52 protein-coding genes and 1 tRNA gene (2 of these 53 cut by a window edge) are annotated in these 57,671 nt (G+C 40.5%); 30 read left to right on the forward strand and 23 right to left on the reverse strand.

The annotated features are described in order from the left end of the window. From FTV52_RS05225 to FTV52_RS05290, 14 genes are all read left to right on the forward strand, one after another. Positions 1–492: the 3' portion of a bile acid:sodium symporter family protein gene (locus tag FTV52_RS05225; protein ID WP_179990157.1), read on the forward strand. The gene continues 390 nt to the left of window position 1, outside the view; 492 of the gene's 882 nt are visible here — the last part of the coding sequence; its start codon lies off the left edge, out of view; it ends in the stop codon at positions 490–492. A gap of 254 nt (positions 493–746) precedes the next feature. Further along, positions 747–1,649 (forward strand): 50S ribosomal protein L11 methyltransferase, encoded by a 903-nt coding sequence (prmA, locus tag FTV52_RS05230; protein WP_004973131.1) that lies wholly within the window; start codon positions 747–749, stop codon positions 1,647–1,649. Positions 1,650–1,665: 16 nt separating this feature from the next. Further along, positions 1,666–2,520 (forward strand): DUF3426 domain-containing protein, encoded by an 855-nt coding sequence (locus FTV52_RS05235; RefSeq protein WP_004973129.1) that lies wholly within the window; start codon positions 1,666–1,668, stop codon positions 2,518–2,520. Between the two features lie 389 nt (positions 2,521–2,909). After that, complete coding sequence (gene fis / locus FTV52_RS05240) at positions 2,910–3,179, forward strand: DNA-binding transcriptional regulator Fis (protein ID WP_001086304.1); 270 nt, start codon at positions 2,910–2,912, stop codon at positions 3,177–3,179. Between the two features lie 92 nt (positions 3,180–3,271). Further along, a complete protein-coding gene (purH, locus tag FTV52_RS05245) occupies positions 3,272–4,846 on the forward strand; it encodes a bifunctional phosphoribosylaminoimidazolecarboxamide formyltransferase/IMP cyclohydrolase (protein WP_179990159.1) in 1,575 nt (524 codons plus the stop codon). 171 nt (positions 4,847–5,017) lie between these two features. Beyond that, complete coding sequence (purD, locus tag FTV52_RS05250) at positions 5,018–6,301, forward strand: phosphoribosylamine--glycine ligase (RefSeq protein WP_179990161.1); 1,284 nt, start codon at positions 5,018–5,020, stop codon at positions 6,299–6,301. Positions 6,302–7,083: 782 nt separating this feature from the next. Beyond that, positions 7,084–7,956, forward strand: coding sequence for a MetQ/NlpA family ABC transporter substrate-binding protein (locus FTV52_RS05255; RefSeq protein WP_004973124.1), 873 nt, complete (start codon positions 7,084–7,086; stop codon positions 7,954–7,956). A gap of 74 nt (positions 7,957–8,030) precedes the next feature. Beyond that, entirely contained in the window at positions 8,031–9,056 is a 1,026-nt protein-coding gene (locus FTV52_RS05260; protein ID WP_004973123.1) for a methionine ABC transporter ATP-binding protein, read from the forward strand. Further along, a complete protein-coding gene (locus FTV52_RS05265) occupies positions 9,053–9,748 on the forward strand; it encodes a methionine ABC transporter permease (RefSeq protein ID WP_004973122.1) in 696 nt (231 codons plus the stop codon). Before FTV52_RS05260 ends, FTV52_RS05265 begins: the two co-directional genes overlap by 4 nt. 244 nt (positions 9,749–9,992) lie before the next feature. Further along, positions 9,993–13,556, forward strand: a complete 3,564-nt coding sequence (gene dnaE, locus FTV52_RS05270; RefSeq protein ID WP_179990163.1) for a DNA polymerase III subunit alpha — start codon at positions 9,993–9,995, stop codon at positions 13,554–13,556. A 24-nt stretch (positions 13,557–13,580) separates the two neighbouring features. Then, positions 13,581–14,429: an RNA methyltransferase gene (locus FTV52_RS05275; RefSeq protein ID WP_136144392.1), complete on the forward strand. Its 849-nt coding sequence runs from the start codon at positions 13,581–13,583 to the stop codon at positions 14,427–14,429. After that, complete coding sequence (gene cysE, locus FTV52_RS05280) at positions 14,422–15,219, forward strand: serine O-acetyltransferase (protein WP_004973118.1); 798 nt, start codon at positions 14,422–14,424, stop codon at positions 15,217–15,219. The genes FTV52_RS05275 and cysE overlap by 8 nt, the downstream gene beginning before the upstream one ends. A 174-nt stretch (positions 15,220–15,393) precedes the next feature. Continuing rightward, complete coding sequence (locus tag FTV52_RS05285; RefSeq protein WP_004973117.1) at positions 15,394–16,296, forward strand: ABUW_2363 family tetratricopeptide repeat lipoprotein; 903 nt, start codon at positions 15,394–15,396, stop codon at positions 16,294–16,296. Between the two features lie 128 nt (positions 16,297–16,424). Further along, positions 16,425–18,419: a triacylglycerol lipase gene (locus tag FTV52_RS05290; protein WP_004973116.1), complete on the forward strand. Its 1,995-nt coding sequence runs from the start codon at positions 16,425–16,427 to the stop codon at positions 18,417–18,419. A 74-nt stretch (positions 18,420–18,493) separates the two neighbouring features. Here the strand turns inward: FTV52_RS05290 and FTV52_RS05295 are convergent, their stop codons facing one another. The 4 genes from FTV52_RS05295 to FTV52_RS05305 all read right to left on the reverse strand — a co-directional run bounded on the left by FTV52_RS05295 (position 18,494) and on the right by FTV52_RS05305 (position 20,488). Further along, positions 18,494–19,300: a maleylacetate reductase gene (locus FTV52_RS05295; protein ID WP_257221687.1), complete on the reverse strand. Its 807-nt coding sequence runs from the start codon at positions 19,298–19,300 to the stop codon at positions 18,494–18,496. Beyond that, a complete protein-coding gene (locus tag FTV52_RS14695; RefSeq protein ID WP_253103581.1) occupies positions 19,261–19,536 on the reverse strand; it encodes an iron-containing alcohol dehydrogenase in 276 nt (91 codons plus the stop codon). Before FTV52_RS14695 ends, FTV52_RS05295 begins: the two co-directional genes overlap by 40 nt. A 254-nt stretch (positions 19,537–19,790) precedes the next feature. Further along, positions 19,791–19,970, reverse strand: a complete 180-nt coding sequence (locus FTV52_RS05300; RefSeq protein ID WP_004973110.1) for a hypothetical protein — start codon at positions 19,968–19,970, stop codon at positions 19,791–19,793. Between the two features lie 161 nt (positions 19,971–20,131). Continuing rightward, positions 20,132–20,488 (reverse strand): rhodanese-like domain-containing protein, encoded by a 357-nt coding sequence (locus tag FTV52_RS05305; protein ID WP_178865795.1) that lies wholly within the window; start codon positions 20,486–20,488, stop codon positions 20,132–20,134. Positions 20,489–20,675: 187 nt separating this feature from the next. Between FTV52_RS05305 and FTV52_RS05310 the strand changes: the two genes are divergently transcribed. The 8 genes from FTV52_RS05310 to FTV52_RS05345 all read left to right on the forward strand — a co-directional run bounded on the left by FTV52_RS05310 (position 20,676) and on the right by FTV52_RS05345 (position 29,045). Then, complete coding sequence (locus FTV52_RS05310) at positions 20,676–21,083, forward strand: rhodanese-like domain-containing protein (protein ID WP_004973106.1); 408 nt, start codon at positions 20,676–20,678, stop codon at positions 21,081–21,083. A 164-nt stretch (positions 21,084–21,247) separates the two neighbouring features. Further along, on the forward strand, positions 21,248–21,742 hold the full coding sequence (locus tag FTV52_RS05315) for a DUF2946 domain-containing protein (RefSeq protein WP_171287380.1): 495 nt from the start codon (positions 21,248–21,250) through the stop codon (positions 21,740–21,742). A gap of 145 nt (positions 21,743–21,887) precedes the next feature. Then, the gene (locus FTV52_RS05320) at positions 21,888–22,145 is read left to right on the forward strand and encodes a DNA-binding transcriptional regulator (protein ID WP_004973099.1); all 258 of its coding nucleotides are present in this window, start codon (positions 21,888–21,890) and stop codon (positions 22,143–22,145) included. Between the two features lie 235 nt (positions 22,146–22,380). Next, a complete protein-coding gene (locus FTV52_RS05325) occupies positions 22,381–23,640 on the forward strand; it encodes an OmpP1/FadL family transporter (protein WP_179990165.1) in 1,260 nt (419 codons plus the stop codon). Between the two features lie 549 nt (positions 23,641–24,189). Next, entirely contained in the window at positions 24,190–26,829 is a 2,640-nt protein-coding gene (gene mutS, locus FTV52_RS05330) for a DNA mismatch repair protein MutS (protein WP_179990167.1), read from the forward strand. Positions 26,830–27,042: 213 nt separating this feature from the next. Beyond that, positions 27,043–27,366: a ferredoxin FdxA gene (gene fdxA, locus FTV52_RS05335; protein WP_004973093.1), complete on the forward strand. Its 324-nt coding sequence runs from the start codon at positions 27,043–27,045 to the stop codon at positions 27,364–27,366. Between the two features lie 142 nt (positions 27,367–27,508). After that, complete coding sequence (locus FTV52_RS05340) at positions 27,509–28,228, forward strand: D-Ala-D-Ala carboxypeptidase family metallohydrolase (RefSeq protein ID WP_004973092.1); 720 nt, start codon at positions 27,509–27,511, stop codon at positions 28,226–28,228. A 151-nt stretch (positions 28,229–28,379) separates the two neighbouring features. Next, on the forward strand, positions 28,380–29,045 hold the full coding sequence (locus tag FTV52_RS05345; protein ID WP_004973089.1) for an O-methyltransferase: 666 nt from the start codon (positions 28,380–28,382) through the stop codon (positions 29,043–29,045). A 180-nt stretch (positions 29,046–29,225) separates the two neighbouring features. Here the strand turns inward: FTV52_RS05345 and FTV52_RS05350 are convergent, their stop codons facing one another. From FTV52_RS05350 to FTV52_RS05405, 12 genes are all read right to left on the reverse strand, one after another. Further along, the gene (locus tag FTV52_RS05350) at positions 29,226–30,068 is read right to left on the reverse strand and encodes a universal stress protein (RefSeq protein ID WP_096900923.1); all 843 of its coding nucleotides are present in this window, start codon (positions 30,066–30,068) and stop codon (positions 29,226–29,228) included. A 126-nt stretch (positions 30,069–30,194) separates the two neighbouring features. Next, positions 30,195–30,821 (reverse strand): DapH/DapD/GlmU-related protein, encoded by a 627-nt coding sequence (locus tag FTV52_RS05355; protein ID WP_004973079.1) that lies wholly within the window; start codon positions 30,819–30,821, stop codon positions 30,195–30,197. Further along, the gene (locus FTV52_RS05360) at positions 30,814–31,413 is read right to left on the reverse strand and encodes a YigZ family protein (RefSeq protein ID WP_096900925.1); all 600 of its coding nucleotides are present in this window, start codon (positions 31,411–31,413) and stop codon (positions 30,814–30,816) included. The genes FTV52_RS05355 and FTV52_RS05360 overlap by 8 nt, the downstream gene beginning before the upstream one ends. A 222-nt stretch (positions 31,414–31,635) precedes the next feature. Further along, positions 31,636–32,403: an LPS export ABC transporter ATP-binding protein gene (lptB, locus tag FTV52_RS05365; protein WP_154320669.1), complete on the reverse strand. Its 768-nt coding sequence runs from the start codon at positions 32,401–32,403 to the stop codon at positions 31,636–31,638. Continuing rightward, complete coding sequence (gene lptA / locus FTV52_RS05370) at positions 32,403–32,969, reverse strand: lipopolysaccharide transport periplasmic protein LptA (RefSeq protein WP_004973072.1); 567 nt, start codon at positions 32,967–32,969, stop codon at positions 32,403–32,405. Before lptA ends, lptB begins: the two co-directional genes overlap by 1 nt. After that, the gene (gene lptC, locus FTV52_RS05375; protein WP_004973071.1) at positions 32,959–33,501 is read right to left on the reverse strand and encodes an LPS export ABC transporter periplasmic protein LptC; all 543 of its coding nucleotides are present in this window, start codon (positions 33,499–33,501) and stop codon (positions 32,959–32,961) included. The genes lptA and lptC overlap by 11 nt, the downstream gene beginning before the upstream one ends. A gap of 40 nt (positions 33,502–33,541) precedes the next feature. Beyond that, positions 33,542–34,081, reverse strand: coding sequence for an HAD family hydrolase (locus FTV52_RS05380; RefSeq protein WP_004973069.1), 540 nt, complete (start codon positions 34,079–34,081; stop codon positions 33,542–33,544). 3 nt (positions 34,082–34,084) lie between these two features. Next, positions 34,085–35,062 carry a KpsF/GutQ family sugar-phosphate isomerase gene (locus tag FTV52_RS05385; protein ID WP_004973067.1) on the reverse strand — a complete coding sequence of 326 codons (978 nt, stop codon included), beginning with the start codon at positions 35,060–35,062 and terminating at the stop codon, positions 34,085–34,087. A 403-nt stretch (positions 35,063–35,465) separates the two neighbouring features. Further along, positions 35,466–35,541: transfer RNA gene (locus FTV52_RS05390), tRNA-Gly, on the reverse strand. Between the two features lie 65 nt (positions 35,542–35,606). After that, positions 35,607–37,028, reverse strand: coding sequence for a cysteine--tRNA ligase (gene cysS, locus FTV52_RS05395; RefSeq protein ID WP_154320668.1), 1,422 nt, complete (start codon positions 37,026–37,028; stop codon positions 35,607–35,609). A gap of 199 nt (positions 37,029–37,227) precedes the next feature. Continuing rightward, positions 37,228–38,340 (reverse strand): beta-ketoacyl-ACP synthase III, encoded by a 1,113-nt coding sequence (locus FTV52_RS05400; RefSeq protein WP_179990169.1) that lies wholly within the window; start codon positions 38,338–38,340, stop codon positions 37,228–37,230. Between the two features lie 30 nt (positions 38,341–38,370). Continuing rightward, on the reverse strand, positions 38,371–42,330 hold the full coding sequence (locus tag FTV52_RS05405) for a DUF3418 domain-containing protein (RefSeq protein ID WP_179990171.1): 3,960 nt from the start codon (positions 42,328–42,330) through the stop codon (positions 38,371–38,373). Positions 42,331–42,705: 375 nt separating this feature from the next. On the opposite strand from FTV52_RS05405, the gene ahpC reads away from it, so the two are divergent. From ahpC to FTV52_RS05420, 3 genes are all read left to right on the forward strand, one after another. Beyond that, the gene (gene ahpC, locus FTV52_RS05410) at positions 42,706–43,269 is read left to right on the forward strand and encodes an alkyl hydroperoxide reductase subunit C (protein ID WP_004973058.1); all 564 of its coding nucleotides are present in this window, start codon (positions 42,706–42,708) and stop codon (positions 43,267–43,269) included. Positions 43,270–43,614: 345 nt separating this feature from the next. Next, positions 43,615–43,932, forward strand: a complete 318-nt coding sequence (locus FTV52_RS05415) for a hypothetical protein (protein ID WP_225530638.1) — start codon at positions 43,615–43,617, stop codon at positions 43,930–43,932. A 249-nt stretch (positions 43,933–44,181) separates the two neighbouring features. Continuing rightward, positions 44,182–44,388, forward strand: a complete 207-nt coding sequence (locus tag FTV52_RS05420) for a hypothetical protein (RefSeq protein WP_004973053.1) — start codon at positions 44,182–44,184, stop codon at positions 44,386–44,388. 87 nt (positions 44,389–44,475) lie between these two features. On the opposite strand, the gene FTV52_RS05425 is transcribed toward FTV52_RS05420, so the two are convergent. After that, positions 44,476–44,694: a DUF1653 domain-containing protein gene (locus FTV52_RS05425; RefSeq protein WP_004973051.1), complete on the reverse strand. Its 219-nt coding sequence runs from the start codon at positions 44,692–44,694 to the stop codon at positions 44,476–44,478. A 251-nt stretch (positions 44,695–44,945) separates the two neighbouring features. Here FTV52_RS05425 and FTV52_RS05430 point away from each other — a divergent pair, with 251 nt between their 5' ends. After that, positions 44,946–45,290 carry a hypothetical protein gene (locus FTV52_RS05430; RefSeq protein WP_179989569.1) on the forward strand — a complete coding sequence of 115 codons (345 nt, stop codon included), beginning with the start codon at positions 44,946–44,948 and terminating at the stop codon, positions 45,288–45,290. A gap of 403 nt (positions 45,291–45,693) precedes the next feature. Here the strand turns inward: FTV52_RS05430 and FTV52_RS05435 are convergent, their stop codons facing one another. Next, the gene (locus FTV52_RS05435; RefSeq protein ID WP_131260826.1) at positions 45,694–46,209 is read right to left on the reverse strand and encodes a hypothetical protein; all 516 of its coding nucleotides are present in this window, start codon (positions 46,207–46,209) and stop codon (positions 45,694–45,696) included. Between the two features lie 159 nt (positions 46,210–46,368). On the opposite strand from FTV52_RS05435, the gene FTV52_RS05440 reads away from it, so the two are divergent. After that, positions 46,369–47,415, forward strand: a complete 1,047-nt coding sequence (locus tag FTV52_RS05440) for a nitronate monooxygenase family protein (protein WP_179990173.1) — start codon at positions 46,369–46,371, stop codon at positions 47,413–47,415. A 49-nt stretch (positions 47,416–47,464) separates the two neighbouring features. On the opposite strand, the gene dusB is transcribed toward FTV52_RS05440, so the two are convergent. Further along, entirely contained in the window at positions 47,465–48,490 is a 1,026-nt protein-coding gene (gene dusB, locus FTV52_RS05445) for a tRNA dihydrouridine synthase DusB (RefSeq protein ID WP_004973043.1), read from the reverse strand. 84 nt (positions 48,491–48,574) lie between these two features. On the opposite strand from dusB, the gene FTV52_RS05450 reads away from it, so the two are divergent. Both FTV52_RS05450 and FTV52_RS05455 read left to right on the forward strand, forming a co-directional pair. Continuing rightward, positions 48,575–49,780, forward strand: coding sequence for a DUF1615 family protein (locus FTV52_RS05450; RefSeq protein WP_004973039.1), 1,206 nt, complete (start codon positions 48,575–48,577; stop codon positions 49,778–49,780). Beyond that, positions 49,747–50,394, forward strand: a complete 648-nt coding sequence (locus FTV52_RS05455; RefSeq protein ID WP_004973036.1) for an HAD-IB family phosphatase — start codon at positions 49,747–49,749, stop codon at positions 50,392–50,394. The genes FTV52_RS05450 and FTV52_RS05455 overlap by 34 nt, the downstream gene beginning before the upstream one ends. 292 nt (positions 50,395–50,686) lie before the next feature. On the opposite strand, the gene FTV52_RS05460 is transcribed toward FTV52_RS05455, so the two are convergent. After that, positions 50,687–51,781 carry an acyl-CoA desaturase gene (locus FTV52_RS05460; protein WP_096900933.1) on the reverse strand — a complete coding sequence of 365 codons (1,095 nt, stop codon included), beginning with the start codon at positions 51,779–51,781 and terminating at the stop codon, positions 50,687–50,689. A gap of 13 nt (positions 51,782–51,794) precedes the next feature. Further along, positions 51,795–52,865, reverse strand: a complete 1,071-nt coding sequence (locus tag FTV52_RS05465; protein WP_179990175.1) for a ferredoxin reductase — start codon at positions 52,863–52,865, stop codon at positions 51,795–51,797. A gap of 154 nt (positions 52,866–53,019) precedes the next feature. Here FTV52_RS05465 and fabR point away from each other — a divergent pair, with 154 nt between their 5' ends. After that, positions 53,020–53,700: an HTH-type transcriptional repressor FabR gene (fabR, locus tag FTV52_RS05470; protein WP_179990178.1), complete on the forward strand. Its 681-nt coding sequence runs from the start codon at positions 53,020–53,022 to the stop codon at positions 53,698–53,700. Positions 53,701–53,777: 77 nt separating this feature from the next. Here the strand turns inward: fabR and FTV52_RS05475 are convergent, their stop codons facing one another. Beyond that, entirely contained in the window at positions 53,778–54,587 is an 810-nt protein-coding gene (locus FTV52_RS05475; protein WP_104852176.1) for an alpha/beta fold hydrolase, read from the reverse strand. A gap of 411 nt (positions 54,588–54,998) precedes the next feature. Beyond that, positions 54,999–57,671, reverse strand: the 3' portion of a protein-coding gene (gene rapA / locus FTV52_RS05480; RefSeq protein WP_179990180.1) for an RNA polymerase-associated protein RapA. The gene runs 165 nt beyond the window's last position; the window shows 2,673 of its 2,838 coding nt (coding positions 166–2,838); its start codon lies off the right edge, out of view; its stop codon occupies positions 54,999–55,001.

The following is a 57,671-nucleotide window of genomic DNA, read 5'->3' on the forward strand; positions in this document are numbered from 1 at the left end:
GTTGGCTTACAATTTGCCAAAGTATTGCAGGTGTTTTTAATTATTATTATCCCTGTCACTTTAGGGATGTTAGTACGCCATTTTAGCCCTCAAACGGCAGACCGCTTAAACAAACCTGTGCGTATTTTTGCTGTGGTTTTTCTAATTGTGATTATTATTGGCGCAATTGCCAAAGAGCGAAACAACATCATGCTTTATTTGGCAGATGTAGGACTTGCCACTGCCCTGTTCTGTACCTGCAGTTTATTGATTGGTTATTTTGTCCCGCGTTTCTTTGGCGTAAATAGCCAACAAGCCCGAGCCTGCGCCTTTGAAATTGGCATTCACAACAGTACCCTTGCAATGACTATCGCCCTAACCGTTATGTCAAGCTCAACCATTGCCATGCCTGCTGCGGTTTATTCTATTTTCATGTATATTTTTGCCGCAATTTTAGGCACATTACTAAATAAATTTGTGCCGACACCTGCATCGGAGCAATCTGCATCCTAAACAAGTCTCTCAATCATCCCCAATCCAGCAATTTGACTGTTTTGGGGATGATTGAGCGATGATGGTTCAAACAAATTCTTAACTTATATTTTTTAGAGTTATATTTTTGTCACATTATTCGACTATAAGCATAAAGCGAATTTGAAACTTCCAATCGTATAGAGTTTTCCCTTTCGCAATCCGAATAAAAAATAACAGCGTCTGCACCAGTTCAGTTACAATAGCGCTTTCGCATTAAATTTTAGGTTATCTCCGTGAAGTGGTTACAAATACATATTACTGTTGATCAAGCGCAAGTCGATTTTACTGAAACCCTGCTCAGTTCATTGGGTGCAGTCAGCGTAACCTTAGATGATGCGGAAAATCAGGACTTACTTGAGCCACTGCCAGGTGAAACACCACTTTGGAACAAAGTCATTGTGACAGGTATTTATGCACAAGACGAAGGTGAAGAAATTGATGTTGCAGCCTTAGAAACCTTTATTCGTGCGCAAATGCCAGATGCCCCTTTACGCAGTGAATTTTTGGAAGATCAGGTTTGGGAACGCTCATGGATGGATTACTACGAGCCAATCCAGATTGCAGAGAAATTCTGGATTGTACCTGAATGGTTAGAACCACCTGAGGCAGATGCAGTCAATATTAAACTTGACCCAGGTTTGGCTTTTGGTACAGGTAACCATGCCAGTACGTTCCTGTGCCTGCAATGGTTAGGTAAAACCAATGTAAAAGATAAAGTCGTGATCGACTACGGTTGTGGTTCAGGTATTTTAGGAGTAGCGGCTTTGTTGCTCGGTGCAAAAAAAGTCTATGCGACTGATATTGACCCGCAAGCAGTTTTAGCGACCAAACAAAATGCAGAACTCAACGGTGTACTTAAAAACTTATATGTGGGACTTCCAGAAGAGTTCAATGAAACCATCGGTAATGAAAAAGCAGACATTTTAGTTGCCAATATTTTGGCAGGCCCATTGATGATGCTTGCGCCAGAGTTTGCAACTTTAATTAAATCTGAGGGCGAGTTCGCACTTGCAGGTGTAATTGAAGAGCAAGTTGCTGAAGTTTCTAGTGTTTATTCTGAATTTTTTGATATAGTACAAGTCGAAAAACGTGAAGAAAACTGGTGTCGAATTTCTGGGAAACGCCATCCCCACTAACTGTAATTTTTGAGTTATGAGTGACAAGCAAACCAAGTGCCCTGAATGCCAAACTGTTTATAAAGTATCCGTTGCGCAGCTGACCGTTGCGCAAGGGATGGTTTGTTGTCCTAAATGCGACAATACCTTTAATGCTCTTTCGCATTTGGTATTTGCCTTTCCTCAAAATAAAAACTCAGTCACATCACAATTACATCACATTCAAAACCGCAGTTTTATGCAGGCAACTGCTGAACTTGCGCAACCGCAACATATTTTAGATATTTTTCAGCGTAAAGTTGAACATTCCAATATTGATCTGAAAACCTATCTGAATAACCTCAATTATTTCAGTACTGAACCGATTGGCAACATTCCTGCCATGAAGTTGTCTGCGCCTGATCTTGAAAGTGAAAAAAAGCATGGCAATGGTTACTACTTACTTTGGGGAATTATTAATCTTTTATTGATTGGCTTGTTGATCTTCCAAATTTTGTGGTTTAACCCAAAGTTTTTAAACAGCAGCCCTGCACTGAATTCTGTGTTTACCCAAGTCTGTCAATTTTTTAACTGTAGCAGTTTAGAAGAACGCTATAGCTTAATTTCAGCAAATCGCGTGAAGGTTAAACGTGTAGATCGTATGAATACACAATTTACGGGTGAGCTGATCAATTACTATGATAAAAGCTTGGCTTTGCCTAATATCAAAGTCACTTTAAAAGAAAAACAACAAACATTATCGACTTACATCTATTCCCCACAGGAGTATTTGGTCGAAAGTCTTTCGAGCATTCAACGTATTCCTAAAAACAGTCCATTTAAGTTTGACATTTTAGTTCCAATATCACGAAACGACTTCGATGCCTATACTTTAGAAATTATCAAGCCTTAATTCACAAAAAAATAGTGAAAAAATAGCGAAAAAAATTAAAAAAATTGCAGTTTTCTTGCTCACTTTTTCTCATACAATGGTATCATACGCGCCACGAAAGCTTTGTGCTGCAAACTCCTCGCAAGATTCACAACAAATATAGATCTGTCTAATGCGCTTTATTTTTATATATCGCGTACAGAGTAGATTTTTTGTTTTGATTTTGGTCTGTAACAATTATTAATGTATTGTTACGCTTAAATTTCGACCAATGCCTAGAGTTGTGGCAAGCTAAATGTTCCAGTTTTAGAACTTCCCGTTTTAGGATCTAAAACGGAGTTCATTTAATTTATAGACCACATTGATATATCACTTTATCCCAGTGATATCTGATTTTCGGATTAATTCGCATGAATAGCAAATCTCCTATTTTTACTGCACAATCTGATGTTGCTTTACGTATTCACGTAGATCGCGCAGTTCGCCATTATTTTGCACAACTACAAGGTGAACAACCTTCACAAGTGTATGACATGGTGTTAGCAGAAATGGAGAAACCTCTTTTATCTGTTGTTCTTGAATACACTCGCGGTAACCAAACACGCGCTGCTGAAATTCTTGGACTAAACCGTGGTACTTTACGTAAAAAGTTAAAAGCTCACGGTTTAATGAGTGAATAAGTGATAAAATGCTTGCGACCTCCGCAGGCATTTTTTTTACCTGCATTTTGCTAGTTTGTTTTAATCTGTAATTGAAAACTGTGACGAAGATCATGACTATTAAACGCGCTTTAATCTCTGTTTCTGACAAAACAGGTATTGTTGAATTTGCACAAGACCTTGCTGCTCTTGGGGTAGAAATTTTATCTACTGGCGGTACTTATAAGTTGCTTAAAGACAACAATATTGCTGTCGTAGAAGTATCAGAGCATACTGGTTTCCCTGAAATGATGGATGGTCGTGTAAAAACGTTACACCCAAAAATTCATGGCGGTATCTTGGCTCGTCGTGGTCTAGACGAAGCAGTCATGGCAGAACACAATATTGATGCCATCGACTTGGTTGTTGTTAACCTTTATCCATTTGCTGCGACTGTTGCAAAACCAAATTGTTCACTTGCAGATGCGATTGAGAACATCGACATTGGTGGCCCTACTATGGTTCGCGCTGCAGCGAAAAACCATACTTCTGTAGGTATTGTAGTAAATGCTTCTGACTATGCGACTGTTATTGCAGAAATGAAAAGCAACGGTGCATTGTCTTACGAAACTCGTTTTGATTTGGCAGTGAAAGCATTTGAACACACTGCACAATATGACGGCATGATCGCCTCTTACTTAGGTGCACGTGTAGGTAAAGAAGAAGGTACTGCTGACCAATTTGCACGTACATTCAATACACAATTGAACAAAGCGCAAGATTTACGTTACGGCGAAAACCCGCATCAATCTGCAGCGTTCTATGTAGACCCTGCTGCAACTGAAGCTTCTGTTTCTACAGCGAAACAGCTTCAAGGTAAAGAATTATCTTATAACAACATTGCAGATACTGATGCCGCACTTGAATGTGTGAAATCATTTGCAAAACCTGCTTGTGTGATTGTAAAACACGCGAACCCATGTGGTGTTGCTGTCTCTTTAGACGGTATTCAAGCAGCTTATGACCTTGCTTATGCAACTGACCCTGAATCTGCATTTGGTGGCATCATTGCGTTTAACCGTGAGTTAGACGTTGCGACTGCACAAGCGATTGTAGACCGTCAATTCGTTGAAGTGATCATTGCACCAAGCATTGCTGATGGCGTACTTGAAGTGACTGGCGCGAAGAAAAACGTACGTGTACTGGTATGTGGCGAACTTCCTGCGATTGATGCACGCGCTCCACAAATGGATTACAAACGTGTCAACGGCGGTTTATTGGTTCAAGATCAAGACTTGGGCATGATCACTAAAGATGACTTAAAAGTTGTGACCAAACGTGCACCAACTGAACAAGAAATTGACGACATGATCTTTGCTTGGAAAGTTGCGAAATACGTAAAATCGAACGCAATTGTTTATGCAAAAAACCGTCAGACCATTGGTGTTGGTGCAGGTCAAATGAGCCGTGTAAACTCTGCTCGTATTGCTGCCATTAAAGCAGAACATGCAGGTTTAGTGGTTGAAGGTGCAGTAATGGCATCTGACGCATTCTTCCCATTCCGTGATGGTATTGATAACGCAGCTAAAGCTGGTATCAAATGCATTATTCAACCGGGTGGTTCTATGCGTGATGAAGAAACGATTGCAGCAGCAGATGAAGCTGGTATTGCAATGGTCTTCACTGGCATGCGTCATTTCCGTCACTAATTAAACTCATTAATTAGAAGTCGTATTTAATAATCCTCCGAAATCCCCCTTTTTTATAAAAGGGGGACTTTTCACGTAAGGGAACTGTGTTTTTATGCACAATCTCCTTCCTTTTCAAGGGTGAAAAGCATAGCTTCGCTAGGGGGATTTTATTCTTTGAGGGATTTTTAGATGAATATTTTAGTTTTAGGTAGCGGCGGTCGTGAACATGCGTTGGCATGGAAAATCGCACAAGATGACAAAGTCGCTAAAGTCTTCGTTGCACCGGGTAATGCAGGTACGGCAACAGAAAACAAATGCGAGAATGTAGCGTTAGATATTCAAAATAACCCTGCAATCATCGACTTTGCCAAAAATAATGCTGTTGATTTAATCATTGTTGGCCCTGAAGCACCACTGGTCAATGGTGTAGTAGATGCCTGCCGTGAAGCGGGTTTAAAAATTTGGGGCCCAACCCAGTTTGCTGCACAGCTTGAAGGTTCTAAAGCCTTTGCCAAGCACTTTTTAAAACGTCACAACATTCCAACTGCATTCTATGACGTATTCACCGAAGTTGATGCGGCAAAAGCATTTGTTGAAAAAAATGGTGCTCCAATCGTGATCAAGGCGGACGGTCTTGCTGCAGGTAAAGGCGTGATCGTGGCGATGACCAATCAAGAAGCATTTGATGCAATTGGTGACATGCTAGCAGGCAACAAATTTGGTGATGCGGGTTCGCGTGTAGTTATTGAAGAATTCCTTGCAGGTGAAGAAGCTTCTTTCATTTGTATGATTGATGGCGACAACATCCTTCCTATGGCAACTTCACAAGACCACAAGCGTATTTTTGAAGGCGACCAAGGTCCAAATACTGGTGGTATGGGTGCATACTCTCCTGCCCCTGTCGTGACTGCAGACGTATTTGAAAAAACCATGAATGAAGTGATGCGTCCTACTGTTGAAGGTATGAAAAAAGACGGTCATGTTTATACAGGTTTCTTATACGCAGGCTTAATGATTGACGACAAAGGTCAACCAAAAGTGATCGAGTTTAACTGCCGTTTTGGTGACCCAGAAACACAACCAATTATGATGCGCTTAAAGTCATCTTTGGTAGATTTAGTTGAAGCAGGTATTGCAGGCAACTTACCTGCCGAAGCAGACTGGGATGAACGCAAAACTGTCGGGATTGTATTGGCGACTGCGGGTTACCCTGAAACTTCAGGCAAAGGTGATGTGATTTCTGGTTTAGAAACACAAATGGCAGATGCGAAAGTATTCCACGCAGGTACAGCAAGCAATGCCGATGGTGAGATTGTGACCAATGGTGGTCGTGTACTGTGTGTAACTGCGCTCGGTAATACCATTGGCGAAGCGCAAGCTAAAGCCCTTGAACTGTGCGAAAAAGTTACCTTTGATGGTGTGCAATATCGTAAAGATATTGGCTATCGTGCCATTGCTCGTGAAAATGCTTAAAATTTTTAGTTTAGCCTAAAAATTTAAGTCCATAAAAAAGCTCGTCACTGTACGAGCTTTTTGTTTATCAGGTTGTAACCCATGTACATTGTGATGATCTACGTTTATAAAATACTTTAGATCAATAAACATGCAAAAAATAAAAAGCTTCAAAGAATTTTTAATTTCAATATTCGTTGAGTTTACATTGCAAATACTTTTTATTTTTGCAGGATTAATATATTTGGCTTATGTTTTTATAGGGATAGGTTCATTGTTACTCTGTTTGCCTTATATATGGGCGATATATTATCGTTGGAAAAATCATTCATAACTTCTTTTATGTATTTACAGCCATGTTCTGATTCTTGTAACTAAGCCGATTTCATACCGACAATTTCATATCTCGTTTTTTACTATCGATTGCAGAATAAATTTTAAAGCACCTAAATATTTAAACACTTGTTCAAATCCTTAATCTTTACAGAATATATTTATTTATAAGAACTTATTTTGACTTATTCGCTTTCTGTTGTAAAAACAGTGATATGCATAACATACACAGCACTATATAGAATTATTTTTTATTGTTATGATGGTGCATCTTTTGAAAAAGTGAATTGCCCATCCATCTCAAAATTATTGATTGAGCTGTGGGCTGACTTTTTCAGTACTCAAACAATACCTACAACATATTTGAGAAACATACAAAATCATCATGCGATTCCATCCATCGTGCTGATTTGATTCTTCTCAATCATTGGCAACTTTAGGCACGGCTTAAACTTGCTCGGGATATATTCATGAAAAAGCTCCTTGGTCTTGTACTTGGTCTTTCAGTTGGCTTGGCTGGCTGTGGCAAACAAGAAGCGCCTGCGACTGACGCGGCACAAAAAGATTCTTCTGCTCTACACACTGTCACTATGGCATCGACTGGTTCAGATGCAGATATTTGGCGTTTTATTGCCGACTTACCTGAAACCAAAGCAGCAGGTATTCAACTTGAAGTGAAAAACTTCACCGATTACGTGTCAATGAACACGGCGGTAGCAAATAAAGAAATTGATCTTAACGCATTCCAATCTTATGCCTATATGGTGGCATTTAATGCCAACAATAAAGATCAAATTGCACCAGTAGCGACAACTTACTTAGAGCCAATGGGTATTTACTCAAGCAAAGTGAAAAAGTTGGATGAGTTCAAAACAGGTGCAACCATTGCTATTCCAAATGATGGTGCCAATGAATCACGTGCACTGTTATTACTTCAATCCGCTGGTTTGGTTAAACTGAAAGATGGTTTTGACAATGTTCAAGGCACGCCTGCAGACATCGTAGAAAATGCGAAGCAAATTCAAATCAAACCGATTCAAATGGCAACGGCTGTACGTGTAAAAGATGAAGTCGATGCAATTGTTTTGGGCAACACTCTTGCAATGGAAGGTGGTTTGAACGTACTTAAAGATTCAATTTATTACGAGCCAATTGACCAGAGCACAAAAATGAATGTCAACATTCTCGCGACTGCTGCAGATCGTCAAAATGACCCAATCTTGCAAAAAGTAGCTGCGTTGTATCATACCGAAGCGGTGAAGCAATATATTGATCAGCACTTTGGCGGAACAAAAGTTGCGGTAAATAAACCTGTCAGCTATTTCACTGAAGCAGCAAAATAGTAATATAATGCGTTAAACAAAACAGGCAAAGCGAACTTTGCCTGTTTTTTCATTTATGGACATTTCTTGACGATATGATTGAATTTAAAAACATTTCAAAGCACTATCAGCTCAAAGGTCAAACACTGCGTGCGTTGGATCAAATTAACCTACAAATTCCAACAGGCAGTATTTTTGGCATTATTGGCTATAGTGGTGCAGGTAAAAGTACGTTAATCCGCTTGATCAATTTGTTGGAGCGTCCAAATGCTGGGCAAGTCATCATTCATCAAAAAGATTTTACTGCACTCAATGCCCGCGAATTACGTCAAGAACGTGCCCATATTGGAATGATTTTTCAGCACTTCAATTTATTGCAGACCAAAACTGTGGCTGCCAATATTGAAATGCCGATGAAACTGTTAGGCTGGAACAAAGCCGAACGCGAAAAGCGTTTAAATGAATTACTTGAGTTTATTGATTTAAAACATAAAAAAGACGCCTACCCTGATGAACTTTCAGGCGGACAAAAACAACGTGTCGGTATTGCGCGTGCGCTAGCCAATCATCCTAAAATTTTACTCTGCGATGAAGCAACTTCAGCACTTGATCCACAAACCACCAAATCTGTGCTGGAATTACTGAAAAAAATTAACCGCGAACAAGGCATTACCATTGTAATGGTCACACATGAAATGGATGTGATTGAATCGGTTTGTGATTATGTGGCGGTGATGGAACAAGGCAAAGTCATTGAAACAGGTTCAACCCTAGAAATATTTAGTCAACCGCAACATCCGACCACCAAAAGCTTTATTCAAACCGTGTTGCAGCAGCAATTGCCTATCAATATTTTGAATAATCTGGAAAATCAAAATCAGCACAGCATTTATTGTCTGAAGTTTTTAGGTAAATCAGCTCAGGAAACCGTAATTCAAGCCGTCATTAAACAGTTTGATATCAGCCTGAATATTTTATTTGCCAATATGACCGAAATTGATGGCGCTGTGATTGGGCAAATGTTTATACAATTGCTCGGTGATGCAAGCGTCATTCAACAAGCACTTGAATTTCTGCAAGCCAATGGTGTTGAAGTTGAACAGTCAGGAGTACAAGCATGAGAGATTTAATTGTACAGTGGCTGACCTCAGTAACTGCGCCTTTCTGGAAAAGCTCTTTATCTATTGACCAGTTTGTTACAGCCTTACAAGAAACCTTTCACATGGTGTTCTTTGCCATGTTGTTTGGTTGTATCTGGGGCTTTATTCAGGGCATTACCCTTGTAGTGACTCGTCCGACAGGTATTTTGCCAAACCGTGTGATTTATCACGGGCTTAACCCGATTGTAAACGCACTGCGCTCCCTACCCTTTATTATTTTATTGATTGCGGTGATTCCGCTGACTAAATTGTTAGTGGGTACATCCATCGGAACTTGGGCAGCCATTGTTCCACTGACCATTTATGTCGGCCCGTATATTGGTCGTTTGGTAGAAACTTCACTGCTTGAAGTCAATGAAGGGATTGTCGAATCTGCACAGGCAATGGGTGCTACACCCTTACAGATTATCTTCAAATTTATTTTACCTGAAGCACGTAGCTCACTCATTTTGAACCTAACCACAGCCACCATTAGCTTAATTGGCGCAACTGCTATGGCAGGCGCAGTCGGTGCAGGCGGCATTGGTGACCTTGCTATTTCTTATGGTTATCAACGCTTTGATAGTAGTGTCGTGATGCTAACCGTGGTGGTCTTATTAATTTTAGTGCAATTGGTGCAAAGTTTAGGCGATTGGTTATCTAAACTCAGATAAATCTTTCATCTACACATCAGAAATAGATTCACCATTTAACTCCTTGCTACTCGTATGAGTGTGTAAGGGGTTAAAACCACACTCCTTCTCCATGCATACGTGATTCACGCCATATCAACATCCAAAAAACTGAAATTTTGATATACGGTCAAGATCATCGAAAACCGTAGGAAAAACTTTGCAGCATGTTTTGTCTTGAGCAGAGCATGCTAAACTAACCCGTGATTTTTTAAGGGACTGATTCATGCGCTTTGTTCATTTAGGTATACATACAGAATTTTCGATTACCGAGTCGATTGTACGCGTACCTGACTTGATTAAAGCTGCAGTCAATGAAGAAATGCCTGCTTTGGCATTGACCGATCTCTCTAACCTGCACGCTGCCGTAAAGTTTTATGGCAAATGTTTGGGGCAAGGCATCAAACCGATTTTAGGTTCAGTGCTGCGTTTAAATGATGCCGATCATCGTGTGACGCTATTGTCGATGAACAATCACGGCTGGCGCAATCTGACCGAACTGGTGTCGCGTGGCTATATTGAAGGTCAGCAACTCAATATCCCTTGCGTCAATAAAGCATGGATTTTAGAACAAGCCGATGATCTGATTCTGTTACTCGGCATTCAAAGTGATGTCGGCAAAATGCTGATCACGTCCAATCCACAAAAAGCCGAACCGTTGCTAGAAGAATGGATAGAAAAATTTGGTAATCGGGTCTATTTGGCGCTGACCCGTACAGATCGTCCCGATGAAGATGCTTTTATTGCCGAAGCGGTTAAATTAGCTAAAAAATATAATATTGGCGTGGTGGCACATAATGATGTGCACTTTGTCCGCCGTGAAGATTATGAAGCGCACGAAGCGCGAGTTTGTATTGCCGATGGTTATGTTTTAGGGGATAACCGTCGTCCTAAAACGTATAGTCCTGAGCAATATTTTAAAACTACTGCAGAAATGACGGAATTATTTTCCGACATTCCAAGTGCTATTGAAAACAGCTATCACATTGCCAAACGCTGTAACGTCACGCTGCAATTGGGTAAATATTTCCTTCCAGATTATCCAATTCCAGACGGACACACCATTGATACCTACTTCGCGCACCTATCCAAACAAGGTTTAGAAGAACGTCTAAATGTGCTCTATCCTGTCACACAGCGCGATGAAGACTGGGCAGAAATTCGCAAACCTTATGATGAACGAATTGAATACGAAATTAATATTATTAACTCGATGGGCTTCCCGGGTTACTTCCTCATCGTCATGGACTTTATTCAATGGTCTAAAAATAATGGCGTACCTGTTGGGCCGGGTCGTGGTTCAGGCGCAGGCTCATTGGTCGCTTATAGCTTAAAAATTACCGACTTAGACCCATTGCGTTATGAACTACTCTTTGAACGTTTCTTAAACCCAGAACGTGTATCCATGCCCGACTTTGACGTCGATTTCTGTATTGCAGGACGCGATAAAGTCATTGATTATGTGGCACGCACCTATGGACGTGATGCGGTATCACAAATTGCCACTTTCGGTACTATGGCCGCCAAAGGTGCGATTCGAGATGTCGCACGGGTTTTGGGCAAGTCTTATGGTTTGGCAGACCGTATTTCTAAACTGATTCCAACTAAACCTTTAGGGCTTAGTTTGGAAGAATCAATTGAAGCCGAACCACAGCTGAAAGATGTGGTGACCAATCCATCTAACCCAGACTATGACGATGCTTCAGAAATTTGGGAAATGGCTTTAAAACTTGAAGGCATTACCCGCAACACAGGCAAACACGCAGGTGGTGTGGTCATTGCACCAACCAAAATCACCGACTTTTCTGCGGTTATGTGCGATGCTGATGGAACCGCCCGTGTTGCACAATACGATAAAGACGATGTTGAATCGGCAGGTTTGGTCAAATTTGACTTCTTGGGTTTACGTAACCTGACGGTTATTGAAGATGCAGTACAAAATATCAATAAACGCATCCAAGCCGATACACCGCTAGATATTGCCCATATTCCATTGGACGATAAAGACGCCTATTTAGTCTTTGCCAATGCCAACACCACAGCGGTATTCCAGTTTGAATCCGTGGGCATGAAAAAGATGCTGAAAGAAGCACGCCCAAGCAAATTTGAGGAAATTATTGCCTTCGTGTCCTTGTATCGTCCTGGCCCGATGGATCTCATTCCAGACTTTATTCACCGTATGCACGGTGGCGAGTTTGAGTATCTGCATCCTTTGCTAGAAGGTGTGCTTGAACCAACCTACGGCATTATGGTTTATCAGGAACAGGTAATGCAGGCGGCACAGTATTGTGCAGGCTATACCCTCGGTGGTGCGGACTTACTACGTCGTGCTATGGGTAAGAAAAAACCTGAAGAAATGGTGAAACAGCGCCAAATCTTTATTGAAGGTGCTGCGAAAAAAGACATTGATGCCGCCACAGCCAACCATATTTTCGACTATATGGAAAAGTTCGCAGGCTACGGTTTTAACAAATCCCACGCGGCTGCTTATGCCCTCGTTGCCTATCAGACGGCATGGCTGAAAGCACATTACCCTGCCGAATTCTTGGCTGCGGTAATGTCGTCGGAAATGCAAAACACCGATAACGTGGTGTTCCTGATTGATGACTGTCGCCACAATGGTCTGGAAGTTTTACCACCTTCGGTAAATATGTCTTTGTATCATTTCCACGCCAGCGATGAACGCACCATTGTCTACGGACTTGGCGCAATTAAAGGCGTGGGCGAACAAGCCATGCAATCGGTGATTGATTCTCGCCAAAAAGAAGGTCCATACCGCGATTTATTTGACTTCTGTCATCGTATTGATTTGAAAAAAATCAACAAACGAACCCTTGAAGCCTTAATTCGTGCGGGTGCATTAGACTGTTTAGGCATCGAACGCTCAAGTTTAATGGCACAATTGCCAGAAGCGGTACAAGCGGCGGAACAAGCACGTTCCAACCGTGAAACAGGCATCATGGATTTATTTGGTGAAGTTGAAGAAGTACAACGTAAGCCTGCCAAACCTGTAAAACCATGGTCAGATGAAGTCCGACTTAAAGGTGAAAAAGACACACTTGGACTTTACCTCACTGGTCACCCGATTGATGTCTATCGCAATGAATTAAAAGCCTTTATTCCAAGTAAAATTAATGAACTGACGCCAACCCGTCGTGGCGTGACCACCGTCTTTGCAGGCTTGGTGGTGGATGTCGCCAACTTCCCAAATCGGATGGTGGTCACTTTAGATGATGGTACGGCACGTATTGAAGTATCTGCCAACCATGAGCGCTTCCAACGCTTTAAAGATATTGTACAAACTGAAAAAGTGGTGGTGATTGAAGGCGAAATTTACGAACGTGAAGGTTTTGACCGCCCAATGGGACGCTTAACCAAAGCGTTTAGCTTGAATGAAATTCGTCAAAAACGCGCCAATAGTATTCAAATTCACTTGCATGCAGAACATTTAAGCAAGACCTTGAGTCAAGACTTACAAAATATGTTGCTGCCTTATTGTAATGTGGATTTATGCACGCATATTCCTGTTTTATTGCACCTTGACTATGCTTATGCCACTGCAGAATTACATTTGGGCATTCAGTGGAAAATCGCACCCTTAGATGAAGCCTTGGTCAAATTGCGTGACTATTTTGGTAAAGAAAGCCTGCACATTGAATATCAAGTGAAATCCAAAGCCGCGAAAGCTGTCGATGTGGCGAAACCCGCAACGATTGCACCACCACCAGCTGATATGAGCATGGATGATGCTATGGATTTATACCATACCGAAGTTGATCAATATTCTTAATTTAAAATAATTTTTGGACCTTGTATGAGTCAAGTCGACAATGCTGCAGTATCAGCACACCTCTCCCACGTGCGTATTGTCATGGTGAATACCACCCTGCCTGCCAACATCGGTAGCGCCTTACGCGCCATGAAAACCATGGGGCTATGTAAATTGGTTTTGGTTGATCCAAAAACCTATCCGCATCCAGATATTGATGCTTTGGCGGCAGGTGCAACCGATTTAATTGAACAGATTGAAGTGGTTGAACAGCTCGAAGATGCAATTGCCGACTGCCATTTGGTCTTTGGCACCAGTGCACGTAGTCGTACTATTCCTTGGCCACTCTTAGATGCACGCCCTGCGGCAGAAAAGTCGTTAAATGCTGTGGCACAGCATGGGCAAAATGTTGCCATTATTTTTGGACGTGAAGATCGTGGTTTAACCAATGAAGAGCTGGCTTTGGCGAATTATCACGTGACGATTCCTGTCAATGAAGAATATGGTGTGCTCAATGTTGCTCAAGCCATTCAAGTGATTTGCTATGAAATGCGTATGGCTGCCATCGATATTGTCGGAAAAATTGCCGATCCTGCAGCGACGATGCAAGTGACAGATTCTGAAGCGATGCAATGGGATGAACCTTTGGTCAACCATGAACAAATGCAACAGTTCTATCCACATTTAGAAAAAATGCTGGCAGAAATTGAATTTATGGATCCAAAAAATCCACGATTATTGCCTTTGCGCTTGCGTCGGCTTTTCGGACGTATACAATTAGATCGTATGGAATACCATTTACTTCGCGGTATTTTTAGCCGCGTACAAGCAATGAATAACGGTTCATGGAAAAAATCTACATCAACACAGGACGAGGATCAAACTAATGCTTAAACAGCTCAAAGAAGACATTCAAGCTGTCTTCGCGCGCGATCCTGCTGCTCGAAATACACTTGAAGTCTTAACCACTTATCCAGGAATTCACGCTTTAATTATGCATCGTGTGGCGCATGAATTATGGAACAAAGACTGCAAGGGGTCGGCACGTCTACTCTCGTCATTTAGCCGTTTTGCTACAGGAATTGAAATTCATCCCGGTGCAAAAATTGGTCGTCGCTTTTTTATTGACCATGGCATGGGCGTGGTGATTGGTGAAACTGCTGAAATTGGTGATGATGTCACCTTATATCATGGCGTGACTTTAGGCGGCACAACGTGGAATAAAGGCAAACGTCATCCAACTTTGGAAGATGGCGTAGTAGTCGGTGCAGGCGCGAAAATTCTAGGCCCATTCACCGTACATAAAAATGCCAAAGTTGGCTCTAATGCGGTTGTGACCAAAGAAGTACCTGAAGGCGCAACTGCTGTGGGTAACCCTGCGCGCTTTATTATGAAAAATAAACCTGCCGATGATCAGGAAGCACGTCGTCGTGATTATGCTGCCAGTATTGGTTTCCAACCTTATGCAGCAACGCAGGACCAATCTGACCCAGTATTGGACGGCATGCGAGTATTACTAGATCGCTTGGAACAAAATGAAAAACGTATGAATTTATTATGTCAGCGTCTCTCTTTACTTGACCCAAGCTTTAAAAACCCACAGCAAAATGAACAACCTTATAGTGCAGAAGAATTAAAAATAATTGAAGATGTTAGACGTGAGTGTGAAGCACAAAGTAAATAGGGCTGTTTATTTGATCAATCCTACATACTTAAAAAAACTTCGTATCACTGTGTAACCAAGCCCCCTCAATTGTATTGCATGTTCGGAACAGATTTCTTAGACTGACCGTCATGCAATATTTTAATCCGACACAATCACCTCTCACTTTTAAAATAAATTGAACGGAAGAACACCATGACCCTTAAGCCTTTGGCACTCAGTATTCTAGCCGCAACGCTCGTTAGCGCCTGTGTTGCACCACCAAAACAAGAAGTAAAACCACCTATCGTATTTACCGAACCTGAATTAAGTGCACCATTCTATGCCTTAAATCCATTTAATTATGATGCCCCACCACCATTTGAAATTAACCTACAAAAAGCAGCAGCACAGCCTGTGACTAAAATGGTGGTTACTAACCCAAATGATCCAAGCAAAAGCATTACCTTAGATCAAAACAAATTGATTGTACCTACGGTCAATAACAATGCCCGTAGCTTGAAGTTTGCAGTTTTGGCAGGTGAAAACGAAATTGACATCACCGAAATTGATGACTTCTTACAATTGGTCGAAGGCAAAGCACGTCACTATCCACCACGTTTTAGCGAACGTCAGGAACGTCGTGGTTTCGAGGCAAAGCTCAAAGAAGTGACTCAACAATTAGACACTTTGGCAGCCAATGAAAATGCCTCTTTTGATATTTTGATGCGTGCATTTAAAGCCAGTGTTATGGCACGTAACCTAGACTTAGGCTCTGTTTACACCACACGCTCACTTAACTATGCGCAGCGTATCTTAAAAATTAATCAGGAAGATGCCGAAGCGAATTTCTGGTTTGGTTTCGGTCTGTCTGAAGGTGGCGGTCATCGTGAAGCCATTCCTTATTTAGACAAAGCCATGAAAGCAGGTGTGCAGGAAGCTTATTTGTCTGCGGCAAACAATTATATTGCCATGGAACAAAAGAAAAATGCAGTACAAACTTTGAAAAACTATAAAATCAAATACCCGCAAGAAGCCGAAGTGGCTGACCGTTTGATTGCTGAAATTGAAAAGCAAGGTCGCTGGAATGTGTGGCAAGTGATCGCACCACGCACTTAATAAAAAATCGATACAAAAATACCTAAAAATAGACCGTTTCGACGGTCTATTTTGCTTTCTACGCAATTGAAAAAGCTTTAAAAAAACGTATGATGGAAAAAAATCTTAAAAATTAAGCCAGACTTTCCATGAATAAAATTGTGATTGCTGCATTGCTCAGTACAACACTGCTGTCTGGTTGTCAGGTGGTCAGTGTTAAAAATCAGGCGTTAAAAGTTAGTATTGCCAATGAACGTGATAGTATTTTATCGCGCAAAAAACTGAGTGAAGCCAGTTTAAATGTCTTGTCGATGACAGGACGTGAAGCCAATATTTGTGCCGAAAAACCTGAAGAATGTGTGAGTGCACTCAAGCAAATCCCACAAATTCAGGATGAACAACTGCTCTCAACCGCCAGTGAATTATATTTAGCGAAAGCGATTGAACTGGAAAATTCATCGTCCTGTAAAATCAGTATTCTGAACAGTAAAAGATCGGAAGAACAACAAAAAATTCATCAGGCCAATTATGAACAATGTTTAGATCAGCAATTGCACATGCTCGATCAAAGTATTCGTTATAGTTACGCCTACATGTTTAAAACCAAACGTGCGCCGCAAGACCGTCTTTTTGATAACAGACAAGTCCAAATTCGGGATTTTTATAATCAGGCGATTGCCAAATTGGTCAGCAGCTATGCGCTGCGCTATAAACACGATGAATTGCAACAACAAATTCGTGTTGGCAACAGCATTTATGACATTGATTTTGAGTACTACCCGCAGCTGAAACAACAAAAAATTCAGCAGTTGATGTCAACCTATAACCTGAACTTTTCGGGTTTGCGCTCGGTCACGCGCCGTGATGGTTTTGGGTCTGAATTTCTGGTGGTATTGCCTGAAAATCCAAACGATGATCTGAGCAAAAGCAAATATATTATTGATCCGCTAAAATATGATTATCCTGCAGGAAAAAATCCAAATATTCACCAAGCTCGCTATTTAGCCGCGACAATCACTGCAGAACCACATAGCGCCAATTCCATTGAAGATATTTTGAATCGGCCGCATTTTAAGCTCAAGGCTTATGATCCGTATAAATATGAATCTGCCCAAATTGCACAAAAGAACTACCCGCTTGCAGCTAACTTTTCTGCACCTTATGGCTTGTGGTTAGCGCAAAATAATTTAGGTAAATCGGCTTATTTATCCTTAATTGATCGTGAAGAACGACTCAGTATGCCGCATTTGTACTTACTTGAGCCGTATAATCCGAATAAAAAAGTCATTGTCCTCATTCATGGTTTGGCCAGTAGCCCCGAAGCGTGGATTCGCTTAACCAACGATATTATGGGCGATCCTGTATTGCGGGAAAACTTTCAAGTCTGGCAAGTGTTTTACTCGACCAATATGCCAATTTTAGAAAGCCGTTTCCAAATTTATGCCTTGCTTCAACAAGGCTTTAAACAGGTCAGTCCTTCTGCTGCAGCCAAAAAAGATGCTGTAGTAATTGGACACAGCATGGGTGGTATTTTGGCACGTTTGTTGGTCAGCGATACTGATTTAACTCAACCTGCCATGCAAATGCTTAAAAACCGACGTCTGGAACGCTTTAAATCTGATCCTTTGTTGCAAGCACGTTTGCGCCTTAAACCCATCACCAATTTTAACCGTGCAATATTCTTGGCTGCACCGCATAAAGGTACAGAGTTTGCAGACCGCTGGTTCACCCTTGCAGCACGTAAAGTCATTCGCTTACCGACTGCATTTTTAAGCGCGTTTGCGGATACCTTGCAGCAACATGAAGTCGATTTAAAAAATCTAACCAAAGAAATTGGGCATGGCGTCATTCAAAATGGACCGAGTGATTTAAGTAAAAATTCCAAATTTACGGAATTAACTGAAGATATTTTGCCTGTCAAAGGATTTAAATATCACAGTATTATTGGCAATAATACCGACAGCACTGAGCATCTGTTAATGAATGACGATGTGGTGCATTACAACAGTGCCCACTTAGATGGCGCTGTTTCAGAAAAAATTATTAAAGGCGGACATTCCATTCAGGAAACGCCAGAAGCTGTATTGGAACTGCGACGTATTCTTAGATTACATTTGCAAGATTTAGGCTTGTATAAACCGTAATCCGTCACGGCAAATAAAAAACCGAAGTCTAAGTGGCTTCGGTTTTTTATCTATCATGCTATTTTTTAGCAGCATTATAGCGGTGCTTGTCCCCAATAGGCTTTGGTCAATAAAGCCTCTAATTCGGCATAGTCATATTCACGTGGATTATAATATGGACTATCACAGATAATACGTGCCACTTGGGCAGGTGCTGTTTCGGGTAATCCTAAATCTTTAAGTGCCATTGGAATATTCAATTTTTGGTTAAGCTGATAAATCGCCAAGCCTAACTGTTCCCGATCTGACACATTTAAAGCCGCTGCCAGTTGATTCATTGCAGCAATATCTGCATGTCGGTTGTAATGCACTGAATACGCCAACACAATGGCGTGGGTTTGCGCATGTGGTAACTGATAGCGTCCGCCCAAGCTATGGCAAATTTTATGATGAATTGCCATACCCACCGAACCCAAATACACACCTGCCAACCATGCGCCATATAAAGCATGTTCACGTGCCTGCATATTATGAGGCGCTTGCACAATTTCAGGTAAAGCCTGTGCCAGTTGAGTAATCGCCTCTAGCGCCATTAAACTTACAATGGGATTTTTATCCTGTGCATATAATGCCGCAACTGCATGTGCCATCGCATTCATACCCGAACATACCGAAATTTCAGTGGGTAAGTTGAGTGTCAATTCAGGATAATAAATCACTACTTTAGGCAAAACTTGAGCTGCTTTGCCTGTGGTTTTCAGCTGGTTTTCGGTGATGCCATACACCGCAGTCATTTCACTACCTGCATAAGTGGTCGGAATTGCAATAATCGGTAAATGGGTTTCTAAAGCAATTGCTTTGGCTAAACCAATCGCAGAGCACCGCCGAGTGCCAAACAGCAATCGACCTTTAAACGCTGCACATCTTGAATGGCTTGATCGGCAACTTCTTTTGGCACATGCATCACCGCATGAGGATAGACCGCTACAGCCATGTCTTGGATTAGTGCCAATAAACGCTCGCCTGCGGCTTTTTGCCCTGCAGTGGCAATAGTTAAAATACGCCTATAGGTATAAGATCGTAAAATCTCTTGAATTTTTTGCAGATGACCTACGCCAAAATGAACATTGATTGGCAATACCTGATAATGGAATGCTTACATGTTATTAAACTTAAATATTGTCTTTAGATTTTAATAGCATTTAACTATGACTAGGCTGCTGAACAGCCCAATTCTGCAACGCTGCTTTGCAAATATTCAAATAAAACTCAAAACCAACTGTTTTGCTGTAAACACAAAAACCCATGATCGCATGGGCTTTTGGATCATTAAAATTAAATGCGATGAATCATCTATCAATTTTAATGTAAAGAAAACTTATACTTTTGTGCTTAGTCTATTTCTTTTAGGCACACTGCAGACAAAATTGGAATACCAAAACATGGAAGCAACAATAAAATCCAGTATTCCACGACGGTAGCTTCACCACTGATCATATTGATGAATAATCCACCAATGATTAATACCGCTGCAATTAAACCCAGAAAAATTCCAAAAAATCTTGCAGGCATTTGACGTCCCCTGAACAATCGAACAAAAGTGTTAGATCTAGTATATACCTTATAATTAAATAAGATATTATTTTTTAAGCAAAGATTAACAAAGCTATACAATCAGCTGCATTAGAAATGTCAACATTGCGCATATTGAAGTATAGTCTCAATGCACTTGTTTATTTGACCTGAGAGGACACGCATGGCATTTGTTGTTTCCACCATGCTTTCATGCCACCTTGCAACTGCGATGCCTGATAACCCATTTTAGCCAATCTTCTGGTTGCAGGAATACTGCGATGTGCAGATAGACAAATAGTCACTACAGGCTTTGTAGGAGCTAAAGATAATGCTTTGACATTAGATTCATTCATTTGACTCAAAGGCAAATGCAACGCACCTTGAATATGGCTGTCACAAAATTCTTTTCGGGTACGTACATCTACAATTTGCACATCTTGCTGTTGTTGTAACAAATCCTGTGCGTTTATTTCAGGCACTTTACCCCACGGCAGATACATCATCAAATTAAACATTGCACACTCCAAAGCAAATAAAACTTGAAAATTCCAACAAATGATTTAAACCATAGCATGTCTAATTTTATCTAGCTGTGGCTATTTCCAAAGAGAAATCATATAGACACATTTGCTAACAATAATCAAAACTTAATTAATATATTAGTTTATATTATATAGGATCAAAAAAAATGTGAGTGATTTCATGAAAACACCAGATCAACTGATTACCGAAGCGAAAAGCCAAATTACCGAAATGAGTGTTCAAGATGTCTATGAGGTGTATAGCAAACATCCTGATATTATTTTGATTGATGTACGTGAACCAGAAGAACATCAAGCCTGTGCAATTGATCGTGCTGTGAACTTTCCGCGTGGCATGCTCGAAATGAAAATTGCACAACACCCTGTTGTCAATCATTACTGTGAAGTTGAACGCGCACTTGCCGATTTAGCTGAAAAAGATATTTATTTGATCTGTGGTACAGGTGCACGCTCAGCTTTGGCAACTCAATCTTTGCAGCGTATGGGCTTTGAAAAAATATTTTCTGTACAAGGCGGCATGCAGGCTTGGATTGAAGCTGGTTTACCCACAATCTCAATTACAGCTTAATTGACTAAATTACGAAACGATCCATTGCTTTAGCCCAAAACCACTTGAGTAAAGCAGTATTTTTACTACACAGTTCATGTGATAAACAAAGCTTTATCATTAAACAGTTAAATTTTTTGTTATAGTGTTACATGAAAATTCAATAAAAGACGTATGCAGTGTTGATGATGTGGGGAAGATTGCTCGGATTAACAGCAATCTTGTTACAAGTCGCTGTATTCCTACAGCCTTTATTGCCAGAGAAACAACATTTTTCCTCTGTCTGTAAAACTGTTGCCCAAGCATTATTTTTTGATCAGCCAAGCTCTGCAAATCAGCTGTCTGCAAATCTTCTACAACGCACAGCCAGCACATCTACGTCTGAATCTCATCTAAGTCATACGGCTCATTCACCGCATACAGACAAAGTTGACACACGGCATTCAGCTCAACATGCGCATGAATCATCCAAACAAGATGCACATGAAAACCATGAATGTGAATATTGTTTAGTCTATAGCTTTGCACTTCCCTTACTAGATACCAAGCTTAGATACGTGTTAATCCGAACACAAATTCGGATTTTGTCTTTTAAAACATCGTTTACACCAACACTATTTCAAACTGAGCCGCTTTTTATTCTACCACAAGGTCGTGCTCCGCCTCGTTTTGACTTTTGAATTTTCTTATCATTTCTTACAGTGTTGCCATCTTTGCTTCACTCTAAAGTGTAAATTTTGCAGTATCAAATTTATGCAGCTGTAGGACAATACTTATTTTAATAACTCATTGACTTGTTTATTCGACCCTAAGGAGGAGATAACTATGCATCTGCTTCAACACAGTCATAATCATGTGAATCATACTGTAGAGCAAACGGCTTGTTTGGATTTAGCACAACAGATCATTAAAGTTCGACAAAAAATGAATATTTCACAAACTGAACTTGCGGCAAAATTGTGTATCTCTGCCCGAACTTTAGAAAGTTGGGAACGTGGTGTCCGTCAACCGTCGAGTTCTGCTCAAGCATTGATTCGATTATTTATTAAATCGCCACAATTTGTGTTAGAAAACTTGGCATAAAGCACTTTATAATTATGAATTAAAGCAATGTAAATCAATAAAGAAGCTCCCAAGGGAGCTTCTTTGGTCAAAAGAGTTGAAGCATCATTTTGATATACATATAGAATGAATACCCTTGCTGTTTCATAGCTATATATTCAAAAATAGAATAAAGATATGAATTTATATTCAAATACAAGAATACAACTTTTCAATATACTGCCGCATATATTGTTTTTACTCGATCTATATTCTCATGAAATATCTATCTTCTTTTATCTCAATTGCTGTTATCGCACCTTTGTTTTCAACATCTGCTTTTGCAACAACAGGATATTTCATGCATGCATATAGTGTGAAATCTCAAGGAAACGCAGGCACAGCCATTGCCAATTTTCAGGACAGTCTGACTATTGCAAGCAACCCAGCGGGTTTGAGCTGGTTAGATAAGCGTGTTGATGCAGGTTTAACTATTTTCTCTCCAGATCGTGAGTCTGAAATTACAGGAAATGGTTATGGAGCAAATGGTCAGTATGATGGCAATAGCCGTAAATACTTTGTAATTCCAGATGTAGGTTATGTTCACCCAGTGAATGAACAAGTCACTGCGGGTATTGCGGTTTATGGCAATGGTGGCATGAATACCAATTATAAAAATAATCCTTATGCAGTTTATGATAATACAGGAAGCGCAGGTATTTCATTAACCCAAGCCTTTATTTCACCTGCTTTATCTTGGAAATATGCAGAAAATCAATCTATAGCTTTGGCTGCAAATATTTTATATCAACGTTTTAGCGCACAAGGTTTTGCTGGTGATGTATTTGGTGGTGCTTCGTCCAACGATGCAGCAATTAGCGACCGTGGCAATGACGATTCATACGGTGTAGGTGCACGTATTGGCTGGTCGGCAAAACCAAATGAGAAACTGACCCTTGGTGCAAGCTATTCATCTAAAATTAATGCCAGCCGCTTTAAGAAATATGAAGGTTTATTTGCCAAACAAGGTGATTTTGACGTACCTGAAAGCTATGGTGTAGGTTTAAATTATCAACTTACCCCTGCTTTATCAGTCGCGACAGATTACTTACGCATTAATTATTCAGATGTAGATTCTGTTGGCAATAAACTGGATCAATTATTCGCAAACAATAAATTTGGCACAACACAAGGTCCTGGTTTTGGATGGGATGACATCAATGTCTATAAAATTTCAGCGACTTATCAAGCCTCAGAAAAACTGACTTTACGTGCGGGTTATAGCTATAACGATCAGCCTGTTAAAAATGATCAAACCTTCCTAAATATTTTGGCACCAGGTGTGGTACAAGAGCATTTAAGTGTTGGTGCAACTTGGCGACTCGATGATCAACAAAATGTAAGTGTGGCTTATACACACGCACTCAAAGAAACAGTGCAAGGTAACAACTCTATCCCCGCTGATTTTGGTGGTGGCGAAGCCAATTTAAGCATGAGCCAAAATATTTTGGGCGTGTCATATAGTTTGAATTTTTAAATTCTACATAGCTTGAGTTTGAATAATAGCTTGCCATGATCTGAAAAGATGATGGCTTTTTTTACTTTGATTGTGATGAAGTTTTTCCAAAGTACGGCTTTAGCTAGAAATAAGACCATGCAAAGCATAATGTTACAACATGCACTACTTTCTAAATGAATCCATAGAAAACAATCAAATTTCGATGCTTTTTATAACGATGAATTACACGAAAAACTCAGTAAAATTCAGCCAAATGACACAATAATTTTCACTTTTAACTTCGCAAATCATACATTTTCAACAGCTAAGCTCTTTGAGCTATGCGATATCATTTTTGAAACTGTCGGTTTAGATTTTATGGGCGATATTTTTTATGGCTGTGTGCTCACTAACACACCCGATCAATTGAATATTATCCATTTAAAAGCTTAAACCGCTCGATGTTCGACTCGTTAGAGAGCGAGCAACAATGACATGCAGGTTCACTAATTTGACTAAGATGGCGTAAAATAAGCTAGTCACATACTTACACTTAAATTACGCTTCAAATTAAAGGACTTCAACTGCATGAACATGACAGAAATCATGGCTGATCTATCTTCACACACTCCAATGATGCAGCAATACTTACGGGTGAAGATGGAACATCCACATTCTTTAATGTTCTATCGCATGGGCGATTTCTACGAATTATTTTTTGATGATGCACACAAAGCTGCCAAACTTCTAGGCATTACCCTCACCCACCGTGGTAAAACTAGTGGCAAACCTATTCCAATGGCGGGCGTGCCATATCATGCTGCTGAAGGTTATCTCGCTCGCTTGGTCAAAAAAGGCGAAACCGTGGTAATTTGTGAGCAAATTGGCGAGGTGACAGGCAAAGGTCCTGTAGAGCGTGGAGTAGTACGGATTATCACCCCAGGCACGCTCACCGATGATGCCTTGCTCAACAGTCATCAATCTTCCAACTTGGTCTCTTTATGCTTACAGCAAAACCAAATTGGTATCGCATTGCTGGATTTAAGTGCAGGGATTTTTAAAGTTCAGCAAATGGATTATTTGCCTGAACAACTCGCGATTGAACTTTCTCGTTTAATGCCAAGCGAAATTGTGGTCGATGAAGATATTGTCGATCCGAATATTATTGAACAGGTTAAAAAGCAGCTTGACTGCCCTGTGACCAAACGCCCAAATGTCGATTTCAACCTGAACAATGCACAAAAAACGCTTTGTGATCAATTTGCTGTATCGTCACTTTCAGGTTTTGGTATTGATCATTTGCCCTTAGCCAAAGCAGCAGCGGCAGCGTTAATACACTACGCCAAAGAAACCCAAAAAACGGCTTTACCACATATTCGCAGTATTCAATTAGAACAAAGCAGCGATTTTATTGCGCTTGATCCTGTGACCCGACGTAATTTGGAATTGGTTGAACCATTATTTGAACACGGCACTTCTTTATTCCAACTGATTAACGATTGCCAAACTGCCATGGGTAGCCGTTTACTGAGTCGTACCTTGATGCAACCTTTGCGTGACACGGCATTGTTAGATGCAAGACTGGATGCAATTCAAGCCTTAATACAAGGTTACCATGAGTCGCCTGTGCGTTTGGTACTGAAAGAAATTAGTGATATTGAACGTGTGCTGAGTCGTGTCGCACTCGGTAGCGCACGCCCACGTGATTTGGTACAACTACGTCAGGCCTGTGCGCAAATTCCCTATTTGCGTCATGCCTTACAGCCCATTGTTTCTGCACAACAATCCGCACTCATTCAAAACCTGAATGAAGAACTGGGCGATTTTCATGGACTGCATCAACGGCTGATGCAGGCAATTGTGGAAAACCCACCTGTACTATTGCGTGATGGCAATGTCATTGCAGAGGGTTTTGACAGTGAACTCGATGAACTACGCAAAATCCGTGATCATGCGGGGCAATTCCTGATTGATTTAGAAGTCAAAGAGCGCCAAGAAAGCGGTATCCCAACGTTAAAAATTGGCTACAACCGTGTCAGTGGTTACTACATTGAACTCACTCGCGCCCAAGCCGAGCAAGCACCTGAACACTATATCCGTCGTCAAACTTTAAAAAATGCAGAACGCTACATCACCCCAGAGCTAAAAAGTTTTGAAGATAAAGTCCTGTCTAGCGAGTCCCGTGCTTTAGCCCGTGAAAAGATGCTATTTGAAATGCTATTGGATGAATTACGCCAAGACATTGCTCAATTACAAATGATGAGCAGCGCGATTGCACAAATTGATCTATTGGCAAACTTTGCCCATCAAGCACGTTTACGCAATTGGGCACGCCCTGAATATAGCCCTGAAATTGGAATTAAAATTACTGCAGGACGTCATCCTGTTGTTGAGGCCTTGAGTAAAACCGCCTTTACACCGAATGATACTTTACTCGACTACAATCATCGTTTGGCAATTATTACTGGCCCGAATATGGGCGGTAAATCAACGTATATGCGTCAAACCGCACTCATTGCCCTACTTGGCTATTGTGGTAGTTATGTGCCTGCCCAAACAGCCGTATTAGGTCCTATTGATCGCGTGTTTACCCGTATTGGTTCTGCCGATGATTTATCGACAGGTAAATCGACCTTTATGGTCGAAATGACTGAGACTTCACAAATTTTACACCATGCAACCTCACAGTCTTTGGTGCTGATGGATGAAGTTGGTCGCGGAACCAGTACCTACGATGGCTTATCTTTGGCATGGGCATGTGTGTTGGATTTAAGCAAACGCATCAAATGTTTATGCCTATTTGCAACGCATTATTTTGAATTGACCGAATTAAGCAAAGAATCTGGGGTGGATAACTACCACGTAACCGCCAAAGAAATGAATGGCAACCTGATTCTCTTGCACAAAGTTCAACAAGGTCCTGCAAGCCAAAGTCACGGTTTGCAAGTGGCAAAATTGGCAGGCATTCCAGCCAATGTGATTAAAGAAGCGCAAAACCGTTTAAGAATTTTAGAAAAACAGCAGCACAAAAATGTCAATTTAGCCTTTCAAGATGACCTATTTGCACCAGCAACAAGCTCAGCTGAACCAGAAGTGATTGAACGTGTAATAGAGGTAGAAAAACCATCACCTGCTTTAGATTTATTACGTAGTATAGATGTCGATAATTTAACGCCACGACAAGCGCTGGAACAATTGTATGCTTTAAAGGAACAATTGAACGCTTAGCCGCTGTTATTTCTAAAATATTTGAGCTAAACAAAGACTCTCAATTGAGAGTCTTTGTCATTTATAAGTTTTTTTGATGATTTTATCCCCCTTTTATCAAATTTAGCAGCACTGTCTATATCAAATATCAGTAAAAGCGATTGTTAGTTGTAGTGTTTTTTGCCTAAAATAGACTATTCTGAATTAGAACCATATTTTTAGGTAGCTGTCGCCATGACATTTGTTGTCACTGAAAACTGTATTAAATGTAAATATCAAGACTGCGTTGAAGTTTGTCCTGTAGACTGCTTCTACGAAGGTCCGAACTTCCTTGTCATTAATCCAGACGAATGTATCGACTGTGCATTATGTGAACCAGAGTGTCCTGCCAACGCTATTTTCTCTGAAGATGAATTACCAGAAGGTCAGGAAGTGTTTATTGAGCTAAATGCCGAACTTTCACAGACTTGGCCAAACATTACACAAATTGGCGATCAACCTGCTGACCGCGAAGAATGGAATGGCAAACCAGACAAATTACAATACTTAGAAAAGTAAGTTCGTCTTGTTGTGAAAAAGATCAGTCCTGTGCTGATCTTTTTTTATACCTAAAACACACATTTGATTGCAATATTTTCAAATTTTAACCAGCATTTTCGATTAGAATACTGCCACTTTAAATAAATATCTGATTTGCCTAATGAAGAAATTTTTCAAGGCGCTGTTTTCGTTCAGCATTGTTCCCGTTATCTTGGTTGCCTGTAGTTCAACCCCAAACAGAACAACAACGATCACCACGCCCGATGGAAAACGAATTTTCATTCCTCAAGAAAAAATCACCTATGAGCGTCAGGTAGCACCTAAAATTGTGCCTTATTCGTATAATGCATGGGTGGCAGTGAGTGACAATTTACGCCAAGTTCGTGAATATGAACGCTTCTTGGAACACAACGGTGTTGGCAATATTATTCCAAGTTTTGAATTAATGCGTACCGCACGTGACTGGCAACGCTGTGGACGTTCGCAATTTATGATTCCAAGTCGTGAATTGTGGCAAAATCAGGTGCCTACCTTGCGTGTATTTAAATATTTGGTCGCCTCTAAAGTCTTAACTGATTTTGAAGTCACTTCTGTCTATCGAGATTTACCACTGAATCAATGTGCAGGTGGTGCGAACTCATCGCGTCACTTATTTAACTCAGCCATTGATTTTAGAATTGGGCCACAATTCCCGAATGCCGAAGACTATGCCTATATTGAAAGTACCAAATACAGACTGTGTCAGTTCTGGCAGCAATATGGTCAAAGTTTAAACATGGGCTTAGGCTTATACGCTTCAGGACAAATTCATATTGATACACAAGGTTATCGAACTTGGGGGCCAGATTTAAGCCGCCATTCATCTATGTGTAATTTCTAATTCAGTGTTGTTTAGAATTAAATCCTAAAGAGGTCAAATTGACCTCTTTTTTTATTGCGAAATAGATTATCACCGGCTCCATTCCGCGAATAAATTGCACTCTGAGCAGAAAAGTTTACAATGCACACATCGCAACAAAGGTGAGCACGCTATGCAACAAATGTGGACGGATATCGATCACTATATCGAATCACATTTAATTCCCGAAGACCCAATTTTGACGCAAACTTTAGAAAATACCGATGCCAAAGGTTTTCCAGATCACCTTGCAGTTGCGGCAAATCAGGGCATGTTGCTACAAATGCTCATTCAAATGAATCAATGCAAACGTGTGTTGGAATTGGGCACATTCGCAGCTTATAGCACAATGTGGCTAGCACGTGCGCTGCCTGAAGATGGTTATATACTCACGATTGAAGGACGTGATACCCATGCAGCTTTGGGACAGGAAAATATTGACCGCGCTCAATTAAAACAAAAGGTTGAATTAAAAGTTGGTCGTGCTGCAGAAATTCTAAAGGCTCTGCCAGAAGATACTGAAGCTTTTGATTTTATTTTTATTGATGCCGACAAACAAAGCTATCCTGAATATTTGGAACTGAGTCTTAAACTTTCACGCTCAGGTACAATTATCTTTTTAGACAATGTAATTCGTGCAGGGGAAATTTTAAATCCTGACAATCACAAACCAAGCATTGAAGGGATTCGTGACATGTTCAAAGCCATGCAAAATCATTCGCGAATTTTATCGTGCACAGCATTACAAACTGTAGGCAGCAAAGGACATGATGGCTTTGCTTTAGCGATTGTAAAGTAAAGTCCACACAAGGTTAAAAAACAACCTAAAGCAATTTTACATTATATATTATAATGTTACATATACTGTCCATACAGTTATCCACAAATTATGCGGATAACCATGGACAGTCAGCAAGCATTTACATCAGTTCAACTAAACAATCTTTTGAAATGATCTTTTTTGAATCATTTACGATTTTTACTTTGCCACCAACAAAGGAACAGTTGAGTTACGGAAAATATTGGTGGTAATGCTTCCCAAGAAAAATTGGTGAATTTTACTGTGACTAAATGCCCCCAGTACAATCAACTGAATACCATGTTCACGTTGATAATCTAAGATATTTTCAGCCACATCGCCATAACGATATTCCACCACCACATCTAAACCCGCTGAAGTTAAAAAATCTGCAGGTTCATTTAAAACTTCTGGGTGATCACCGACATAGAGCAAATGACATTGCAATAATTTAAGCAAATCACTTTGTGCAATTCGCTTCATCATTTTGATACAAGTTGGGGAATATTCATAAGCAAAAATAAAACGGTTTGGTGCTTTAAAATGCTCTCCGACAGTCATCACAGTACAATTTGCACCACGAATAAAGTTTTCGACATTACTGCCTAATGCCTTATTGCGTTCAGCAGATTTCTCGCCCACACGTCCAATCACCACAATATCTTCTTCGTTCAGCACACTAAAACTTTGTTCTAAAAAGTCGCCTTTTTCTTGAATGTGGGTAGGTACAATGCCGAACTTTTCCTGAATCATACTGGAAATGTGCTGCAATAAATTGTTGCTATAATCGAGTGCTAATTCACTTTGTTTTTGTTCTAATTCGGCTAATTCTTTGAGTAACATGGCATTACTTTCAAAACCAATCACGCCACTAATTTCCCCCAAATGATAACTGGCGGGGTAATAATCCAAAACTTGTAATAACACCAATTCACGTTGAGTTTGTGTTGCAATCCACGCAGCAGCTTCAGCAAGCGCATTAATACAAGGCGAAGAATCAATACAAGCAATTACACGTTTCATTATTGCCTCTCTTACTGCCTTTTGCAGGCTATTTTTTAGTTGTTATTTTTAACTTAACACAACTCGTGTTGCAGGGACATGAAAAAATGTAATGAAGTTTAAAGATTTAGCCTTGCTGCATCGTATTTACTCACGATAACGAATCAATTTGGCAGGGTTTCCTACCACAATTTCCCGCTCCTGAACATCTTTGGTGACCATGCTATTCATACCAACGACTGCATGTGCCGCAATCTTCACCCCATCTTTAACACCAACATGCGCACCTAACCAAACATCCTTACCAACTTCAATGCCCTGTGAACGCACCGCTTGCTGATAAATGGGCTGATCCAAAGCCATGCCATGATCAAATGCATATAAATGACAATATGCTGCGATACGCACCTGATCATGAAGCTTAATTCCAACTCTGCCACCATCTAAAATACAGTGGTGATTAATCGCGACTTCATTGCCAATTTCTAAAGGGCCATGCAAAGTACAATCGGCTGCAATAAAGGTATTATCGCCAATACTGATTTTACGTCCTGGTTCTGCAAAAATATGTGCCAATGGTGAAATAAAACAGTTTTTGCCAATCTCTACCGTTTCCATTGCCATTAAATAAGCTTGATATTCCTGCTGCCAAGCTTCTGCCCAAGCACGATGTTTAGGTTTTAATGACCAATATAACCACGGCATGTAGTTTAAACGGTGTTTATGCTGCTCACGGTACTTCGATAATGGATCAGGTGAATTTGCTTCAGTCATCTTGATCATCCTCAAGGATTTTGAGTTGTTCACGCCCACGGCTAATATCTTGTAATTTTAGTTTTAAAGGGTCTATTTGATCGACTTGCATGAATGCCTTTACCAACACGCCTTCGGCGGTGTAGTCTTCGCTGTACTCAATCTGCTGACTATTTAGCTCGTATTGTAAAATTGCCCACTCATTAAAATGACAGGAAAATTGCACGGTCTTTTTTTCAATCAGTTCTATTTTTTCTGCTAGAGCCAAACATTGCCCTGCACATCCCCCATAGGCACGTACCAAGCCGCCTGTGCCCAATTTAATGCCGCCGTACCAACGATTCACCAACACCAAAACATTAGTCAACTCATTGCCTTCAATCGTGGCTAAAATAGGACGTCCTGCCGTACCTGAAGGTTCGCCATCATCATTAAAACGTAATTGATGCCCGATTTTCCATGCCCAACATTGATGTGTGGTAGATGAATCACGCTGCTGTTCCAAAAAAGTTTTTACCGCTTGCTCATTATCTACAGGCACAGCAATTGCCTGAAATCGACTTTTTTTAATTTCTTCTTCAAAAGTGATGGGCGCAGCAATGGTAAATGGCATAACACTCCAGATCAATCAACCAGTTAAATAAAAACCTGATAATTATAACGTGTTTAGCGCTCTAACGTATTTAGAGTTATAGCTTATTTGGACTGATAACCACCATAAAAAAACCTTCTATCCTCAAAGGTATAGAAGGTTAAATAATGTTTACACGACTTTCTGTTCTACAACTTATGCAGTAAGCATACGAAAACCAATAACGGTTAGAACATTCAAGCTTTAAACAAAAAAGTCTTCACCCAAATAAACTTCACGCACAATTTCATTTTCCAGAATTTCTTGCGGTGTACCCTCTGCAATGACTGAACCTTCGCTAACAATATAAGCACGTTCACAAATGGCTAAAGTATCACGGACGTTATGGTCGGTAATTAATACGCCAATGTCACGATCTTTTAAGGTACGAATGATATCTTTAATATCACCGACAGAAATAGGATCGACCCCTGCAAAAGGCTCATCTAACAACATAAATTTAGGGTCTGCTGCCAAAGCACGGGCAATTTCTGCACGACGGCGTTCGCCACCCGACACACTCATCCCTAATGAATCTTTAATATGCGTGATTTTAAAATCTGCCAGCAATTCTAATAAACGCTGCTGACGTTGCTGTTTATTTAAATCTTTGCGGGTTTCTAAAATAGCCATAATATTTTCAGCGATGGTCAGCTTTCTGAAAATAGAGGCTTCTTGCGGTAAATAACCAATCCCCTTACGCGCACGTTCATGCATGGCAAGGTCAGATAAATCCAGTTGATCTAAATGTATTTCGCCTTTATCCATACGCACCAAACCCACAACCATGTAGAAACTGGTGGTTTTACCCGCACCGTTCGGCCCAAGTAACCCGACAATTTCACCACTTTTCATTTCAAATGAAACGTCTTTAACCACCCAGCGCTTATTATAGTTTTTGGCTAAATGCTTAATACACAAAGTCTGCTGACCGTGCTGGACGCTGTCCTGTGCTGCGCTCGTTTGATCCATTAATCACGCGCTCCCGGGAATGATTTTGAACTTGATGGTGGAATCACAATTTTTACACGACCCGCTTCAGAACCAGTTTTGTTCGGTGTACCAATCGCTTCAACATCGCCTTTGTTCATACTATAACGCAAGGTATTACCACGAATACTGGCTCCATCTTGCTCTAAAAGTGCGCCACCCGTTAAGGTGATAATGCCTGTTTCAGCATTGTAAACAATCTTTTGCGCCTGACCTTTGGCAAGCCCTTTGGCTGGATCAGTCTTTTGCTGGAATTGCGCAGGTCTGCCCGTTGCCGTAATGACACTAATTTCTTTTTTGCTGTTCAGATTAGCAACAATCGAATCTGCCTGCAGTTTCATGGTGCCCTGTTCAATCACCACATTGCCTGTATAAGTGGTGACGCCAGTACGTTCACTAAAGGTCGCACGGTCTGCCAATAAAGTAATAGGCTGACTGCGGTCTGACGGAATTGCCCATGCACCTGCCGATGAAAGCACCGCCAAGCCCACAAGTGCTGCTTGTTTTATCAACGCTTTAGGAGCTGTAAGCTTAGATTTATGGTTCATACTTTCCTCGAATATTAAAAAATTCGTATTGCCCGTCATTTAAATTGGCTTTTAAGCCCTGACTGATAAAATCAGCCTGTGGAGATTGTACAGTCACTTGTTTTTCGGTACTGATTTCACGTGTTTTAGGAAACACATTCAACTCGACTGTTTCAAGCGTCAGTTTGCCTTGAGCGAGTAACTTGGTTGCTAGCACTTGATCTGACAACACAACCTTTTCATTGTCATTAAAACCTTGTGCCTGTTTAGCAAAAAAAGTGGCATCCACCGCGCCCGCTTTATACATAGAGGCATTCAAATTTTCCAGCTTAGAGGTTTTTTGCTGCATGTCTTGCTCTAAACGGTCAATTTGCGCACGCACATATAAATTGCCCTGCTCATCTGTTTGGGTCAGATGAATTTGCTCTGCACTATAAGTCATAGAGCGAGCAGCGTCAGTTTCCAGTTTTTTGCCTTTACCGCTGTAATAGTAATAACCACCACTTACAGCTGCAATTGCAATCGCAGTAACGTATAAAACTTTAGTATCCATAAGTGGGGCTGTAACTCAAACCTTTGAATGTATGACTTAATTAATGAGGGATGCTGAGATATTTTTCAAGTAAGCTTTGGTACACACCTTTGGCGGTTAAAATCATATCGCAGATTTCACGTACCGCACCGCGCCCACCCATGGCCTGTGTGACTAAATCGGCACGACGACGCACTTCAATATGTCCATTTGGCACTGTGACTTTCATCCCCGCAATCGAAAACGCTGAAAGATCAGGCCAGTCATCGCCCATATAGAGACAATCTGCAGGTGATAAACCTAACTTGGCACAGGCTTCCTGCAATGCAGTGCCTTTATCTTCACGTCCTTGGTAGACCAAATCTACACCTAAATCGGACATGCGTTTTTCGACAATATTACTTTTACGACCCGTGATGATAATGACTTTAACACCTGCTTGTTGCACCAGTTTCATACCTAAACCATCACGAATATCGAATGATTTAATTTCATCACCGCTGTTGGTTAAGGTGACAAAACCATCACTTAGAATTCCATCGACATCTAAAACCAAAGCTTCAATATGACGCGCTTGCTCTAATAAAATATAAGATGCCATTGTTTAGTTTACCCCTGCTTGAATCAAGTCATGCATACTGATCACACCAATGACTTTATTGGCATCATCCACCACCACAAACTGATTGATTTTACGGTCACGTAATTGCTCTAAAGCTTCAACTGCACGTGCTTCTTGTGAAATCGTTGCAGGATGTTGAGTCATCACTTGCCCAACTTGTAAATTCACATCAAAGCCCTGTTGTTTATCAATTAAACGTCGTAAATCACCATCGGTGAAAATGCCTAACAAGACGTCATTTTCATCGACAATTGTGGTTAAACCTAGACGTTTGTTTGAAATTTCGTATAACACTTTGTTCATTGGTGTATCTGGTGCAACTTTAGGTAATTCTGTACCGGTATGCATCAAATGTTTCACATGCAATAACAGGCGCTTACCCAAAGCGCCTGCAGGATGTGAACGAGCAAAATCATCGGCAGTAAAACCACGTGCATCAAGTAACGCTACAGCCAATGCATCACCTAATGCCAAGGTTGCAGTCGTACTTGAGGTTGGTGCTAAACCAAGTGGACAAGCTTCCTGAATATTGCCTAATGTTAAAGCGACATCAGCATTTTGTGGCATCGGCCCGCGATCATCACCGCTAATTGTGATTAGAGGAACTTCCAGATGTTTGATGAGTGGCATCAACATCATAATTTCATCACTTTTGCCGGAGTTGGAAATGGCAATTAAAACATCACCCCGTACCAACATTCCCAAATCACCATGCCCTGCTTCACCCGGGTGCATAAAGAAAGACGGCGTGCCTGTAGAGGCAAACGTCGCAGCCATTTTACGACCAATATGACCTGATTTTCCCATACCTGTGACCACAACACGCCCTTTGCAATGCAACATGATTTCGCAGGCACGGCTAAAACGCTGATCAATTTGCGTCGCCAAGACTTGTAATGCTTGTTCTTCTATTCTTAAAGTGTCTAAGGCTACAGATTGGAAATCAATGGTATTTGACATGTTTGGCATTCAACGTTCAACTTAAATTGAGTATTTTCTACACCTCAATAAAAGTGATTTATTGAAGCACATTTAATTTTCGCAATTTTAGCATATCTATGCAATTCTACACTTTGATTCTGCGTGTGTTTTTTGTTTTAACGCATTTTTGTATGCTGTTTTAATTAACTCGCTTTTTGACTCGAGTTTCAAATGAAAAACAATCATATTTGAGCTTAGGCTATTTATTTTATTGATTCAAAGTTGCAGATAAAGCTAAAGATAGAACTAGCTCAGAAGCATATTTCAACGAAAATGCTCTAAAAATTATGGATCAAACCCATCTATAAAGCTGACTGCAAGCAAGCTGTAACAAACAGCCATAAAAAAACGCTTATCTTTCGATAAGCGTTTTTTAAAATTTTGGAGCGGGAAACGAGACTCGAACTCGCGACCCCAACCTTGGCAAGGTTGTGCTCTACCAACTGAGCTATTCCCGCAATATGGAAGTGAATTATAGAGAATTTCATACAACTGTCAACTCTCTATGCTCCCAAGTGCTCAATTAATCAGCACGACGCCATACTGTACCTTGACGGGTATCTTCCAAGACCACACCTTGATCGAGCAAAGACTGACGAATTTCATCAGCACGGGCGAAATCTTTGGCTTTTTTGGCATCCTGACGTTGCTGAATGAAGTCTGCAATGGCTTGTTCAGATAAACCTAAAGCGTCCTGACCAATATCAGACTTCAGGAATTCGTCAACATCATGCTGCACCAAACCTAAAATATTGGTCAAATGACGCAAAGTCGAATAGTACACCGCCGCCTGATCTGCCTGCTGCTCTTTTACTGAACGGTTCAGCTCTTTATTGACTTCAAACAGAACTGCAATTGCTTCGGCTGTATTAAAGTCGTCTCGCATTGCGGCATTAAAACGTTCCACCAAAGCCTCATCTAACTGCTCAACTGTTTGCGTACCGTACGCTTGTTGATAAGCTTTAAATGAGTGATAGAAACGTGATAATGCGGTTTTGGCTTCTTTGAGTGCTACATCGGAGAAGTTTACAGGGCTACGATAATGCGATGACACAATAAAGTAGCGGATCACTTCAGGATGGAATTTTTCCATCACATCACGAATGGTGAAGAAGTTACCCAATGACTTCGACATTTTTTCGCCATCGACATTAATAAAGCCAACGTGCATCCAGTAATTTACATACTGCTCACCTGTTGATGCTTCAGACTGGGCAATTTCATTTTCATGGTGTGGGAACATTAAGTCTGAACCACCACCATGAATATCAAAATGATTACCTAAGCAGCAAGTCGACATCGCAGAACATTCAATGTGCCAACCCGGACGTCCATTGCCCCACGGCGAAGCCCAAGATGGTTCATTTTCTTTGGCATGTTTCCACAAAACAAAGTCAAATGGATGCTTTTTGTCGACTTCAACATCAACACGCTCAGACGCGCCCGCCTGCATGTCTTCTAGCTTGCGACCTGAAAGACGGCCATATTTGTCAAATTTTTCAACCTGAAAATAAACATCGCCATTACTTGCAGGATAAGCTGTGCCTTTATTGACCAAATTACCAATCATATTTTGCATTTGATCAATATATTCAGTGGCACGTGGTGCAGCATCAGGTTCAACACAGCCTAAGTTTGCCGCATCTTCATTCATGGCTTGAATAAAACGATCTGTTAAAGCTTGAATGCTCTCGCCATTTTCATTGGCACGTTTAATAATTTTGTCGTCAATGTCGGTAATGTTGCGGACATATTTCACATTCCAACCTTGACTGCGCAAAAAGCGAATGATGTAGTCAAATGCAACCATAACCCGCGCATGCCCGATATGACAGTAATCATAAACCGTCATGCCACAGACATACATGTCGATATGTCCTTCTTTACGCGGAACAAATTCAACTTTTTTTCGTTGCTCTGAGTTATATAGAACAAATGGTTGCATAGGTTTTCAAAATAGGTCTATTAAAAGATGCTCCATCTTAACCTAAGCATTATTTTTCATAAAGTTTTTCGATGTTTTTATTCTGTATGTGTCTGTGTGAAGAGAATATCGCGGATGATCCAAGCCTTCTCCCGAAGGAGAAGGAACTTTTTAATACCTGTACTTAGGCGTTTGCTGATCTTATACGGTTTGGCAAAGCTTATGCAGCATCACGTTTTTGTACCAAAATCGCGCCAACTGAATAGCCTGCGCCAAATGAACACAAGACACCATATTCACCGTTTTCGACTTCGTGTGCAGTACGGTGTAAAGCGATAATTACCCCTGCCGAAGAAGTATTGGCAAACTCATCTAAAATAATAGGTACTAAACCTGGTTGTGCTGCTTCTTTACCAACCACCAATTTCAAAATGAGTTCGTTCATGCTGGCATTGGCTTGGTGCAACCAGAAACGCTTCACCTCGGTTGGCGCAATCTGATTCTTTTCTAATTGCGCAGTAATCATTTTGGCAACCAAGGGGCAAACTTCTTTAAAGACTTTACGACCATCTTGATGGAAGCGTTTATCGTCAATATCTGCATTTTCACTTAAGTTTAAAAAACCGAAATTATTACGGATATTATTCGAGAACTGAGTAAACAGGTTCATGTCCAAAATTTCGAAACCTGCTTTGGTTTCAGTGTCTTCCAAAATTGAAGCGGTTGCTACATCACCAAAAATAAAGTGGCAGTCACGTGAACGGAAATCGTTATGACCTGAGGTAATTTCGACATTCACCAACAGTACGCGGCGCGCACCTGCTTTAATCGCATCATGCGCTTGCTTAATGCCGAAAGTCGCAGCAGAACATGCCACGTTCATGTCATAGGCATAACCTTGAATACCAAGCGCAGTTTGAATTTCAATCGCCACCGCAGGATAAGCACGCTGCAAGTTTGAGCAAGACAAAATCACCACATCAATATCTTCTGCGGTCACGCCTGCATTTTGCATGGCTTGTTTTGCAGCAATTACACCCCATTCTGCTTGTAGCGAAATTTCATCATCCCCGCGTTCACGCAAATTTGGACGTAAACGGTTAATGTCCAGAATACCTGTTTTTTCTGACACGTAACGGCGTTTTACCCCAGAGGCTTTTTCGATAAAGTCAGCACTTGAGCCACGACGTTCTTCAAGCTCACCTACTGCAATTTTGTCAGCATTGAGCTGATTATACTGTTCCACATAAGCATTTAAACTTTCGACCAACTCTTCATTGGTAATAACATCTTCTGGGTGATAAAGACCAGTACCTATAATGCGAATGCCCATGTAAAACTCCTTCTAGAAATTACTAATATCTTAACTGATTCCGAGCTTTTCCCATACTTTTTGCAGCCGAGTTGCAGAAATTGGCATTTTGGTTTTCATGGGTTGAGAGAACAGCGATATGCGTAATTCTTCCACCATAAAGTACAATTCCTTGAGTCGGGCATCTTGTTTGTGTTTAAACAATTTGTCCATCCAAGGGTCAATTTGGGCGATGGCAGCATCGTCTCTTTGCAAGTTATTGGGTAAGCGGTCTAAACGTAATAACAACGCTTTCAAATAGCGCGGATATTCGCTCCACACCTCTACAGGCTTGCTATACACAAAGTCTGCCAGATGCATTAAGTCCAGCTGATCTTCTATATCATCCATATTTTTAGCAAAAACTGCTTCATCAAGCATAAGAAGCTGACGGCGGATGTCTTGCCATGCAATATAAATTTCATTAAAGATACGCAGCGTGGTTTGACCATGACTGAGGAAAGTCTTTTTTACCTCAAGCTGCAACTTTTGAAACTCTTCCAAGTTGACTGGTAAGTCACCAATAATGCTTTGCAATGTTGCATAGATCAACATTTGCTCAAGTTGAGCTTTATCACCCAAAGGCGAATACGCCAAAGCCAAGGGTTTATCAATTTGTTTTTTCAATTGGCGTGATAAATCACCCAATTGCACATATAGCAAACGAATCACGCCTTCACGGTGCTGACGAATCGCCTCACTCTGATCATTAAAGGTTTGAATCACCACACCCGATTCATCTTTTGGTAAAAGCTCTGCAAATGTTTTGCTTGGTACCAACGCCTGATATTGCTTAACCACTACGCCCGTAACTTTTTGCGAAGCTTCAAATACAAATCGTTCAGGAAAAGTTTGAAATTCTCCGTGCACCTGCTTTACAGGACTATGCGTTTCGGTATGGCAACGCGCTTTTAATTCAGATAAATCACGACCTTGCTCAATCACCCGCCCTTTTTCATCTAGCACTTTAATGAACGGCAATAAATACGCATCTACCCGCTCAAAGCTAAAGTCTTTTTCGGTGATGTGTTCAGCACGTAATTGAAATGCCAAAAAGCTAAAAATGTGCTCGCGTAAATTTACCGCATCAACACGTTGTAGCAACTTTCGAGCTGTGTCTGGAATAGGCACCAAATGACGACGCTTATCTTTAGGCAAAGTCTTGAGCAAGGCTTCAATTAAATTTTCACGCCAACCCAGAACACCCCACGACCAGATATTTTCATCGACCTGTGCCAACGCTTGCACTGGAATTTTAACGGTTGCGCCATCTTCATCATGGCTGGGGTCAAAACGGTAACTGGCCGCCAAGCGCAGCTCACCATTACGCAAATAGTCAGGAAATTGCTGCGTGGTCGGACGATCATTCAGCCAAAGTGCATCATCTTCCACAAATAAATAACGTGGATTTTGCGGCTCTACTGTGGCACGCCAATCTTCAAAGGAACGACGGCTTGCAACTTCTGCAGGTACTTTGGCGGCATAAAATTGATAAATAGTTTCTTCATCAACAACTAAATCACGACGACGTAATTTATCTTCAACCCGTTCCACTTCTTCCAGTTTAAGCAGGTTGTGTTTTAAAAATGGTGGGGTAATGCCCAAGTTGCCTGTGGTTAAAGCATCACGTAAGAATATTTCATGGGCGGCTTCCTGATCGACCTTTTCGTAATTGACAGGACGTTTCGGCTCGATAATTAGACCAAACAGCGAAATTTGATCATAGGCATTCACCACGCCTGCTTTTTTAGACCAATGTGGTTCAAAATAGTGATGCTTCAGCAAATCACGTGCAGCCAATAAAATCCATTCAGGTTCAATTTTTGCCAAGGTGCGTAGATACACTTGCGAAGTTTCTACCATCTCAAATGCCATGACCCACGGTGTATTGGTTTTATGCAAAGTCGATGCAGGGAAAATTCGTGCTTTTTGTTGGCGTACTGCCATAAACACATTGCGCTCATCGGTTTTATTGGCAATAAAAGAAAGCAACCCTGTTAATAACGCCCGATGCAGATTTTCATAACTGGCTTTTTTCTCATTAAACGACAGTTTTAAGCCACGCGCCAAATCCACCAATTGTTCATGAGTTTTCTTCCATTCACGTAAACGCAACCAACTTAAAAAATGCTGACGGGCAAAAGTACGACGTTTGTTTTCACTCATGCCATCACGGTTTTCGTGTAAAGTTTCCCACAATTTTAAATAGAATAAAAAGTCAGAATCTGCTCCACGGAACAAAGCATGTTTTTGATCGGCTTGCATTTGTTTGTCTGCAGGACGTTCACGCGGGTCTTGTACCGCCAATGCCGCTACAATAATCAGGACTTCATTTAACACCCCAAAATGCGCACCGCCTAAAATCATACGTGCCAGTCTTGGATCAATCGGCATTTTTGCCATTTGCTGACCAATTTTGGTTAAGCTGCTGCCTTGAAGCTCGCCTTTATTAGCGGTGGATTTAGTGGAACTATTCGGATGATTGTCTCCCTTTTGCGTCGCAGAGCTACTCATTCCGTCTAAAAGAGGGGCTTTACCCTTCTCAATCATCGCACCCAGTTCAATCAACAGCTTACGACCATCATTGACTAAACGATGATCTGGCGGCTCAATAAAATCAAAATCTTCGAGCGTACCCAAGCCCAAACTTTGCATTTGTAAAATGACCGATGCCAAATTGGTGCGTTTAATTTCAGGTTCAGTAAACTCTGGGCGACTTAAAAAATCTTCTTCTGAATACAGGCGAATACAAACGCCTGGTGCAATACGACCACAACGTCCTTTACGCTGATTCGCTGCTGCCTGAGATACTGCTTCAATCGGTAAACGCTGCACCCGTGAGCGATAGTTATAACGTGAAATACGTGCAAAACCGCTATCAATCACATAGCGGATATTGGGTACAGTGAGTGCGGTTTCAGCGACGTTGGTGGCAATAATAATGCGACGACCACCACCTGAAGGATTAAAGATTTTTTGTTGTTCCGCCAAAGCCAAACGCGCATACAACGGTAAAATTTCAGTATGACGCGGTCCATGCTTATGCAAGGTTTCTTGCAGCTCCCGAATTTCCTGTTCAGTACTGGCAAAAATTAGAATATCGGCATGTTCAGGATGACCTTTTTCCTGTGCATCGGCAAAGCATTCTTCTACCGCTTGCACCACTGCGCGTGGCAAGTTTTCTTCAAAGTCATCAAACTCATCATCATCACTACCACCAATGCTTAATTCAGAAATTGGACGATAACGTACTTCGACAGGATAGCTTCGACCTTCGACCTCAAAAATAGGTGCGCCGTTAAAATAGTTACTAAAACGCTGCACATCTAAAGTTGCAGAAGTGATGATGACTTTTAAATCAGGGCGACGTGGCAAAAGTTGCTTTAAATAGCCCATAATGAAGTCAATATTTAAAGAACGCTCATGCGCTTCATCTATAATAATGGTGTCGTATTTATTTAAATAACGATCATTGGCAAGCTCTGCTAACAAAATACCATCGGTCATTAAACGGACAATTGAATCTTGCGAACCCTGTTCATTAAAACGAACTTTAAAGCTGATGGACTCACCTAACTTTTCGCCAACTTCTTCGGCAATACGCTGCGATACACTACGCGCAGCAAGACGTCGTGGCTGAGTATGACCAATTAACCCCGTTAAACCACGACCTGCCAACATTGCAATTTGTGGTAACTGTGTAGTTTTCCCTGAACCTGTTTCACCCGCCACAATAATGACCTGATGTTGCTGAATTGCAGTAATCAACTGTTCGGCAGATTGAGTCACAGGTAAATCTTGATTCAACTTAATGTTGGGAATGCGCTGTGCACGCTCCAACACTTTTAAATTAGATTTTTCAAATAATTCCTGATATTGCTTTGGATTGGCATCTTTGCCTTTTCGTAGTCGATTTAAACGATGACGATCACGCGCCAAAACGAGGTGGTCTACATTTAAATGACTCTGCACAGAATACGCTTCCTAACCAAAACACAAACGCGTATTTTACGCTGTAATGCCTTTAAGCGAAAGAACAGTGATTTAGAATGCGTATTTAAAAAGTTTTAAATCCCCCCTTGAATTTCAAAATAGCATCCCCATATAGATGTATGTTAACCAATTGCTTGAAATGGGTTGTATTTGAACCTGAAAAATAGGTTGTCATGCAATCATCATCATTTTGAGGCCTAATAAAGACTCAATAATACTGTGATGAAAGTGTACGCTTTTTACATACTCATTTGTTTTTCCGATGCTAGTAATGTAAAAATACCATTTCAGCAATAAAACAAAATTAGATACTCTATTGCCAACGAAATACAAACCTTAATCATGGAGACAATGATGAGCTTAATTAATACTGAAGTTAAACCATTTAAAGCAAATGCATACCACAACGGTCAATTCATTGAAGTAACTGAAGCTGATCTTAAAGGCAAATGGTCTGTAGTATTCTTCTACCCTGCTGACTTCACTTTCGTTTGCCCAACTGAGCTTGGTGACCTTGCAGACAACTACGCAGAATTCCAAAAATTAGGCGTTGAAATCTATGCAGTTTCTACTGACACTCACTTCACGCACAAAGCTTGGCACGATTCTTCAGAAGAAATCAAAAAAATCCAATACGTAATGGTTGGCGACCCAACTTGGACGCTTTCTAAAAACTTCGAAGTATTAATCGAATCTGCTGGTCTTGCTGACCGTGGTACTTTCGTAATTGATCCAGAAGGTAAAATCCAAATCATCGAAATCAATGCTGGCGGTATTGGCCGTGATGCTCAAGAACTTCTTCGTAAAGTTAAAGCAGCTCAATACGTTCACGCTCACCCAGGTGAAGTATGCCCAGCTAAATGGAAAGAAGGTGATGCAACTTTAGCCCCATCTATCGACCTAGTAGGTAAAATCTAAGTTTTAGATTAAACCACTCAAAAAAACCACGCATATTTTGCGTGGTTTTTTTTAATCAGAACATCACCCTTTTCTACCTTATTTATTCATATTTCATCTCTAGAATAGAAAATGTAAAAACATTACAACACTACAATCGAATCTGTACCGGTAACAGTTGTGAGATTTATTTTTGAGGGCTGTTCTATGAAAAAATTATTTTTACTTTCAACATTAATAGCATTTTCAGTGCCAGCTTTAGCTGATTTCAACTGTAATGGCAGCATTAAAAATCGAACTATTGATGATAATGTCAAAGTGCATAAACAATGTGTTCTTGATCATGTGACTATTAAGGGCAACCTAATGTTGCATTCCAACTCACATACGGCAATTAAAAATAGTACGATTGATGGCAATTTAGAATCTAAAGGAAACTTTAGTCAGGTTAATGCACATGCCAACCGCATTGATGGCAATATCCAACTCGAAGATGGGCGTAACATCCAACTCACGTCAAACCGTGTAAATGGCAATATTCAACTTAAAGATAATTCAGGCTCAATCGTTGTAAAAAATAACCGCGTGAATGGCAATTTAGAATGTGAAGATAACCGCGTAAAACCGACTGGCGGCACAAACCGTGTTTCTGGTGACAAAGAAGATCAATGTCGTCATCTATAAAATCTAGTCTTTCAATCATTTTATTTAAATGAATGACTATTCATGTGCAAAGCATAAACACCACATCCTAAATGTGGTGTTTTATTTCGCTTCATAATAGTTTTGTCGTTTTTGGCACGTTTAGGTTGCGCAAAAAACTTATATTCAAAAGTTACAATTCTGTAATACTTTTTAGCAAGCACTTCACTTATGTTCAAAATAAGCAGATTTATTCTGTGAAAAATAATATAAAAAATAAAGGAGTTGCTTATGGGTAAAACACTTGCCGTGACATCCTGGACATACAGTGCATCTTCACGTTATTTAAAAATATTTTACGAAAATGGCTCTGGGGATTTATTCCATCCTGTACCACAATTTATTTATGACAACTTATTAAGACGCAGTGATAAAGCAGCTTTTGTGAGTAAATATTTAGCATACGATTTAAGCTTTAACCGTATTTCCATTCAATAATTGATTTTATTAAACTTTGAGCATCCACATAACGATCCAATCTAAAAATAGATTGGATCGTTTTAAATAGGTAAATAACTTCAAATATTAATACACTTCTTGAATCAATTTAAAGCGTTCCTGTTCACGGTCATCATCCAAAGTAATACTCTCCGTGAACATATCAAGCGGTCTGGCCCAAATAGAATAATCGCCATATAAGCATTGATAAACCACCAATTTCTCTTGGGTTTCACTGTGTGTAGCCACATGCAGCACTTGATACAATTGCCCTTTATAATGTTGATAAATCCCTTTTTTAAGCATTTTACAATCCCAATCTTACAGAATGGCATTACTGTACAATAAAAACTGTAACCATTCTCAAGATTTCACCTTATCAGAAAAAATGAATCGCATCGGCATATTTTTCTCTAATTTATCGTTCTAATCTACACAACAAAAAAATATCTAAACCCATTACATTATTTGAACAATTTTAAGCTTCAAATTGATTGTTTTTTGGTTATATTCGCATTATCCCATCTTAAGTGGATGTAAAAAAAGGAAACATGATAATGAATAAACTTCTTATTGCTTTAGGTCTTGCTGCCACTGTAGCACTTGTAGGTTGTGCAAAAGAAAAAGCACCAGAAACAGGGGCAACTACGGGTGAACACTTAGAAAACGCTGCGGCTCAAGCTGCACATGATGCCAAAGATGCAACACATGAAGCTGCTACTGCTACAGCAACTGCGGTAGATAACGCAGCGCAAGCAACTGAAAATGCTGCACACAATGTTGCAACAGCAACAGAAAACGCAGCTGATACGACTGTACAAGCTGCTAAAGATGCAACTGCTGCGACTGCAGGTGCGGTTGAACAAGGTGCTGCAAATGTGAAAGAAAAAGCACAACAATAATTTGATTGTATAAAACAAAAACTCCTGAGCAAGTTCTCAGGAGTTTTTTATTCAGCACGATTTAATTAGGGTCTGTTGACAATTCGTCTATGTTTGCGACATGAGAGATATATCTCGCAAGGTTTTTTAGCTGATATAAGGCATGGGACAGGAAATTTACTCATTCTAAATGACTGGCACATAACGTAATAGCAGCAAAAAATATGCTTGTACCCTTGCGCAGCAAACAAAGCAGTGCTTTGTTTTTGCTCATGTGGCTAAAACTTTCACAGATTGCGTTATAAAACTTGAAAATAAACCCGTTATTCCCTGCGTTTCATGCCTAATCTGCTCAGTTTTAGCCTACAGCGCAAGCCATTTATGAAATATCAACAGACCCTAGTAAACCTAAATCCTGCCGCAACTATAACGCCGCTTTTAAATTACAACCATAGCCCATGGTCTGTTGTACTTGGCGGTAACTGGTGTAACGATTCAAAATAAAATCATAATAAGATTCTGCATTGGCAAAATTTTCAGCCAAATTTTCCTGCTCTGCACGCGGTAATTTTACATCTTTAAGAAAATCTAGATTGTTATGTCCTAAGCGATATAACTCAGCAAAATAACCATTCATCATATCGCAATAAGCAATTTTAGTCGGCTTTAAAGCAGTACTGGCGACCAAATGCTGATTCAAAGTTTGTAAGTTATTTACATCTAAAGGGAATTGATGCGCAAATGCGATATTTTCGACTTGTTTAAATTGTTTGAAGTCTTGCGCCAATTTGACATTTAAAGCATCTATACGCTGTTGTAATGCAGTCGCATCCTGAACCTGATATTGCTTTGGATCAATTTTTACTTGAGTTTGCTGTGGATTGCTACACGCACTTAATCCACACACCACAAGCAAACCACCATAAACGAAAGGCTTCATTAATTTACTCATCAATTCATACATCAGGCTTATTATGCCTGAAAGCATCTGCAAATTTAATGATATCGCTCATCTTAATATTTCATAAAGAAATGACGGATATGATTTGCCAATCTACCTAGAGTTGGGCAAAGTAGATAAAAACATGGAGTAAATAATATGACCTTATTAGAACAACTGAATATAAAGCATCCTATTTTTCTTGCTCCAATGGCTGGCGTTTCTACTCCCGAACTTGCAGCCGAGGTTTCTAATCAAGGTGGTTTTGGCTCACTCGGTTTAGGTGCAAACACGGTAGATGCTGCACGTGAGCAAATTTTACGCACTCAAGAACTGACTGATTTTCCATTTCAGGTCAATTTCTTTTGCCATGAATCAAGTCCACTAGATGAAGTCGCTGCACAAGCGTGGATTGCACATTTTCAGCCAATCTTTGAACGCTATGGCGCAACTGCACCGAGTCAACTAAATTGTATTTATCCAAGTTTTAAAGACCATGATGGATATTTAGATCTTGTACTAGAAACTAAACCACAAGCCGTCAGTTTTCACTTCGGGATTCCGCATGCGCATCAAATTCAGGCTTTAAAAGATGCAGGAATCATTACTATGGTTTCAGCAACCAACTTAGCCGAAGCTCAAGCCATTGAAGCAGCGGGAATTGATGTCATTATCGCCCAAGGCATTGAGGCAGGTGGACATCGGGGTATCTTTAACCAAACCTTTGATAGTGCAATTAAAACCAGCGATTTAGTACAACTGATTCGTGAACATTGTACCCTGCCAGTGGTTGCCGCAGGTGGCATTATGAATGGTCAGCAAGCACAGTTAATGCTGAAATTGGGCGCTTCTGCGGTACAGCTGGGTACAGCCTTTGTGCAATGTAAAAGTTCCAATGCCAATCCAGCTTATCGACAAGCTTTATTTCAGCAAAACATTACTCAAATTACCGACAGCATCTCTGGACGCTCTGCCCGTGGTTTAATTAATCATTGGCATACACAGGTAGATACACCAAATCGTTTAACAGTACCCACCTATCCGTATAGCTATGATCTTGCAAAACAGTTGCATTCAGCAGCCGTCACACAAGGCGAGCAAGGTTATGCCCCTTTTTGGGCAGGCAGTAATGTCAGTCAGATTCGTGAATTAGAGGCCGCAGATTTAATTAATCAGTTGGTTTTGGAAATGATTCACGCACGCTAAATATAGGTACAGAAAACTCAACCGTGTATCACGGTTGAGTTTTAATTTTTTACTTTGTATCTAATAAGTTCACCGCTTCAACCTGCACATCACTCATGATTTCACCATGCGCAAGTAGCTGATTAAAGTAATCTTCCACTACTTTATATTGCTCTGCCGTACTTTCTACTTGATACATACTTTGACGAAATTCATTACTTGAACGTAAACCTTTGGTGTACCAAGCAATATGTTTACGTGAAATGCGACAACCTGAATATTCACCATAAAACTCATACAGCTCGGCTAAATGTCCAAGTAATACTTTTTGAACTTCTGCAATGCTCGGTGCTGCTAACAGCTCACCTGTTGCTAAATAATGTGCGATTTCCCGAAAAATCCACGGACGTCCTTGCGCAGCACGTCCAATCATAATCGCATCTGCGCCTGTATAGTCCAAGACATATTTGGCTTTTTCAGGACTATCAATATCACCATTGGCAATCACAGGAATATTGAGCATGCTTTTCACTTCTTTAATCAGTGAATAGCGTGCACGGTTTAAATACATATCTTCACGGGTACGCCCATGCAATGCCAATGCAGCAATGCCTGCTTGTTCTGCGCGTTTGGCAACCCGTAAAATATTTTCCTGCCCATTCAAAAAACCTAAGCGAGTTTTCAGTGTCACAGGCACATTCACCGCGGCAACCACAGTATCTAAAATGCGTGCCACCAAATCTTCATCTTGCAATAAAGCCGAACCAGCCAACTTATTGCAGACTTTTTTGGCAGGACATCCCATATTGATATCAACAATTTGTGCACCATTGGCGACTTGATAACGTGCGGCTTCGGCCAAATCATGCGGGTCTGAACCTGCAATTTGTGCAGAAATTGGTGCAAGTTCCCCATCAAAGTTGGCACGATACAAACTCTTTTTACTCATGCGCAAAGTTTTGTCAGAGGTCATCATTTCACTGACCGCATGCCCTGCACCAAAGTACTTGCACAGTGAGCGAAAGGGTCTATCAGTGACACCTGCCATCGGGGCAACGATCAAATTATTTGACAGTTGATAGGGACCAATATACATATATATTCTTAACTTTAACGATTGGCATAGTATACTGCATCTGCCCTTTGGGCTCATCCATTTGGAACGAGTTTTCCCTATACTATGAAAGACACTGTATTCACTTCTTTGATGAAACCCTTCAGCGTGCTTGCTTTATCATTAAGCTTGGCTGCCTGTGGAGATAGCGCATGGTGGTCTAAGGACAATGAGCCAACCCTTGAAGCAGAACAAATCCGCAAACTCATTCCGAATAGGGTCAGTGAGCGTAGTGCTTGGGCAAAAGATATTTACGATATTTCAGAGCAATTGGGCATCCCACAAACCAAAGAAAATATGTGCACCATCATTGCCGTGGTGGATCAGGAATCGAACTTTGTAGCCGACCCTCAAGTCTATGGTCTGGGTGAAAAAGCAGTTAAAGAAGTGCAAGACCGTTTGGATGAGAAATTTAAAGATAAACTGGGCGAAGCCATTGGTGGTACGGTTGCAGGCTATTTTCAGGATGTACTGAAAAACCACCCAAGCCCTGAAGATAACTATTTAAGCCAAATGCGTCGTGTGAAAACCGAACGTGAACTGGATGAATTGTATCGTGAAATTTTTGACTATATGGCCAAACATTATCACGTGTCTGCGCTAACAGGTGCTGCCAAACTGTTTGGACAAAATATTGGCGAAAAACTTAATCCAATTACTACTTTAGGCTCGATGCAAGTACATATTAGCTATGCCAAAGAGCATAAACGCCAAAGCGGTAACATCGCAGAGTTACGCAGCGATCTATACACTCAATATGGCGGATTATATTACGGGATTCATCGTTTAATGATGTACCCTGCCGATTACGATCAACCGCTATACCGCTTTGCTGATTATAACTCTGGCATGTATTCGAGCCGCAATGCCGCATTCCAAAGCATGCTAAATGATTTAACTGAAGCAGAATTAGATTTAGATGGTGATTTGCTACTTTATACTAAAGATGGTAGCGTGCGTAATGCAAAGAGTGAATCCGAACGTGAATTAATTGCTGTTTTTTCAAAACATAATATTTTAGTCACCCCACGACAAATTCGTGCAGACCTAAAAAAAGAAAAAGAAAAGAAATTTGAAGATACTGCGACATATTTAGCAGTCACGAAACTCTATAAAGCGCAAACGGGCAAAGAGCCATTTTATGCCATGATGCCGCAAGTGGTCATTTCAGGGCCTAAACTGAGTCGAGATTACAACACCAATTGGTTTGCTACGCGAGTCAATGGACGTTATAAAACATGCATGCAAAAAGCCAAAAATATAAAAATCTAGCCCTATTTGATTTTGATGGGACCCTGTGCAGCAAAGACAGTTTTACAGGGTTTATTTTCTATGCTTTATCTAAGCGGCATATTTTTAAGCAAGGACTTAAAATCTTGCCTTGGATTCAGGCTTACTATTTAAAAGTTTATCCTGCACATGCCATGCGCCCTAAATTGTTTAATGCTATGTTTAAAGATGCAAATACAGCTGAAATATTAGCACTTGCACAGCGCTACGCAGTAGATTTAATACATGATCTTAACCCACAACTATTACAACAATTAAAGCAGCATCAATTCAATGGAGATGAAGTGGTGGTTGTTTCTGCAAGTGTAGATATTTATTTACAGTATATTTGTCAGCAGTTAAATGTCGCTTTGATTTGTACTGAAACAGCAATTGAAAAGCAGCAATTTACAGGGCGATATTCAACACCTGATTGCAGTCAGGAACAAAAGAAAATACGGATTTTAGAACAATATGATTTAGAAAATTATGCTGCTATTTATGCGTATGGTAATAGTGATGAAGATGATGCCATGCTGAGTTTAGCGACTTATTCTTATATGGTGGGTAGTGATCATTCATTGCCAGAAATTGTAACTTATAAAAAACTGGCTTGATTTTGATGAATGATATAATAAAACCACAATTTGAATTGTGGGTTTTTTAAGTTACATGTAGCGGATGCCGCCTATGGTGATTACTTTTTTATACCCAGAATAGAAAATAAAAATAGAGTTTTCTCTTAATAAAATAGCTGATGATTCTGCATAAAAATAACGACTACAACACCTAAAGCAATAAAAAAGGTGACACTTTACAGCATCACCTCTAATTCAAAATAGAAGTATAGTTTTAAACCAAGATCAATCACTTAATCTATTCGTACTAAACAACTCATTTGTAAGTCACTTATTTCTTAAATGGAAAAGCATATTTCACAATACGTTTAAGCACACTGCCGTACTGTTTAACTAAGCTCGCATTGTTGTAGTTCAAGCCATACTTTTCACACACAGCTTGTACTTTTGGAGCCATTTTACGATAGCGACGTGCAGGAATATCTGGATATAAATGGTGTTCAATTTGATGGCTTAAATGTCCTGTCAAAATGTGGAATGCTTCAGAACCTGTAAGATTCGATGAACCACGAATTTGACGCATATACCAGTGACCACGGCTTTCGTTTTGCATCACAGACTTTGGAAATACTTCTACATCCTTCGTAAAGTGACCGCAGAAAATAATGCTGAATGTCCAAATATTACGAATACCATTCGCAACCAAGTTCCCTGTAAACACTGGTAAAGCCGAAGGGCCTGCAATCAATGGAAAGAACACATAATCTTTAAACAATTGTTTTCCAATTTTCTTCTGCATAGGTTGCCATTCTTTTTTGGCTTGGGCTTTGCTTTTACGGCCATTCAAAATTTTACCAATTTCTAAATTCTGAATGGCAACACCCCATTGGAACAGTAAGCAGAAAGGAATACTGTATAAAGGTTGCAATAAATAGCCTGATCTCCAGCGCTGTTCTGGGAACAAACGCACCAAACCATAGCCAATATCATCATCCATACCTTTAATATTGGTATAAGTATGGTGTTTAAAGTTATGGGTTTGACGCCAGTTGTCTGAAGTACCTACCGTATCCCATTCATAACTTGCACCATTGAATTTAGGATCATTCATCCAGTCATACTGACCATGCATGACATTATGACCTAATTCCATGTTTTCCATAATTTTGGCAAAGCCTAACAAGCCTGTACCCAAAACCCATGCTGGCGGGAACCATCCTGCGAACAATAAGGCACGACCTGCCATTGAGCTATAACGAATGGTTGAATAAACACGGCGGATGTATTTAGCATCTTTTTCGCCAATATCATCCAAAACTTCTTGTTTAATGGCGTCTAATTCACGTGCAAGCTCATCTAATTCAAATTGAGTGAGTTCACGGTTTTTAGGATTGCGGAAATATTCTATTTTTACTGGCATATTCATAATCGGAACTCGCTTATAAATCAATAATTAAATCGGTTTGTGCTGAATTGACGCAGATTTTCAATTGGTTATTCGGTTCGCTGTTTTGAACACCATCGACCAAGTTTTTAGTTGAACCTTCAGCCTTGTTGCATACGCATTTATGGCAAATTCCCATACGACAGCCGTATTTAGGTTTAATATTTTGCTGTTCCAGACTTTCTAAAATGGACTTGCCTTTTGGAATGGTGACAATCTTTTTCGATTGGGTCAGTGTAACTTGTACCAAACCAACATCGTCACTTAACACAGGGGTCATGCTAAAAGCTTCTGTTTTCAGCAAAGCAGCTTGTGCAAATAATTGTTCAGCTTGCGTGGTAAAACCCGATGGGCCACATGCAAACACTGCACTTTGCTCGATTTGTGCCAAGTCTTGTAAATGTTCTGCATTTAAACGGCTGTGCGCCACACTCGGCTCTTGGGTATAAAACACTTGAAATTTAAAGTTTGGATATTGTTGTGCCCATGCTTCAAACTGTGCTTTAAATGCTGCGTCTGCAAAGGTTTTTACCCAATACATTAAAGTTACTGGAGTGCTACCAAGACGACCTGATTTCGCCATGTCTTGTAGCAAACTATACATTGGTGTGATACCACTACCCGCTGCCAATAGAATTAAAGGCTGGGCTTGTGCAGGCAATTGCATATCACCATAAGGCGCACCAAATTCCAAAGTATCACCAACTTTGGCTTGCTCAACCAGCCATGTGCTGACTTTGCCCTGATCAACTTTTTTTACCGTCAATAAAACGTGTTGTGCATCAAGCTGAGTCAAACTATAGGTTCGCTCATAGCGTACGCCTTGAATTGTCACATAAACAGGATGATGCTGCCCTGCTGCGCCAATTTGGAATTTTTTATTGAATTTCAAAGTAAAGCTCACTACACCTTGTGCAGCGGTATCTTTTTTTACAATTTTGCCGAGTGACTGATTCACCGACCATAATGGATTTACTTTTTGCAACCAGAAGTTTGCTGCATAAGGGTCTAACACAGCCGTTGCAAGACTGCTAAGGGGAGATTTTCTTTTTTCAGTTAGCTGCATGATTCAGCACCACCCGATGAAATTTTAATTATTATACACATGTATATATATTTGTATATACACTTGTATTGTTTCTAATCATTTCACAAGTACTGGCGCAGCCGCTATAATGCCTCTAAGCTTATAAATTATTGAAAATATGACTCAGCCTGCCATGAAAACAAACCATGATGTGACTTTTCCAGAATCTGAAACGGTTCGTGAGCCTCTTGTCGTGCGTACGGTTGGGCGTAAAGCCACCATTACCAAACTAGAATTATTTCAGGCAGCATTAAATTTAATTGGCCCACAAAAAAGTATCGCATCTTTAAGTTTACGTGAAGTTGCACGTGAAGCAGGCATCGCACCAAACAGTTTTTATCGTCATTTTAAAGATATTGATGAACTCGCGATTGAACTGATTGATCGTGCAGGTGTGGTGTTACGTCAAATTTTGCATGAAGCACGTTTAAAAGCATCTAAACAAAACAGTATTATTCGCAGTTCGGTTGAAGTATTTATTGAACAATTAGATACAGATGAAGGCAATTTAAGTCTGTTACTGCGTGAAGGTTATACAGGTTCAACTTCTTATAAACTTGCTGTTGAGCGCCAGTTAAATTATTTCCAGCAAGAATTACAGGATGATTTAATTCGTTTGGAGCGTTTGAATAATAGCAAGTTGGCGCATCCTGACATTGCAGCCAAAGCCATTACACAACTCGTATTTAATATGGGCGCTAAAGTCATAGACATGCCGACTGCAGCACGTAAAGAAACTGCCGAACAAACCATGATTATGATTCGTATGATTTTAGAAGGTGCACGTCATTTGGATGATGCCAAAATTCGTTAACATAACACACGATAAATCGGGCGATTTTCCTGAATCAGGTCACGCCCGTTTGAGCATTTAATTGCTAGACTTCGCTGTTAAGCGTGTTGTTTTTGAATTAATTGCTGCACATGTGTTGCCGTGGTTTCAGGATTTTCCAAAGGAAACATGTGTCCTCCCTCGACCACACTAAACTCAATTCCATAAGTTTTTTGCATGCCTTGCGGTAAACCTTGCAAATAAAATGGGCTATGCCTTGCTGTAATTAAATGCACAGGTACATCTGGGGCTTTGCGTGGTGTGCGCCACCACCATGCAGGTACGGTTCTAAAAATTTCAGCTTCTACCCGTTTTGGAATTGTTAAAGTCACACCACCTCTTTGTGCATCGACTTGTATGCCGCTGGCAAAATAATCTTCAAAACATTGTGCATCAAATTTTTTAAATAAACGGTTATGCCGCAAAGCTTGATAGGCTTCTGCATGGCTAGCCCAATGATCTCGACGCTTCATGGTCACGGCGGCAGGTGTGAGTTGATCTACATATTTCAGTTTAAATTTTTGTAAAATTTCAAATAATGCCGACTTCGATCCAATCACAAAAGGTGGATCCATAATAATCAATTGAGAAAATAAATCTGGACGCTGATAGGCACACATCAGGGTTAATAATGAACCAAAAGAATGCCCTAAACCAATCACTTGTTGCTTTGGAAACTGCTGCTCAATGTCCTGAATCACTTGATGAATCAAATAGGTCCACTTATAGGTCACAGGAAATTCTGCTTGCATACCAATCAGTGGAATTGCCTTTAAATGATAATCTGCTTCAAAACATTGGAAAAACTTTTGATAACTGGCAGAAGGAATACCATTGGCATGGGTAAAATGAATTGCAGCTTTAGTCATTTAAAATACGCTTAAAAGAAGAATATCGGGTCTGTGACTTGATCTATGCGTACGCGCTTACAGATTCAACACTTGGCACATCAATCATAGATAAAAGATCAACAGCCTTTAAACTACGCATACCACTGGGTTTTGCAAATGACTGGAATGCTGAAAAAGATGAATTATGAGTCATTTTAATGACACATAAGCACTGGTTGCTACTTTGTTTAAGTCCGTGATGTGAAAAATCTCGCACAAAATTTTTATTGCGATATTAAAAAAGCACCCGCTAAACTGCTCCGTAAAAATGAGGCGCAATGCCCAACTTAAAACGTGCAATTTAGAAGATGCCAAATATTTAAAAAAGTGATTGATTAAAACCGACTCAATACAAATACACCGTCTAGACACCTGTATTGAATGCACTCTTTATGGCTTTACCACCACCATCACCTGAATTGCTTCAGGCGTGACCGACAAACCATCTAATAATGCAACACCTTCTTTTTGCAATTTCTGTAAACGTGTAATTTCATCTTCACGAATACTTGGGTTAAATTGCTTCAAATAGCTTAAACGGTCAATTTCATATTGCCATTTTTTGCTATATACATCTTTAGCTTGTTGCTTAAATTCAGGCAATGCAGCTTTAGCCAACTCCAAAGCCTGTGTATAACGCGCTTCAATCGCGTCACGGCGTGCTTTCACCACTTGACGACAACTGTTGCCATCTAAATGATGTAAATAAGGTTTTAAAATTTCAGGGGCAATTTTTTGCGATAAATCCTGCCCTTTTTCGCTCAATAAGACACGAATGAGTTGCTGTGGCAAGCTTGATGGCAAATTCAGGGCTTTAGGTGCAATGACATCCACTTTGAACCAGACTTCGAGCAACACAGAACCTTGTGGCAAAGCGGCAGATTTTAATACCGCAACGTTGGTGCTACCAAAACCTTGTGTATTGATCATTTCCATCACGCTTTCTGTGAATGGATGCTCTAGGGTCAAATACTGTGCATCTTCACGAATTTGCGCCTGATCCCGATAGAACGTCGCGGTCATGCCTTCTTCGTCTAAGGTCAAACCTTGCACTTGCATTTGATCAGTTGGTTTAATAATCACCGTGCCATTGCTTTGTTCATCGAAGTCAATATTGGTCGATGCCATAAAGCGCTTCATAAACATAGGCAACGTGGTATTGTCGTCGTAATCTTCTAAAGCTTGTACAATTTCCTGCGCCACCACAGGACGGCAAGAGTTGTATTCCAACAAACGATCTCGACCCGCTTGAAGTTCTGCTTCCAAAGCTTCACGCTGCACACTGACTGCTTCCAGTAAATCTTCAAACTGTTGTCCTAAATCTGCAAGTAAGCAGTGTTTTAAATCGACAATAAAGTTTTCCTGCAAGGTTTGTGCAGTGGGTGAAATATTGCTGAAAATATTGAGTGCTTCGTTATACCAACGGAACATACGCTCTTGCGCAGTCCCCACCAAATACGGCACATGAATTTGAATACGGTTTTCTTGACCAATACGGTCTAAACGACCGATACGTTGTTCTAACACGTCGGGATTGGCAGGTAAGTCAAACAAAATCAGGTCTGATGCAAACTGGAAGTTACGCCCTTCTGAACCAATTTCGGAACACAATAAAATTTGTGCACCATAAGAATCTTCTGCGAAATATGCTGCCGCTTGGTCACGTTCTAACAAGCTCATGCCTTCATGGAACATTGCAGTACGAATACCTGCATGTAGGCGCAGCGCATTTTCAAGGGCTTCTACCACAGGGCCGCTACGCGCAATTAAAAGCACTTTTTTATGTTTTAAGTCGCTACGCAAACGCTCCATTAACCACATTACACGCGGGTCAGTTTCCATCCAACTGCCATCGAGCTGTGCTTCTTCTGGCCACATTTGTTCACGTAATTTACCATCTTTAGACCAGTTTTCTGGCGCAGGTAACGGCGCAGGCTGACAATCACGACCTGGGAAACCTTGAATTGCTTCACGGGTATTACGGAACAAAATACGCCCTGTACCATGACGGTCTAATAATTCGTGGATGGCACGGAAACGCTGCTCTGGGTTATCTTCAATGCGATGTCCCAACAAGCCTTCCAGTGCAACCAAATGGCTTTCTTCCAATGCGGCATCTGACATTAAGACTTCGGCAATTTTTGCCGTATGTTGATATTGCGCTTCTTCATCCAAGAAACGGTCTAGTGAACTAAAACGCTGCGGATCGAGTAAACGTAAACGCGCAAAATGGCTTTCTACACCCAGTTGCTCAGGCGTTGCAGTGAGCAATAACACCCCTGCGGTTTGTTCAGCTAATTCTTCGACCAGATCATAACGGTCATTACCACCTTCTTCTTCGCTCCACATTAAGTGATGCGCTTCATCGACCACCAGCAAATCAAAACCTGCTTCTAGGGCTTGTTCGCGTAAGTCATCGTGGTCAATCATTAAATCGACTGAAGCAATGATGCATTGTTCGGTCAAGAATGGATTCAGGTCAGGATCGTGTTCTTTAATAGATGCCGTACGGGTTAAATCAAACAAAGAGAATTGCAGATTGAAACGGCGACGCATTTCAATCATCCACTGATATTGCAGCGAATCAGGTACCAAAATCAGGATACGTTCCGCACGTCCTGTTTTGAGTTGCTGATGGATGATCAAACCTGCTTCAATGGTTTTACCTAAACCAACTTCATCTGCCAATAAGACACGTGGCGCAAAACGCTTACCGACTTCATGTGCAATATAAAGTTGATGTGGAATCAAACCTACACGCGAACCCACCAAGCCGCGCAGTGGGCTACTTTGCATATTGGCTTGCATCAACAAGGCTTCAATACGCAAGTCGTACCATTCTTTATAGTCAATTTGGCTGGCAAGCAAGCGGTCTAAGGGTTTTGAAAGTTGGATACTTGCACCAATACGGGTTTCATTCAGTGATTTCTTTTCTTCACTGCCATCTTGCAAACGACGCACCACGTTATAACGCAATACGCCATGGCGGTCTTCGACCGATTCAACCGTCCACGCATTGCCTTCTTGGTCTTGAACTTCATCATTTACATTAAAAATGATACG

Source organism: Acinetobacter sp. YH1901141 (genome assembly GCF_013416935.1).
In the GTDB taxonomy this organism is placed as follows: Bacteria; Pseudomonadota; Gammaproteobacteria; order Pseudomonadales; family Moraxellaceae; genus Acinetobacter; species Acinetobacter towneri.

Bases quoted from the DNA above. Each gene is read 5' to 3' on its own strand.
- lptA (WP_004973072.1), bottom strand. From the start codon at position 32,969: ATGAACCATAAATCTAAGCTTACAGCTCCTAAAGCGTTGATAAAACAA.
- FTV52_RS05260 (WP_004973123.1), top strand. From the start codon at position 8,031: ATGATTGAATTTAAAAACATTTCAAAGCACTATCAGCTCAAAGGTCAA.
- FTV52_RS05320 (WP_004973099.1), top strand. From the start codon at position 21,888: ATGCATCTGCTTCAACACAGTCATAATCATGTGAATCATACTGTAGAG.
- FTV52_RS05340 (WP_004973092.1), top strand. From the start codon at position 27,509: ATGAAGAAATTTTTCAAGGCGCTGTTTTCGTTCAGCATTGTTCCCGTT.
- FTV52_RS05430 (WP_179989569.1), top strand. From the start codon at position 44,946: ATGAATAAACTTCTTATTGCTTTAGGTCTTGCTGCCACTGTAGCACTT.
- FTV52_RS05415 (WP_225530638.1), top strand. From the start codon at position 43,615: ATGTTGCATTCCAACTCACATACGGCAATTAAAAATAGTACGATTGAT.
- FTV52_RS05420 (WP_004973053.1), top strand. From the start codon at position 44,182: ATGGGTAAAACACTTGCCGTGACATCCTGGACATACAGTGCATCTTCA.
- ahpC (WP_004973058.1), top strand. From the start codon at position 42,706: ATGAGCTTAATTAATACTGAAGTTAAACCATTTAAAGCAAATGCATAC.
- purH (WP_179990159.1), top strand. From the start codon at position 3,272: ATGACTATTAAACGCGCTTTAATCTCTGTTTCTGACAAAACAGGTATT.
- cysS (WP_154320668.1), bottom strand. From the start codon at position 37,028: ATGCAACCATTTGTTCTATATAACTCAGAGCAACGAAAAAAAGTTGAA.
- FTV52_RS05325 (WP_179990165.1), top strand. From the start codon at position 22,381: ATGAAATATCTATCTTCTTTTATCTCAATTGCTGTTATCGCACCTTTG.
- FTV52_RS05385 (WP_004973067.1), bottom strand. From the start codon at position 35,062: ATGTCAAATACCATTGATTTCCAATCTGTAGCCTTAGACACTTTAAGA.
- FTV52_RS05290 (WP_004973116.1), top strand. From the start codon at position 16,425: ATGAATAAAATTGTGATTGCTGCATTGCTCAGTACAACACTGCTGTCT.
- FTV52_RS05360 (WP_096900925.1), bottom strand. From the start codon at position 31,413: ATGCCATTTACCATTGCTGCGCCCATCACTTTTGAAGAAGAAATTAAA.
- FTV52_RS05315 (WP_171287380.1), top strand. From the start codon at position 21,248: ATGATGTGGGGAAGATTGCTCGGATTAACAGCAATCTTGTTACAAGTC.
- FTV52_RS05400 (WP_179990169.1), bottom strand. From the start codon at position 38,340: ATGGGCATTCGCATTATAGGTACTGGTCTTTATCACCCAGAAGATGTT.
- FTV52_RS05440 (WP_179990173.1), top strand. From the start codon at position 46,369: ATGACCTTATTAGAACAACTGAATATAAAGCATCCTATTTTTCTTGCT.
- dusB (WP_004973043.1), bottom strand. From the start codon at position 48,490: ATGTATATTGGTCCCTATCAACTGTCAAATAATTTGATCGTTGCCCCG.
- FTV52_RS05465 (WP_179990175.1), bottom strand. From the start codon at position 52,865: ATGCAGCTAACTGAAAAAAGAAAATCTCCCCTTAGCAGTCTTGCAACG.
- FTV52_RS05460 (WP_096900933.1), bottom strand. From the start codon at position 51,781: ATGAATATGCCAGTAAAAATAGAATATTTCCGCAATCCTAAAAACCGT.
- FTV52_RS05350 (WP_096900923.1), bottom strand. From the start codon at position 30,068: ATGAAACGTGTAATTGCTTGTATTGATTCTTCGCCTTGTATTAATGCG.
- FTV52_RS05425 (WP_004973051.1), bottom strand. From the start codon at position 44,694: ATGCTTAAAAAAGGGATTTATCAACATTATAAAGGGCAATTGTATCAA.
- mutS (WP_179990167.1), top strand. From the start codon at position 24,190: ATGAACATGACAGAAATCATGGCTGATCTATCTTCACACACTCCAATG.
- FTV52_RS05345 (WP_004973089.1), top strand. From the start codon at position 28,380: ATGCAACAAATGTGGACGGATATCGATCACTATATCGAATCACATTTA.
- fabR (WP_179990178.1), top strand. From the start codon at position 53,020: ATGAAAACAAACCATGATGTGACTTTTCCAGAATCTGAAACGGTTCGT.
- FTV52_RS05265 (WP_004973122.1), top strand. From the start codon at position 9,053: ATGAGAGATTTAATTGTACAGTGGCTGACCTCAGTAACTGCGCCTTTC.
- FTV52_RS05275 (WP_136144392.1), top strand. From the start codon at position 13,581: ATGAGTCAAGTCGACAATGCTGCAGTATCAGCACACCTCTCCCACGTG.
- FTV52_RS05255 (WP_004973124.1), top strand. From the start codon at position 7,084: ATGAAAAAGCTCCTTGGTCTTGTACTTGGTCTTTCAGTTGGCTTGGCT.
- FTV52_RS05355 (WP_004973079.1), bottom strand. From the start codon at position 30,821: ATGACTGAAGCAAATTCACCTGATCCATTATCGAAGTACCGTGAGCAG.
- FTV52_RS05285 (WP_004973117.1), top strand. From the start codon at position 15,394: ATGACCCTTAAGCCTTTGGCACTCAGTATTCTAGCCGCAACGCTCGTT.
- FTV52_RS05235 (WP_004973129.1), top strand. From the start codon at position 1,666: ATGAGTGACAAGCAAACCAAGTGCCCTGAATGCCAAACTGTTTATAAA.
- FTV52_RS05300 (WP_004973110.1), bottom strand. From the start codon at position 19,970: ATGCCTGCAAGATTTTTTGGAATTTTTCTGGGTTTAATTGCAGCGGTA.
- FTV52_RS05455 (WP_004973036.1), top strand. From the start codon at position 49,747: ATGCATGCAAAAAGCCAAAAATATAAAAATCTAGCCCTATTTGATTTT.
- FTV52_RS05310 (WP_004973106.1), top strand. From the start codon at position 20,676: ATGAAAACACCAGATCAACTGATTACCGAAGCGAAAAGCCAAATTACC.
- fdxA (WP_004973093.1), top strand. From the start codon at position 27,043: ATGACATTTGTTGTCACTGAAAACTGTATTAAATGTAAATATCAAGAC.
- FTV52_RS05380 (WP_004973069.1), bottom strand. From the start codon at position 34,081: ATGGCATCTTATATTTTATTAGAGCAAGCGCGTCATATTGAAGCTTTG.
- fis (WP_001086304.1), top strand. From the start codon at position 2,910: ATGAATAGCAAATCTCCTATTTTTACTGCACAATCTGATGTTGCTTTA.
- lptB (WP_154320669.1), bottom strand. From the start codon at position 32,403: ATGGATCAAACGAGCGCAGCACAGGACAGCGTCCAGCACGGTCAGCAG.
- FTV52_RS05450 (WP_004973039.1), top strand. From the start codon at position 48,575: ATGAAAGACACTGTATTCACTTCTTTGATGAAACCCTTCAGCGTGCTT.
- FTV52_RS05305 (WP_178865795.1), bottom strand. From the start codon at position 20,488: ATGTTTAATTTGATGATGTATCTGCCGTGGGGTAAAGTGCCTGAAATA.
- lptC (WP_004973071.1), bottom strand. From the start codon at position 33,501: ATGGATACTAAAGTTTTATACGTTACTGCGATTGCAATTGCAGCTGTA.
- FTV52_RS05435 (WP_131260826.1), bottom strand. From the start codon at position 46,209: ATGAAGCCTTTCGTTTATGGTGGTTTGCTTGTGGTGTGTGGATTAAGT.
- dnaE (WP_179990163.1), top strand. From the start codon at position 9,993: ATGCGCTTTGTTCATTTAGGTATACATACAGAATTTTCGATTACCGAG.
- purD (WP_179990161.1), top strand. From the start codon at position 5,018: ATGAATATTTTAGTTTTAGGTAGCGGCGGTCGTGAACATGCGTTGGCA.
- FTV52_RS05475 (WP_104852176.1), bottom strand. From the start codon at position 54,587: ATGACTAAAGCTGCAATTCATTTTACCCATGCCAATGGTATTCCTTCT.
- cysE (WP_004973118.1), top strand. From the start codon at position 14,422: ATGCTTAAACAGCTCAAAGAAGACATTCAAGCTGTCTTCGCGCGCGAT.